We start from the raw sequence: 54208 nt of genomic DNA on the forward strand, positions 1-54208 counted from the left end.
CTCGGCGACCGACGTGATCGTCTGGAACAACGTATTGCTCTCGGTGGTCACCGAGCGCGCATCAATCACCGCATGCGGGGCGATCCGCTGCGGCGACGGGTGGGCCGGGGTGGTCATCGAGACATACTTTTGGCCGAACACCGTGGTCGCCACGATCTTGGCGTCCACATTGGCCGGCACCAGCTTCAGATATCGCGGATAAATGTCCAACACGAACTTCGCCGCCGGCTTGCCATCGGCCTGCACTTCCGAAATGCTGGCCACCCGGCCGATCTGCACGCCGTTATAGGTGACCTTCGCTCCGGGATCCATCACCAAACCCGCCCGCGACGACAACATCGTCACCGGCGTCTTCTCCGTGAAATCCCCCCGAAACTGCAAATACACCAACCACAACACCAAGGCGGCGATCAACAGGACCGCGATACCGACCAACTTGTAAGGGCGCGTCGGCGGCTTGTTGACCTTCAATCGCGGAGTCGTCATGGCAGCTACACCGTGAAAGCGAAGTTCGGGTTGACGCCGTAGAGCGCCATTTCGGCCAACAGGACAATGACATTCACCGAGACAAGCGAGAAGCGCATGGACCGCCCGACGGCCTCGCCGACCCCGACCGGTCCGCCGCTGGCGTTGTACCCGTAGTAGCAATGGGTGAGCATCACAACCCCCGCCATGATGATGACCTCGCCGAAGGACCAGAACACGTCATTGGGGCGCAAGAACGTCCGGAAGTAGTGCTCGTAAGTGCCGGTGGCCTGTCCGTACAGCACCGTGGTGACGACCGCCGGGGACAGGAAGGACATGATCAGCCCCAACGAGTACAGCGGGATGATGACCACCAGCCCGGCCAGCGCCCGGGTGGAGACCAGGTATGCCACCGAATCGATCCCCATGACCTCCAGCGCGTCGATCTCCTCGCTGATCCGCATGGCGCCCAATTCAGCGGTGGCGCCGGCGCCGACCGTGGCCGCAAGCACAACGCCGGAGACGACGGGGGCGACAAGACGCACGTTGATGAGTGCGGCGACGAACCCGAGGAGTGCCTGGATACCGATCTGGCTCAGCGACGCGAAACCCTGGAGGGCGACCAGCGAGCCGGCGGATAGCGTCACGAAGGAGATGATCACCGCGGTGCCGCCGACGACGGCCATGGCGCCGGTGCCCATGCCGACTTGGGCGATCAGACGCAAGATTTCCTTGCGGTAACGGGTCAGCGCCCATCCCATGCCGCGACCGCCGATTACCGCGAACCAGCCCAGCTTTCCGGCTTCGTCGAGTGATCCAGTCGTCAAGTTACCGACGCGGCTGAGGTTGGCGGCCAACCGCGGGAAGCGGGCGCGAACTACTCCGGTCGTCGTCATTTCACTGCGCTCGTTCCGAATTTGACACCGATGGTGGTCAGCACCACGTTGACCGCGTACAGGGCGACCACGGCCATGACGACGGTCTCGTTGACGGCGGTGCCCAAGCCCTTGGCGCCGCCGCGCACGGTCAGGCCTCGGTAGCAGCCGATCAGGCCCGCGATCATGCCGAAGGTCGCCGCTTTGACCGTCGAGATGATCACTTCGGGCAGCCCGGTGATCAGGGTCAGCGTGGCGAGGTAGGCACCGCCGGACACATTCTGGAGGTAGACGCCGAAGAGGAAGCCTCCGACCAGTCCGACCATGCTCACCAGGCCGTTGAGCAACATCGCGACGGTCGCACAAGCCAGAACGCGGGGCACCACCAATCGGTGGATCGGGTCGATGCCGAGCACCTCCATCGCATCGATCTCTTCGCGGATGGTGCGAGCACCCAGGTCGGCGCAGATTGCCGTGGCCGCCGCGCCCGCGACCACCAGCACGGTCACGATCGGGCCGATCTGGGTGACCACGGCAACGCCCGCGCCCGCCCCCGAGATATCGGCGGCGCCGACCTGCAGCAGCAGGATGTTGAACGTGAAGATGAAGAGCACCGTCACCGGCACCGAGACGGCCATGGTCGGCAGCAGCGCGACGCGCATGATGAACCAGCACTGCAAGACGAACTCGCGCCACTGGAATGGCCACCGGAATGTCGCCCTGCCGGTCAGCACGCACATTCGGAAAAAACCGCCGACGAGCGTCAGGAAGGGGGCCACGCGGTCGCGGGCATAGTCGGTCAGCCGTGGCCCTGTGGCCGTCGTCGTCACCGCTGTCCCCTCCCGCAACCACCGCGCGCCTCCCAGCACCGCGGCGAATCGTGTCGCACGCCCTGTCCTTGCCCGGACCCTTCGTATGTGACCATCGGCTCCCTACTCGCAAGTAGTAACGGAGACCACAGGAATGTACCCGATGGCCGAGCACGTGTGAACCGACAACTGCACAATTAACCCTCCGTCAATAACGGGCAAACGTTTCGGTTTTCGTCAGCCCTCCTCTCCGGCCGTTGAACCACTTGACGCAGAACGGCTTTCAGACGCCTCCGCACCGCCGTAGCGCAGGCGTAGCTCAGTCTTGAGCACCTTCCCGGCGGGGTTGCGGGGCAGCGCGTCGACGATCTCGAGCGCCTTCGGGTGCTTGTAGCGGGCGAGCCGCTCGGTCAGGAAGCCGTCCAGGTCGCCGAGCCGAAGCTGGTCGTCGGTGACGGCCGCGACCGCGATCGGCACCTCGCCCCACTTCTCGTGAGCGCGGCCGATGACGGCGACCTCGACGATGTCGGGATGGCTGGCGAGGACGTTTTCCACCTCCGCGCAGTAGATGTTCTCGCCGCCGGAGATGATCATGTCCTTCTTGCGATCCACCACCCAGACGTAACCCTCGTCGTCCATCCGCACGAGGTCCCCGGAGTGGAACCAGCCGCCCGCGAACGCCTCCTCGGTGGCCGCGGGGTTGTTCCAGTAGCCGCTCATCAAGGTCGGTGCGCGGTAGACGATTTCGCCCACTTCGCCGACGGGCACGTCGTTCATGTTCTCGTCGACGACGCGGGCGGCGACGGTGGGGATCACCTTTCCGACCGATCCACGCTTACGGATCGCGTCGTCACCCAGCAGCATGCAGGTGACCGGCGACATCTCGGTCTGGCCGAATGCGGCCAATATCTGGGTGCCGGGGAACGTCGCCGACATCTCGCGCAGCAAGGCATCGGGGGCGGGAGCGGCTCCCCACGACATCACCCGCAGCCGCAGATCACGCGGTCGTGCCTGCTGTTCGTTGCATACCGCCTGCCACTGTGCGGGCACCAGAAAGATGCCGGTGACCTTCTCCGCCGCCAGCACGTCGAGCAGCTGGCCCGGGTCGAACGCGCCGAGCGGGTAGATCACGGTGGGGATGCCGAGCAACAGCGACGTCAGCATGTTGCCGATTCCGGCGATGTGGAAAAACGGGACACCGACGAAGCCGACGTCGTTGTTGATGTCGGCGCCGTTGGTATAGAGCCCGGTCATCGTCTGGCCGGTCAGGTTGGTATGGGTCAGCACGGCGCCCTTGGGGCGGCCGGTGGTGCCCGAGGTGTACATGATCAGGGCCGGCGAGTCGTTCGGGATGTCGACGGGTTCGTGCGGATCGCCGGTCTCGTCGATGAGGTCCTCGTAGCCGAATACCCCGTCGTCGGTCGAGGCGGCCGCCACGATGATCGTGCTCAGCATCGGCTGGATGTCGCGGACTCCGGTGGCCACCGGGGCGAGCACGGGTTCGGTGATCACGACGCGGGCTTCGCAGTCCTCGACCAGGAAGGCGATTTCGGCCGGGGTGAGCCGGAAGTTCAGCGGGACGGCGATGGCCCCGAGCATGTTGGCGGCCAGCACCGACTCGATGAATTCGGTGCGGTTGAGCATCAGGATCATGACCCGGTCGCCGAAGCCGACTCCCCGCCGGCTCAACCCGTCGGCCAGCGCCGAGACCCGGTCCTGTAGTCCACCCCACGTCACGGTGTTGCCCAGGAAGCGCAGCGCTGTCGCATTCGGCTGCATCATCGCGTGCCGCTCGAGCTGGTTCACCCAGTTCTGCCGCCGGGCGCGGTAAGGCTGCTCGGTGAGTGCAGACGTCGTGTGGCTGGCCAACTGTGCGGTCAACTACTACCTCCCCTTACACTCGCGCACCGCTTGCGCCAGGTTGATATTTGATAAAACATGGTGTTGTGTGGGTCACACTATGGCTTTAGTGCCCCAAAGACAACCCCCGCCGAGCCCCTGAAAGCCCTGGCAGCCCCCGTGAACGCACCGATTTCCACGAAGCCGCGGAGCCGGCGGCCACTGCGCAGGGCGCAGTTGTCCGACGAAGTCGCGGGTCGCCTGCGCGCGGCGATCATGTCCGGGACATTGCGTCCGGGGACTTTCATACGCCTCGACGAGACCGCGGCCGAACTCGGGGTCAGCATCACCCCCGTCCGCGAGGCGCTGCTGAAACTGCGCGGCGAAGGCATGGTGCAACTGGAGCCGCATCGCGGTCACTTCGTGTTGCCGCTGACCCGCCAGGACATTCAGGACATCTTCTGGCTGCAGGCCACGATCGCCAGGGAGCTCGCCGCCGCGGCCACCGACCACATCACCGACGGCGAGATCGACGAGCTCGACCGCATCAACCATGCGCTGGAGGCGGCCGTCGGCTCCGGCGACGCCGAGGCCATCGCTGGCATCGAGTTCGCGTTTCACCGTGTCTTCAATCAGGCCAGCGGTCGGATCAAATTGGCCTGGTTCCTGCTGAACGCCGCGCGCTACATGCCGGTGCTGGTGTACGCCGGCGACCCGGAATGGGGTGTGGCCGCGGTCGACAACCACCGCAAGTTGATCGCGGCCCTGCGCAAACGCGACGCCGCCGCCGTCATCGAGCACACCGTGTGGCAATTCACCGACGGGGCGCAGCGGCTGACCGAGATGCTGAAGCGATCGGGGATCTTCGACTGAGTCCGCGGGCTTATTAGTTCGCGGAGAGCTGCTCGGCGCGCTGCTTGAGGTTGTCGGCGAGGTGGTCGAGCACGGTGTTGAGCATGGACTTCACCATGGGCGCGGGCACGGGCATCGAGGGTTCGACATCGATATCCACCGTCAACAGGCTCGACGCACCCATCTCGACGACGCTGAACAGTTGTTCCTGCTTGGCGAACAGGTCGCCCTGCTGCATGACGGTCTGGATCTGGTTCTCGCCGGGGTAGTACACGGCCTGGATATAGGTGCCCGCAACACCCTGGACCTCGGTGTCGAGCCGCAGCTGGCTGGGCCGCCCGTCGTCGTAGCGGGCGAGCACCCACAGGCCCTTGATCTCGTCGTTCCACTGCGGGTATGCCTCGAAATCCGCGACGATGGCCATGATCGAGGCGGCGTCGGCACCGACCTCGACGGTCTTGCTCAGGACTGGCATTGGCGAAGCATAGCCAAGCCGCGAAACGCCCAGTGCTGGGCGCCATCTCGGCGGCTTCTATTTATTGCTTCTATTTATTGCGGCTCGGCCGGTGCCACGCAGGCCGTCGACAGCAGTGCGCGGATGGCGTCGGGAATCGGGACCGGCTTGCGGCTCGTCCGGTCGACGTAGACGTGCACCCAGTGCCCCAGCGCGGTGATCGGTTGGGCGCGGCCGTCGTCGGGTCCGCTTTCCGACCCGAACAGCCCGAGCCGGTAGGTGACGCTGCTGCGGCCCAGCCGGGTCACCGCGAGGCCGACCACCAGGTTTTGCGGGAAATGCAGTTCGGAGAAGTAGCGGCAACCCGACTCGGCGACGATGCCCAGCTCGGGCATCGCGGTCGGGTCGAGCCCGGTGCTGGTGTTGATCCAGGCGTTGATCGCGGTGTCGAACAGCTGGTAGTACACCGCGTTGTTCAGGTGGCCGAACATGTCGTTGTCGGCCCACCGGGTTCCCACCGGCCACTGGACGGGGAAGTCGCGGCTGGTCAACCCGTCCGGTGCAGGCGGAACCGTGGGAGCCGATGTCATGCGTCTTGACTACCAGTAGCGCATGGCTTGCCGAAACAAGTCCGCCAGAACCGGCTTGCTCATCTCGCGCGGAGCGTTCTGCAGCAGGCGCTGCTGGGGGTGGGCGCCTTCGGTGAGGGCCACCACGTCGTCGTCGGTGTAGCCCACCCCGCCGAGGCCGTTGGGCATGCCCACCGCGCGCATGATGCGGATGAGTTCGTTGGCCAGCACCTCGCCGGCGTCCTGCGCGCCGGCGCCGCGCGTGTCGGCGCCGAGCAGCCGTGCGCCCTCCAGGTGCCGCTCCGGGCCAACCTCCGCGGTGAAGCGGAACGACGACGGTGCGTTGAGGATGACGGCCATGCCGTGCGGCACGAGCGGCTCGTCGGCCGGGTAGCCCGAGGGCCGGAAGTCACGCACCAGCCCCGCAACCGCATAGGCCATGCCGTGCGGTGCGTGCACGCCCGCGTTGCCGAACGCGATGCCCGCAAGCGTTGCGGCCCACATCATCTGCTCGCGGGCCTCGCTGTCGGACGCGTCGCTCACGGCGCGCTCCAGAAACTGCCCCAAGAGGCGCAACGCCTCACGGCAGCCCAGGTCGCTCCACGGGTTGGCGCCCTGGCTCATGGGCCGCAGGGTGGGCCGTTCGGGCGCGCGCCGCCGGACGTAGGGCCGCGCCGTGTAGGACTCCAGCGCGTGCGACAGCACATCGAGCCCGGCCGAGGCGACGACCTCGGGCGGCAGGCTCGCGGTGGAGTCGGGGTCGACGAGCGCTTCCGTGGGACGCAGCGCGTGCGCGGCGATGCCGGTCTTCGCCTTCAGCGACAGGAGATCGAAGATCGTGATGCCCGTTACCTCGCTGCCGGTGCCGGCGGTCGTGGGGCACGCGATATGCGGCTTGAGCGGACCGGGCACCGGTTTGCCCTCGCCGATCGGCTTGTTGACATACGTCAGGAAGTCGGCGGGATGGGTGGCGTACAGGTTGGCGGCCTTGCACGTGTCAATGACGGAGCCGCCGCCCAGCGACACGTAGCCGTCGGGGTTCGACTCCCGGGCGAAACGCGCGGCGTCGACGAAAGACGCGTCGGTGGGCTCGACATGGGCGTCGGTGTAGGTGAGCACGTCCAGTCCGGCCGCGACGAGCGACTCGTGCGCCGTCGCGAAGATGGGCAGTTCGGCCACGCCGGCGTCGGAGAACAACGCCACCCGACGCAACCCGAGAGCGCGTGCCCGGTCGCCCAATTCAGCCAGACAACCACGCCCGAAAGTCACCCGCGACGCGTCGACGGTGAAGGCTGCGTCGCAGCCCTCGGCGACGATCGAGAAATCGCAGCAGGCCATCGCTGCCATCCTAGGGGCGTTCAGATTTCCCAGGCCCGTCGCAGCGCTTCACCTTGCAACGCGAACAGCCGCTCGGACACGGACCAGTCGGGCAGCAGCGAGTCGAATCCGTGGCAGGTGCGCGCGAACACGTGCAGCTCGGTGGAGACGCCCGCGCGCAGCAGTCGCAGCGCATAGTCCACCGCCTCGTCGCGGAAGGGATCGATCTCCGCGCAGGTGATCAATGCCGGTGGCAGGCCGTCGAATCGGTCTCGGCGGGCGGGCACGGCATTCTGCGAGGCGGTCTGCGGGCCCAGGTAGTGGCGCCACATCAGCTCCGCCGCCTCACCGTCGAAAGCCGGGCTGGTGCGAAACTGCGCCTTTGACTCGGTGGCCCGATCGTCCAGCACCGGCTGGTGCAGCAACTGGAACACGACCCGCGGTTCGCCCGCGGCGCCGTGCGCGAGGCAGGCGGCCAGGGCGGCACCGGCGCTGCTCCCGGCGACGGCCAGGCGGGCCGCATCGATGCCGAGTTCGGCGGCGCCGGCCGCCACCCAGCGCAGCACGGCGATCGCGTCGTCGAGGGCGGCCGGATAACGATGCTCGGGGGCGAGCCGGTAGTCGACCGACACCACCGTGCATCGGCCGCGCCGCGCGAGCTCCACGCACTGGCGGTGATCGGTGTCCAGGTTTCCCAGCGCGAAGCCCCCGGCGTGGCAGTACACCACCGCCGGGCCCGGCGGCTCCGCGCCGCGATAGATCCGCACCGGCACTCCGCGGGCCTCGGTCACCACGGTGTCGTCGGCTATCTGGACACCTTGCGCCGCAACGCATTCCGCCGCGATTTGGCGCCGCTCGTTGAACGGTCCGCGCATGAGCTCGATGGCGGCCGGCGTGAAGTCCGTGCGCGTAGTGGCGACGGCGCGCAGCGCGGGATCGAGCCGCTCGACGCCGTCGGTCATCGGGTGTCCAGCGCCGTCACCGCGTTCTCTCCGTCTGTGGCGGAGCGGGCCTCGGCCCGGAAGCTGAAGTCGGCGGGCCGGAACCGGCGTGTCATTCCCCAGAAGCTACGCGCGCTTCGCGGCCACTGTGTGACCACCCGGCCGTTCGGGGCGCGGAAGTAGTTGCTGCACTGGGTGGTCCAGACGGTGCCGACCATCCAGCGATCGATCTTGGCGACGAACTCCGCGAGCGCCGCCGGCCGCACCGCGATGTAGGTCTTGCGTTTGCGCCGCATGTATTTCAACGCGCGCACGATGTAGCGCGCCTGGGCTTCGAGCATGAAGATCACGCTGTTGGAGCCGACGTTGGTGTTGGGCCCGTAGAGCATGAAGAAGTTGGGAAACCCGGGGACGGCCATGCCGAAGTACGCGTGCGCCCCGTCGCTCCAGGTCTCGCGCAGCGTCGTTCCGTGTTCTCCGGACACGTCGAGCTCCCCCAGGTAGTCGGCCGCGGCGTAGCCGGTGGCGCACACCACGACGTCGACGTCGCGCTCGCTGCCGTCTTCGGTGACCAGCGAGCGGGCCCGTAGATAGCGGGCCGGGCTATTCACCACCTCCACGTTGGGCAGCGTCAATGCGGGCAGGTAGTCCGACGAGAACACCAGTCGCTTGCAGCCCATCGGGTGGTCGGGGGTCAGCTTGCGGCGCAATTCCTCGTCGGCGACGGTCTTTTCGAGCATGCCCAGGGCAAGCGCGGTGAACTCCTGGGTCTTTTCGCTGCCATGCTCGATCACCGAGATGTTGGATTCGCTGCGCAGCCACAGCCGGGTCCGGTACAGCTTCTTGGCGAACGGCACGTGGGCCAGAATCCAGCGCTCCCGGCGCGTGTAGTGCCGGTCCGGCTTGGGCAATATCCAGGTTGGTGATCGTTGCACCGAATACACCCGGTCGGCGACCTTGGCCAATTCCGGGACCAGTTGCGAGGCCGTCGAACCCGTTCCCAGCACGGCGACCCGCGCGCCCTCGAGGGCGACCGAGTGATCCCATCGCGACGAGTGCATCACCGTTCCGGTGAACGGCTCCTGTTCGACGAGATCCGGAAGCAGCGGCCGGGTGAACAATCCGACGGCCGAAACCACGAGGTTGAAATGGTGTCGCGCCCCGTCCGCGGCCGTCAGGCACCAGCGCTGCGTATCGTGATCCCAGCTGGCGGAACGGATTTCGGTGCGCAGTTTCAGGTGCGGGCGGAGACCATATTCGTCGGCGCAGCGCTCGAAGTAGGCCAGGATCTCGGGCTGCGGTGACCAGAGCCTCGACCAGTGCGGGTTCAGGTCGAACGAGTAGGAATAGAGGTGTGACTTGACGTCGCATGCCAGGCCCGGATAGGTGTTGATGCGCCATGTTCCGCCCACGTCGTCTTCGCGGTCGAAGATGGTGAAGTCGTGAAACCCCGCCCGCTTCAACAGGATTCCCAGCGCCAAGCCGCCGGGTCCGGCACCGATGATGCCGATCTTCATCGAATCTGCAGGCATTGCCCACCGTCGACGACCAACTCGGAACCCGTGATGAACGATGCCGCCTCGGAGACCAGGAACGCGACGGCGTCGGCGATTTCGCGGGGCTGCCCGAGCCGTCCGAACATCGCGGTCTCGGCGAGCCGTGACTGCGTGTCCGCGTCGAGCATTTCGGTGGCGATCGGGCCCGGGAACACCGCGTTGACGCGAATGCCCGACGGCGCGAGTTCGGCGGCGGCGGTCTGGGTCAGGCCCCGCAGCGCCCACTTGGACGAGCCGTACGCGCTGTGGTGCGGGAACGGGCGCATCGCCCCGGTGCTACAGATGTTGACGATCGCCGCGTGTTCGGCCTCCCGTAGCAGATCCAGTGTGGCGCTCATGCCGAGGAAAGCCCCCAAACAGTTCACCCGCCACGCCTTTTCGAAATCCTCGGCCGTCTCGTCGGCCAACGCTGCCCGGTGCAACACTCCGGCGTTGTTGACCAGCACGCTCAGCGACCCGAACGTCTCGACGACGCGCTCGGCGGCCGCGTTCCACTGCGCCTGGGACGTCACGTCGAGCTGGATGGCGATCACGTCGTCGTCGCCCAGCTCGTCGACCGCCGCGGCCAATTCGCCGGCCCGCACGTCGCAGGCCGCCACCGAATAGCCGTCCGCGCGTAGCCGTTTGGCGATGGCCCACCCCTGCCCGCCGGCGGCGCCGGTCACCAGCGCGACACGCTGATTCATGGTCACGGAACCTCGGGACTGTCGGACAGGCCGTGGCTGGTCACGAACTGGCACCGCCGCCGCCGGAAACACCACCGCCCGTGGAGGCGGACCATTTCGTCGTCGTACAGCGCGGGCCGCAGGTGCAGGTCGCCGGCGCGGACGAACAGCACCTGGGATCGGGCAGTCGCGGTGTCGCCACGGACGTCGACACGCGAGACCCCGGTCAGGTGCAGGCCGCGCGGCGCATCCCGGAACATCTTCGCTATCTCGTCGGGCCCGGCGAAAGACCGCCCGTAGACGACAAATTCGGCATCGGCGCTGAACAGCCTTAGGCATCCCTCGATGTCGCCGGCGTCGAGAGCCAGCGCGTAGCCGGCGATCATTTCGCGAATCGCGACTTGGTCGTCGGTCACTGTCCGGTCGCCTCACGTAGATGTTCCGCCGCGCCTCGCCGCAGCGCCTGCGATTCGGCCGCCAGGGTGATCATCCGAAATCCCAGCTGCGCCATGGCGTGACCGGTCTTGCCCCCTCCGGCGTGGATCCCGGTGAGCAGCCCGGCGTCGGTCGCCACACGATGGATTCGTTCGATCGCGTCCCGCACCTTCGGATGGCCGGTGGCCCCCAAGACGTCGACACCCATCGAGATGGCCAGATCGGCGGGCCCGACGTAGATTCCGGCCAGGCCGTCGACGGCACAGATCTGATCCAGGACCGACAGCGCTCCGGCGGTTTCGATCATCGCGAATACGCTTACGCGGGATTCGTGCTCGGCCGGGTCGAGGCCGAGGCTGGCGCGCAGCGGGCCGAAGCTGCGCACACCCGCCGGCGGGTAGCGGGAGGCGGCCACCGCCGCGGCCGCCTCGTCGGCCGACTCGATCATCGCGATGACGACGGCGTCGGCCCCGGCGTCCAGCACCCGCCCGATCGGCGCGGCGTCGGCATTGGGCAGTCGCACCACGGTAGCGATGGGGAGGTGTTCGATGCGCCTCAGGATGCCGGCGATGACGGCGTCGTCGAGGTATCCGTGCTGGGCGTCGAAACCCAGGTAGTCGTAACCGGCGCGGGCGAATTCCTCGGGCCCGATCAGCGTCGGGCCGGTGATCCAGCCGCCCCACAGCGGGGTCGGGTGGTCGCCGCCGAAGACGCTCATTGCGCGATCGCGATCTTGATGCGCTCGGGCACCGGCCGGCAGGCCAGCTCGAAAGCTGCCTGGACGTCTTGCACATCTTGGACGCCGAAGGTGTGGGTGAGATACGAGCCCAACAACCCGGGATGGTCCGCGGCGAACTTGCCGGCGAGCTCCAGCATTCGCCGCCGGTCAAGCGTCACACCGGATTTCAGCGTCAAGTTGTTGCGCAGCATGAGTCGCATGCTAATCGGGTAGGCCTCGTCGTCGGCGACGCCGAAGTAGAAGACGGTGCCGCCGGGGGCGGCGGCTTGGATGGCGTGCCCGAGTGTCGCGACCTGGTGACCGACGGCTTCGATGACGACGTCGGCCCGGTCCGCGGGCGCCAGCTGGCTCACCCAGCGGTCGCTGGTGGCACGCACCCGGTCGTCGACGCCGAATGCCGTTGCGGCGCTTTCGCGGTCGATGGGGTCGACGCCGGTGACACGCCGGGCGCCGGACGCCTTGGCGACATAGGAAAACAGCAGCCCGATCGAGCCCTGGCCGATGATCGCGACGTGACGGCCGGCCAGGTCGGGCAGTTGCTCGCAGGCATAGAGGACACACGCCAGTGGTTGCAGCCCGACGGCTTCGGCGGGGGTCAGCACCGGGTCGTAGGTCGCCAACCCGTTGCCGTCGGTGACGACGCGTTCCATCAGCCCGTCGAATCCGGATGCCCAGCCCACCACCAGATCGCCGGGGCGATGCTCGGGATGCCGGCTGGCGATCACCTCGCCGGCGACCTCATGGATCGGGAATCCGTCTTTCTCCGCCGCACTTGGCCCGTCGTCTCCGGGAAGCCGGCCCCGGGCGCCGCGGAACGCGGGCAGATCGCTACCGCAGACGCCCGCGGCCAGGAACCGAAGCAGCACCTGGCCGTCGCCCAGGTGCTCGGGTGTCTTGTCGGCGATCGACGTCCGCTCGAACACATAGGGCGCGACGATCCGATAGGACCACACGTCAGACCTCCACGGGGATCTTGTTCCATCCCCATTGGAAGCTGGACGGCAGCCGCGTCGCGGCCTCGCTCTGGATCGCGTAGTCCGGCACCCGCCGTAGCCATTCGGTCAGCAGCACATCGATTTCCAGCCGGGCCAGGTGGTAGCCGATGCAGAAGTGCTGACCGCGACCGAACGCCAGCGAACGGCGGATGGGTCGGTTCCAGACGAACTCGTCGGGCTCGTCGTACTCGCGCTCGTCGCGGTTGGCCGACGCCAGCAGCGTGATGACGCGCTGGCCGGGCCGGATCGTTTCGTCGTGAACGCTGAAGGGCTTCCGCGCGGTTCGGGCGAACCACTGCGCCGGCGCGCAGAACCGGATCATCTCCTCGCGGGCGACCGGCACGTTGGCGTTCGCGTCGGCGCGCACCGCGGCCAATTGGTCGGGCCGCCGGGACAGTTCCCACAGCCCGTGGGCGACGATCTTCGGCACGGTTTCGGTCCCGCCGATGAAGATGCACAACATTTGCGTCGCGGCTTCGACGTCGGACAGGGCGCTGCCGTCGGGCAATCGGTAGCCGAGCAGGCCGTCGACAACGGGCAACGCGTCACCGGACGGGTCGGCCCGGCGGCGCTGCACCACAGGCGTGAGGTACTCGAGGTAGTTGGGCCGCGCTTGTGCGGTGTCGACGCCCTCGCCGGGCTCGGCCAAACTGCCGGCGTTGACCGCTGCCAACACTTGCGGTGCGAGATCGTCTGGCAGGCCCAGCAATCCGCACACCATCGACGCCGCGACGATGCCGCCATACTCTTGCGTCAGGTCGAAGCAACCCCGTGGCAGCAGCTCATCGAGGCGCTCGTTGGCCAGCGTGCGGATTCGGGCTTCCAGCCCGGCGACCGACCGCGGACGCAACGGCTGGGAGTGCGCGCGCCGGATCTCGGCGTACAAATCGGTGTCGAAGACGGCGTGAAACGGTAGCGGGTGCAGCGGCGGATCATCGAGGGGCCCGTCGTTGTGCTGAGCCAGCACCGACGCCGGGGGCAATGTGCCTTCCGTCGCGACGAACGTTCCGTCGTTGACCTCGAGCACCCGCCAGATGTCCTCGAATCGGGACAGCGCGTAGGTGTCCCACTGCGGCATGTAGTACACGGGGTGCTCGTCGCGCAGAATCCGATAGTACGGCAAGGGGTTTGCCATCACCCGCGCGTCGAATGGGTCGTAGGTGAAGTCCACTTGTGCGCCCGTCACTGCAGCGGCGAGGGCGGAAGGGCCTGCAGAATCGAATCTTCCCAGCCGTCGCGCAGCGCGGGCGCGACGCTCATCCAGGTGACGATCTCGGCGGGTGGGCTGTCTTTCCAGGACGGATAGTGGTTGGCGAAGCATTCCCAGCCACCGTCGAGTGCCCAGTAGTGGATGACCTCGTTGTAGCGGAACGTCGTGGTGAACGAACCCAGCCAACGCTTGCCCGTGCGCTCCGACCAGGGCACGTAGAGCCGCTCCAGCTCGCGGATGTAGTCGTCCTGTCGCCCCGGCTTGGTCTGCATGATCTCCTGAATCACCAGCGGCGCAGTGAAATTGGACTCTCGCAGCTGCGCCAGCGTTTTGTTGCTCGGTCCGGGGTACATGATTCGCCCCTCCCCCGAGGCGCCGATGTCGGACAGAAACGACGACCATTTTCCGGCCGCCGCCTCGTGGCTGCCGCCGCGTGCCTGCGCCGCTCCGATCCTGGCGTAGTCGGCGAAGGCGTCGATCTCCCAGATGACCGTCACTTGCGGCCAGTGGCCGTTGTAGGGGGTGGATTCCCAGATCGCGAACAGCCGGGCACCGAGTTCGGCCATCATCGGCTGGTAGACCTCGGAGAAGACTTCGGTGAAGCGATCGCTGCGACCGGAGCCCAGCGAGATCGTCTCGTGCAGATAGAGCAGGGTGTGGCCGTAGTACTTCTTCATGGGCGAGTCATGGGCTAATCGGCGCGCTAGTCGATCCGGATCAACTCTGAGTCGGCCCGCGAACACGTAGCGGTGTCACACAGCAGCGGCTCGGTGCCATCGACCGACTCGCACGAAACCCCCGCGGCAGCAAGCGCGTAGCCCTTGAACGTCCGCGCCGCCGCGCTCAGTACGTGCTGCGCCCTCGTCGTCGCGCGATTCACTCCCAGGGGCCACCCATCGCCCCACAACGCGACTTCGGTCAAACCGTTGTCCAGGGACTTGAGCACCGCGTCGCGTACCCGCTCGTCTGCGGTGAATGCCTCGGCGCTGACGGCCAGGCTGTGGCCCGGCGAAGCGAGCTGCGCGTCCAGTTCCGCTGTCCGCACGCCGAGGATCCGAAGCGACCGGGAGTCGCGGCCCTTCGGTAGCAGCACGGTCACCTGCCATCCGGCCATCACCCGGTCGTAGAGCCAACCACCGGCCGATTGCACGACGTCGGCCGCGGTGGCCGCGACGACATCCAGCCGGTATCGCAGGCACTCACCGTCGGCCCGGGTTGCCCGCCCGGCACCGAGCCGGCTGCTCTCGCTGATGTAGGGAGTGACCATCAATCCGTTCCTCACCGCCGCACCGAAACGGTGCATCGGCGTTACCGCAACGCTCGTCCTGGGCTGTCGGCCGCCACGCGGCTCACCGGACAGCGTGACACTTCAGCGCAACTTTGTAAAGGTGCGACCGGCGGTCACACGCCGCGGCGGGCCTTGAGCTCGGCCAGAATTTCGTCTGTGTGCTGACCGAGTTCCGGTGCGACAGAACGCGGTGACCATGGCGTGCCATGGAAATCGGCCGGCGTCGCCACCATCGGCACGGTGGATTCTTTGTCCGGCACGTCGACGATGCCGCCGGCGGCGTGGAACTGCTCGTCGGCGACGACATCCTCGATGCTGTTGACCGGCGACCAGAAGAAATCGGGTTCTCCCGCGAAGTCCTCCGCCCATTCGTCAAGCGGTTTGGTCGCGAAGATTTCGTCCAACTCGGCAATGAGCGCCGCCCCGTTGACGGCGCGGGCGCGGGCATCGCGGAATCGGGGATCGTCGAGCCACTCGGGGCGGCCGACGGCACGACACAGCGGTGGCCAATGCCGGTCGCCCTCGAGGCCGACGATCCAGAACCGGCGGCCATCGCCGGCGGTGTAGTTGTTCATGCACGGGTTGCCCATGGTTTCGCGTTGCCCGATGGCGATCGGCTGGCCGGTCAGCAGATAGGTGTTGATGTCGAAGCTGACGGTGTACGCGCCCTGGCGGTACAGCGAGGTGCTCACCAGCTGGCCGGTCCCGGTGCGTTCGCGGGCGAGCAGCGCAGCGCAAATGGCCGCGGCCAGCGTCATGCCAGCCGAGTGGTCACCCATGCCGCCGCGCTGAAACGGCGGGGTGTCCCCGGGCCGGGTGAGCAGGTGCGCTACGCCGGCGCGCGACCAAAACGCAGCGACGTCGTAGGCGGCGCGGTCGGCATCGGGCCCGTCTTCGCCGTACCCGGTGATCAGGCCGTAGACCAGGCGGGGGTGGCGCGCCGACACCGACTCGAAGTCGAGGCCCAGCTTTCGCAATGCGCCGGGGCGCACGTTGGTGACGAAAACGTCTGCGTCCGAGAGCAATTCGAGCGCGATGTCGTGACCCTCTTCGGTGGTGAGGTCCAGGACGATGCTGCGTTTGGAGCGGTTGTCCATTTCGAACGGCGGGTTGACCCCGAGGTCGCAGCCCAGCATCCGGCCGAACAGGCGCCCGGGGTCGCCGCGCGGGGGCTCGATCTTGATGACGTCGGCGCCCCAGTCGGCCAGGATGCCGCCAGCGGCCGGCCCGGCCACCCAGACCCCGAGTTCGACGACTTTGATGCCCGCTACCGGTCCCGTCATGGCTACGTTCCTACTCCGTGCTGCCGTAGGGTGGCCAACCCGCCGTCACTGACGGATAGGTCAGGCGTGTCCCGGCGTGTCGGGCAGTGCCTCACGCCACTGGCGCCACAGAGCCCGGTCGGTCATTAAGTCGAGCAGGCTGCCGAATCCGCTCGGATAGACAAGCGACACCAACCATTCCCGCGAATCGCCTTGGCTCACACGGAAACCGCCGCGATAGAACTGACGCAGCCATTTGATGGTCAGTTGGTCTCGGCGAAAGTCGAAGACCACCACGGGCTCACCCGACGACAGCTTCGCCTTGTAGTCGGTGAGGCCCAGCTCCTCGTCGATCCATTTCGAGTACTCCGTGGCGACGCAGCGCACATTCGTGTCGGTCAGCTGCAGCTCGACGTTGACCCACCAGGAATTGCCCCGGTTCTTCAGCAGGTAGGCCTTGGTATGCGGCGGCGCACTTGCCATCTCGTCCTACTCCGTCGTCGCTTGGGTCTCGTCCGGGCGTCAGCGTAGCGCGTGTTTGAGCCGCTGAGTCGGCCTTGGGGGACAATCGCAACCATGACTCTCGTAGCCGGACGTGGTCCGTTAAGCAGTGATCCGGCCGGGCGGTTCTCGCCCGCGCTGCCCTCGGAGGTCGTCTTCGTCGAGCCGCACCCGCGGCGGGTCCAGGCCTTCCGGGACGGGCGCGCGGTGATCGACACCGAGCGGGCGCTGCTGGTGCACCGCCGGGGTCGTGCGCTCAGCTACGCGTTTCCGGTCGACGAGGTCGGCGACCTGCCCACCGAACCCGAGCCGGAGGCGCCGGGCTTCGTCCACGTGCCCTGGGACGCCGTCGACACCTGGCTGGAAGAGGGCCGCGAGCTCGTTCACTATCCGCCGAATCCCTACCATCGGGTCGACTGCCGCCCGACGCGGCGCCGCCTTCGCGTCTCGGTCGGCGACACCGTCTTAGTGGACACCGAGGACACGGTGATCCTGTTCGAGACCGCCCTCGAACCGCGTCTGTACGTCGATCCCTCGCACGTACGCACCGATCTGCTGCGGCGCTCGGAGACGTCGAGCTATTGCAACTACAAGGGATTCGCGACGTATTGGTCCGTCGTCTCGGGCGACCAGGTCGTCGAGGACGTCGCCTGGAGCTACGCGGACCCGCCTCCGGAAAGCCTTCCCATCAAAGGGTTCCTGAGTTTCGACGCCGCCCGAGCCGACGTCGTCGCCGAGCTCCCGCTTAGCCCGGGTAGCTAGGCCGTCCCAGCTTGAGCTCGTGCTGGGCGATCATGTTGCGGAAGACCTCGAGGGTGCCGCCGTAGATCCCGAGGGGCAGCGCCAGCCGGTAGAGGTGTTCCGCCGCGCCCTCGCCTAGGGAACCGTGGGCATCGGCGGGCAACGCCGACGCGGCGCCCTCGATGTCCATCAGATCGGCGGAGATGTCGCGCATCGTCTGGGCGACCGCGACGCGCCCGAACATGCCAGGCGTGGACAGCGCCGCCTCCACCCGCGCGACGCTGCGCCCCAGCCGGTACTTCACCGACTCGTCGGCCGCCGGCCCGACGATGCCCGCGACGGTGTCGACCACTTCGGCCATCACGTCGCCGTGGGCTCCCATCGCCGCAACGTATTGGAGGCCATGGTCTTCGCGATCGATGAGGCCGTGCTCGGAATCCAGGGCCGCGCGCATCACCGTCCAGCCGCCGTTGACCTCACCGATCCGGTAGAGATCGTCGACGCGTACGTCGCTGTAGTAGACGATGTTGGTGCGGTCGCCGTCCAGGGTGCGGATGCCCTGAATCTCGATGCCCGGCGAGTCGAGCGGCACGAGGAACATGGTCAGGTTCTTGTGTTTCGGCCCTTGCGGGTCGGTGTTGGTGAGCAGAAAGACGTACTTGGCGTTCTGCGCGTTCGACGTAAACATCTTGGAGCCGTTGATAATCCACGCATCACCGTCGCGCACCGCGCGGGTTTTGCAGGTGGCGACGTCGGAGCCGCCCTCGGGTTCGGTGTAGCCCAGGCAGAGCCGAATCTCGCCGGACAGCACACCGGGCACTACTTTGCCGGCGAGCGCCGGCGCACCGAATTGCTGCACCAGCCGCGCGACGACGGACGTGGTGCCCCAGTGATACCAGGGCGTGTGCGCCCGGGCGATCTCCAGTTGAAAGATGCGCCGGCGAACCGCATTGAATCCGCCCTCGGACTCGAGCTTCCAATCCGACGCCAGATAGCCGGCCTCGCCCAGCGCCAAATGCACTTCCTCGTCGAAGTTTTCGCCAAGCTCCCGCTGGCGGCAGAGCACCTCGTCGGTGACGTGCTTGGCGATAAACGCCCGGGTCTCATCGCAGAAGGCCTGGTCCTCTGGGGACAGTTGGACGCGGGAGAAGTCCATCAGGCCGCGTCGATCACGAGGGTGCGGAATCGGTCGAGGGTCTCGAGCGCGTGGGTGATGCTGTCCCCGGGCAGGTGGACGCCGACCCACGTGACTCCCACGGCCGCAAGCTTTTCCAGGCCGCCGAGGTACGCGTCGGCGTTGAAGTCGTCGGTCGCGGGGCTGCCGCCCTCAAAGTTGCTGAAGGTGATGTCGATGGCCGACCAGTCCCTGCCCGCCGCATCGCAGCGGCGGCGCAGGTCGTCGATGCCCTCGGTGAGGCGCTCGACGGAATCGATGACCGCGGTGCCCGCGGTCTGGGCCAGCTGCGGCGGGGCCGGAAACGGGCACCAGCCGTCTCCATATTGGGCGACGCGCTGGCGGGCGGTCGTGGTGTTGCCGCCTATCCAGATCGGCGGGGGGCGCACCGGCCGGGGGTGCGCGGTGATGCCCTTGGCGCTGAAATGCTTGCCCTCGAACGAGATATCGTCTTCGGTCCAGATGGCCCGGATCACCTGCAGCGCCTCATCAAACAACTCGGCCCGCTCGTCGTAGCTGACACCGAGTGCGGCGAATTCCCGCTTCAGATAACCCACACCGACCGCGAGCGTGAAGCGACCACCGGAGAGCAAATCCAGCGTCGCGCCGGACTTGGCCACCACGAACGGGTTTCGATAGGGCAACACCACGATGTTCGGGATCAGCCGCAGCGTGCTCGTCGTGGCCGCCGCGAAGCCCAGGGCGACAAAGGGATCCAGCGCGTCATGCCCGCCGGCTTCCAGCCACCGCTGCGACGGTGCGGGGTGGTCGGTGAACCCGAAGCCGTGAATGCCCGCCGCCTCGGTGGCCTCCGCCACTTTCCCGATTCCCTCGCCGCTCAAGAACTCCGGATTGTACGGATGGCTGTGCATCGGGTGCGTGATGGTGAAGCGCATGGCAGTCAGAATCGCGCGCGGGAATCGATCGCCGTGTCGCTGGTGCGCAGCGGCCGGATCAGCGCCTCCTGAGCGAAGGAGCACAACAGCTCTCCGGCCTCGGCGTGCACGGTGCCGCGCACGTACGACATGCCCGCGCCGACCTGCGTGCTCTCGTGCGTGTAAAGCAGCCACCCGTCCCAGCGCACCGGCTCGTGGAACGCCACGGAGATGCTCATCGGTGCGGTGGACACGGTCAGGTGCGCCTGGCTGGTACCGATGCCCGGGTGCGCGCGCATGGTGGTGGAGATGCCCAGATGTCCGGTGAAGTACGCGACGAGGGCCTTGGCCAGATCGTCGCGGTCCGGGATCGGGTCGTAGTGCAGCCATGCGTACAGCTCGGGCGGCCCGACCTCGTCGGGGCTGTTGACGTCGACGACGTCGACGAGGCGCAATTCGCGCCCGCCCATCGGCATCTCGGCATGGTTGGCGTCGGCCGGCGCGGAAACGTCGGGCCGCGGCAGGTGGTGGCGGATGACGTCGGCAGTGGGGACGTCGGCCAACACCGTGATGCTCAGGCAGCGTCGCCCGTTCTGGTGCACGGCGACAACCGCGGTAGCCGTGGACCGGCCCTCGGCCACGACGTCGAGGACGAATTCGACCGGCGGGCCGACGGCGATCGCGCGGGAGAACACCGCATGCGCCGAGCGCACCGACTTGTCCGGGAATCGTTTGGCCACCGCGACAATGGCCTGCGCGAGCACCTGGGTGCCCTCCACCACCTGCCGTTCGTCGCCGCCGGCGATGCCGGTGTCGCCGGTGAACCGGTCCTGCCCGTCGGCCCGCACGTCGAACAGATCCAGCAGGCCCTGCACCGTCCACTCGGTCTGCTCGGATTCCTCGGAAGCCTTCGTCAAATCCGCTCCACCTCTCGCGCTAGCAGCTCACGGCTCAGCGTGACACTTTGAGTAGGATTTGTAAAGCTTGGCTAACAAGACCGCGGCGCCTTCTGCCGCGAGCGCCCGGCGGGGTGGGCGCTGGGCGGCCGACGCCCGGCCGGCCGGGCACTCGGCACACCGTTGACGTACCCAACCACTCGACCCGCCAATGAAACACGCAGGGAGGCAACGTAATTGGGCATCGCCGCCACCGCGTCAGAAATCGCATTCAGCCAGTCCGCCGAGGCCGTGTACGACCTCGGCGGGAGCTCGCGGGACCGGAAAATTGACACCGACGCCCGCGGTGCGTGACACTTTTGCGGTGTTTTGTAAAGGCATTGGCGGATGATCCCCGAGCCGCTGGCCAACGGCTTCTGCTTCGGCGAAGGCCCGCGCTGGTTTGAGGGCCTGTTGTGGTTCTCCGACATGCTGGGCGAGGCCGTCCACACGTCGACCATGGGCGGCTCGCTGACCACGTTGCCGTTGCCGGGGCGCTCCCCGTCCGGGCTGGGATTCCGGCCCGACGGGTCGCTGCTGATCGCCTCGGCCGAGGACCGGCAGGTGCTGCGCTACGACGGCGAGACCGTCGCCACCATCGCCGATCTCACCGAGCTGGCCCCGGCCAACCTCGGTGACATGGTCATCGACGACGCCGGACGCGCCTACATCGGGTCACAGGCGTTCTCCGGTGGGGTCATCATCCGGCTCGATCCCGACGACAGCGCCACTGTCGTCGCCGAGGATCTCGACTTTCCCAATGGGATGGTCATCACGCCGGACGGACAGACGTTGATCGTCGCCGAATCGATCGGCCGGCGCCTGTCCGCGTTCACGATCGGCGACGACGGCGACCCGGGCGCGCTGCGCGACCGTCGGATTTTCGCCGACGGCCTGGACGGCCCGCCGGACGGCATCGCGCTCGACGCCGAAGGCGCGGTATGGACGTCGATGACACTGGCGCACCAGTTCGAGCGGGTCGGCGAAGGCGGCGTCGTGACCGAGCGCATCGACATGGGCGAGCGCGTCGCCATCGCCTGCGCGCTGGGCGGTCCCGAACGCCGCACGCTGTTCCTGCTGTCGAGCACCGACGCGTATCCGCAGCGCCTCGTCGGCACCCGGCTCTCCCGGCTGGACGCCGTGACGGTGGCAACGCCCGGCGCCGGCCTGCCCTGACCCGCAAGACCACGAGGGGGACGAGTGACCGACTCGTACTACGAGCTCATCGCGACGGACGCGGTGGGCGAGAAGTTTCGGGCCACCGACCTGGCGCGCGGCACCTGGTCGGCGGCGATACAGCACGGCGGGCCGGTATCGGCGCTGCTGGTGCGGGCGCTGGAGCGATGCGAGCAGCGCGACGACACCCGCCTGTCCCGGGTCGTCATCGACCTGTTGGGCGGGGTCCCGGCCGAGGGCGACCTGTGGGTCAGCGCGCGGATGCAACGCGGCGGCAAACAGATCGAACTGGTCGGCGCCGAGATGCTGGCCCCGGGTCCCGACGGCGAACTCCGGCCGGTGGCGCGTGCCAGCGGATGGCGGTTGCAGCACCAGGACACCCGGCCGGTGGCGCACGCCGCGGCCCCGATGCCCCGACCGCGTTCCGAGGCCCGCGACCGCAACCTCAAGGCGCGGGACTGGGACCGCAACTACGTGCACAGCCTGGACTGGCTGTGGCTGACCGAGCCGCTGAGCGCGGGCCCGGGCGAATCCTGGATCAACCCGACCGTGGACCTCGTCAAGGGCGAGACCATGACGCCGCTGGAACGGCTGTTCGCGGTGGCCGACTGCGCCAACGGCATCGGCAGCAAATTGGACATCAGCAAGTGGACGTTCCTGAACACCGACCTGGCCGTGCACGTGTTCCGGATCCCCGACGGTGAGTGGATCGGCATTCGCGCGGAGACCAGTTACGGGCCGGACGGAATCGGGACCACGGTCGGCACATTGTTCGACGAGCAGGGCGCGGTCGGCGCGATTCAGCAGTCGGTGCTGGTGCGCAGCCGGCCCCGGCGGGAAGCGAAGAATTCGTGACACGTTTGCGCGACTTCGTAGGGTTTCTCTTATGAGCCATCCGGTCCAAACGGCGGAGTTCGACACGTCGACGCGACAGCGGATCCTTTTGGCGACCGCCGAGGTGCTCGGCCGCAACGGCAAGACCAAGCTCAGCCTGTCCGAAGTCGCGACCCAGGCCGGGGTTTCGCGGCCCACGCTGTACCGCTGGTTCGCGTCCAAAGAGGAGCTGCTGTCGGCGTTCTCGCAATACGAGAGGCAGCTCTTCGAAAGCGGTTTGGTCAAAGCCACGGCGGGCCTCAAGGGCGTCGACAAGCTCGACGCCGTGCTGCGCTTCATCGTCGAGTACCAGCATTCGTACTCCGGTGTGCGCATGGTCGACGTGGAACCCGAGCACACCATCGCCCAGTTTTCCCACGTCATCCCGCAGATGCGCGATGGGCTGCAACGGCATCTGCCCGGCCCCAACGCCGCGGTCAAGGCGGCGACGGTGATCCGGATCGCCATCTCGCACTACATCGTGCCCAGCGATGACGCCGACCAATTCCTCGCGCAGCTGCGCCACGCCGTCGGAATCAAGGCGACCTAGTCGAACAACACCGCCGCATTGAGATAGCCGGTCGGGTCGAGGGCGGCCTTGACCGCCCGCATCGCGGCGATGTCGGCGGGTTCGCGTGACATCCCGAGATAGGGCCGCTTCAGGCTGCCGACGCCGTGCTCCGAGCTGACGTTGCCCCCGCACTGCGCGATGAGACCCATCATCGGCTCGTAGAGCGCCGGCTCGCGCTCGGCCGGGCAGCGCAGGACGTTGAGGTGCAGGTTGCCCTCGCCGATGTGGCCGAACAACACCGGCAGCGCGTCGGGCACGCGCGCGTGGACCAGCGCGACCGCCTCCCGGGCGAACCCGCCGATGGCGGACAGGGGTAGCGACACGTCGAACTTCAGCGGGGGCCCGTACACACCGAGCACCTCGGCCAGGGATTCGCGAACACGCCACAACCGTTGCTGCGCAACCATATCCACGCCCACGGCCGGCTCGCCGCACATCTGCACACCCTCGAGCAGACCGGCGAGGCGATCGGTCAGATCGCGGTCGGCGGCCAGCTCCACCAACAGCAACCAGTCGCCCGACACCGGCGCACCGACCCCGAGGTGCTCGCCGGTCAGCGCGGCGGCGCGACGGTCGATCAATTCCAGCGCGGCGATGCCGTCCACGTCCCGAAACGTCCGACCGGCTTCGACGAGCGCCTCGAGGTCGGCGAACCCGCAGACCGCCGTCACGCGATGCGACGGGGCGGCGTGTAGCCGCAGATCCAGCGCGGTGATGACGCCGAGGGTCCCCTCGGCGCCCACGAACAGCGCCGGCAGGTCGTAGCCGGTGTTGTCGCTGCGCACCAGGCTGTGCCGGCGCAGCAGCGATCCGTCGGGCAGCGCCACTTCCAAACCGACGACCTGCTCGCCCATGTTGCCGTAGCGGACCGTGCGCAGCCCGCCGGCGTTCGTCGAGGCCATGCCGCCGACGGTCGCCGTGTCCCGGGCGGCCAGGTCGACTCCGAACACCAAACCCGTTGCGGCGACGGCATTTTGCACGGCGGCCAGCGGGGCCCCGGCGCCCACCTCGACACGGCGCTCGACGGTGTCGACAGCACCGAGGGCGTGCAGCCGCTCGGTGGACAACAACACGTCGTCGTGCTCGGGAACGGCGCCGGCCACCAGCGAGGTGCGGCCGCCCTGCACCGTGACGTGCGCCCCGGCGTCGCGGCACACTCGCAGCACCTCGGCGACCTGTTCGGCCGAGCCCGGCCGCACCAGCGCGCTGGCCCGGCCCCGGTAGCGCCCGGTGTGGTCGACGCTTCGGCCGGCCAGCACGTCGGGGTCGGTGACGACGTGGTTCGATCCGACCACGTCCGCCAGGTTCCGCAGCATGCTCGCGGTTATAGCACCGCCCTAAAACTCCTTGTGATTCACGTCGGTGACCAGCCCGCCGTCCATCACGTACTCGCTGCCGGTGGAGTAGGACGACTCGTCGCTGGCCAGGAAAAGCACGAACGTCGCGACTTCCCGGACCTCGCCCGGACGCCCGAGCGGGATCGTCACCATGTCCTCGGGCAGATGCGCGGTCATCGGGGTGCGGATGAACCCCGGGTGCACCGAGTTCACCCGAATGTTGTGCGGCGCCAGCTCCAGTGCCGCCGACTTCGCCAGCCCGCGCACGCCCCACTTGGACGCGACGTAGGGGTGCACCATGGGCGCACCGCGCAGGCCCTCGATGGACGACACGTTGATGATCGAGCCGCCCCCGGCGGCGATCATCGGCTCGACCGCGACCCGCATGCCCAGGAACGTCCCGGTCAGGTTGACGTCAATCACCTTCTGCCACTTGGCCAGATCGAAGCTCTTCAGCGGGCCGAGCGCGACGGTTCCGGCGTTGTTGACCAGCACGTTGAGCTTGCCGAATTCGCCGACCGCGGTGGCGACCGCGGCGTCCCACTGGTCGGGCTGGGTGACGTCGAGGTGCACGTAGCGCGCGGAGTCACCGATCTCGTCGGCCAGCGCCTTGCCCTGGTCGTCCAGAATGTCGCCGATCACGACCTTGGCGCCTTCCTCGACCAGCAGGCGCGCATCTTCGGCTCCCATACCGCCGGCGCCACCGCTGATGAGCGCAACTTTGCCGTCTACCCGACCCACGCGGGTCTCCTTTCGTTAGGTGGTCACCAAAGTGCTTGGTGCGTAAAGGCCTTTGCCGGTTACCAGCGGCAGATCGAGTGTGGTCCGAATGCCCGGCGGCGCGGCGACCACCGCCGGGATGGCGTTGACGATGCGGCCCGCGGCGCCGACGATCGCGGCGTGGTTGTGGTCGCCCTTGCGGCTGCTCGGGACGATGTCCACGGCATACGACGGTTCCCCGGTGATCTCGACGCGATACGAGCCGCCGCCGGAAGCGGGTTGCGGCCAGTCAGGCCGCAGGTCGGGTCGCAAGCGCGTGATGTGCTCGACGACGATGGCCGGATGCCCCTTCGACATGCCGTGGATCTCGAACTGCAGCGCGGCCTGCGTGCCCTTGGCAACGCGGCCCACCGCGATGTCGAAGTCTTCCGGCGCCGGCTCACGCTGGATCGACTGGGTAATCTCGTCGACCTCAATACCAAGGCCGGCCGCCAGCTGCCGGATTGCCGTTCCCCAGGCGAAGGTGAGCACGCCCGGTTGCAGCAGCATCGGCACGTCGTCCAGCGGCCCGCCGAATCCCATGTAGCGCATCACTTCTGCGCCGTCGTAACTCGCGTAGTCGGCGATCTCCATGCAGCGGACCTGCTCGATGCGCTGACAGGTCCCGGAGAGCGCGAAGGGAATGAGGTCAGTGATGAATCCCGGGTCGACTCCGGTGATGAAGATGCTCGAATTCCCTTGCTGCGCCGCATCTTCCACTCGGGTGATGTACTTGTCGGGCATCACGCCCCACGGGTATTGCAGCAGCCCCGGTGACGACCCGACGACGTTGATTCCTTCGGCCAACATGCGCATGACGTCTTTCATCGCGTCGGGTATCCGGGTGTCACCCATGGCGCAGTAGACGACGCAGTCGGGCTTGGTAGCCAGAATCTCGTCGAGACTTCCGACGGCCTTGATGCCCGTGCTGACGCCCGCGTCCAGGCCGACGCCGCACAGTTCTCCCGCGTCCTTGCCCACCTTCTCCGGTGTCGACACGCACACCCCCGTCAGTTCGAACTGCGGGTTGGTGATGAGTTCGGCCAAGGCTAGGCCTCCGACATTTCCGGTGCCGACGTGCGCGACGCGGATCGCCATCAGAGTCTCCGTTTCGTAGAACACTGGAAAACTTTTCTAGACACTAGTCCATAATTTCTGGCCCGCCCACCGGGGCTGAGCCCACGACGCCGAAAGACGTCGGAAACCTGAGTAGTCTTACCCTTCTCGACGAACCGCGCGCCGCCGCATGCTGGTGCACATGACAGTTCCCAATGGCATGTCGAAGAACACCGTCGCCTTTTTCATTCAGGCCGCCGTTGCGTTCGGCATCAGCCTCGTGGCCGCGCTGGGCGGGATCTTTTTCCTTCCGCTCGACCCCTGGCAACGGATGTTTCTCGGCATCACCGTCTTGTTCCTGGTCTCCAGCGCGTTCACCCTGGCGAAGGTGATCCGCGATCAGCAGGAGGCCGCGACTGTGCGTGTCCGTCTCGATGAGGCGCGGATGGAGAAGCTCCTTGCCGACTACGACCCATTCGCCGCTGCGAGCTGACGCTGTAAGCCCTTGCGGCTGGCCAAGTTTGCTTGTGACTACAGCGGATCCGCGCTGCGACCTATGCTGAGCCGGATGGCGACTCATGCTCCGGACCCGACGGCGCCGCTGTGGCGCGCGGCGCAGGTGTTTCGCCTGCTGAGCTGCGTCTACGCCCTGGGCTTCCAGATCGCAGTGAATGCGGATCTGCGCCGGCCAGTGCTCGGCTGGGTGCTGTTCGCGGTGCTGCTCGGCTGGAGCGCGGCCTGCGCGATCGCCTACCTGCGCGGGTTCGGCCGACGGCCGGCGTGGGTGATCGCCGAGATCGTCGTCGTCGTCGTGCTCATGTGGTCCAACAAGCTGGTCGCCACCGGACACTGGGCGTCCGAAAATCAGACCTGGCCGACGACATTGTGGGCCAGCAACCCGACGATCTCGGCCGCCATCCAGTTCGGTCCCGTCGGCGGGATGTTGACCGGCCTGGCGGTGATGGCCACCAACTTCGCCGTCAAGGACTACTTCGACCTCAACCTCGGACACAACGCCACGATCATCATCGAGCTGGCCATCGGCATGGCGATCGGCATGGCTGCACAAACCGCGCGACGGGCCCATGAAGAGCTGCAACGGGCGGCCCAGTTGTCCGCTGCACTGGAAGAACGCGAGCGGCTGTCCCGAGAGGTGCATGACGGCGCCATCCAGGTTCTCGCGCTGGTCGCCAAGCGCGGCCACGAAATCGGCGGTGCTACAGCCGAACTGGCGAATCTCGCGAGTGAACAGGAACGCGCGCTGCGGCGGTGGGTCACCTCCGCCGGGTTCGACCAAGACGGGGACACGACGACGGTCGATCTGCGCACGCTGCTACGCCGCCGGGAGTCCGATGGAGTATCGCTGAGCTTGCCGGGCACGTCGGTGCCGCTTCCACATGCGGTGGCAACCGAACTCGACGCCGCGGTGGGCAACGCCCTGGACAATGTGCGAGCGCACGCGGGCGCGGGCGCCCATGCCTTTCTTCTCCTGGAGGACCTCGGTGATTCGGTGACGGTAAGCGTTCGCGACGACGGTGTCGGCATCGCGGCGGGGCGCCTCGACGAAGCGGCCCGCCAGGGACGGCTCGGGGTTTCCAAATCGATTGTGGGACGGCTGACGTCGCTGGGCGGTCGCGCCCAACTCAACACAGCCCCGGGCGAAGGCACCGAGTGGGAGCTGTGCGTGCCGCGCCGGGGAGGACGTCATGACCGGTGACGCCGCGACACGGGTGATGGTCGTCGACGACCATCCGATTTGGCGCGACGCGGTTGCCCGCGACCTCGCAGAGGATGGGTTCAACGTGGTCGCCACCGCCGACGGTGTGGCGGCCGCCCGCCGGCGCGCCGCCGCGGTGAAACCCGATGTGGTGGTGATGGATATGCGGCTCGCCGACGGCGACGGTGCACAGGCGACCGCCGAGATCCTCGCGGTCTCGCCGTCGTCCCGGGTGCTGGTGCTGTCGGCCTCGGACGAGCGCGACGACGTGCTGGAGGCCGTCAAAGCCGGGGCCACCGGATACCTGGTCAAGAGCGCCTCCAAGTCCGAACTCGCGGAAGCGGTCTCGGCAACGGCGGCGGGGCGGGCCGTGTTCACCCCCAGCCTCGCCGGACTGGTGCTGGGTGAATACCGGCGCATCGCCCAGAGCACGGACTCGACGCCGGCCCGTCCCAGCTTGACCGAACGCGAGACTGAGGTGCTGCGCTATGTCGCAAAAGGTTTGTCCGCCAAGCAGATTGCCGAAAAGCTCACATTGAGCCACCGCACCGTCGAAAACCACGTCCAGGCGACGTTCCGCAAGCTTCAAGTCGCCAATCGGGTGGAATTGACCCGCTACGCCATCGACCACGGCCTGGACAGCGATCCGTAAGGAGTAGAAGCGTGCCCGAGACGATCAAGGTGGTTGTGGACCGTAACTCGGTCGCCATGGGCGATGATGTGGAGTCACACCTTGAATTCTGGATATTCCCCGCGTCGGCCACCGTCGACGACCTGCTGACCGAGATTTCGGCGCATTACCTTCCGTCAGTTGCCGGGCCCGCGGGCTGGGAAATAAACATCGACACGCATGAGCGCCGTCTCGGCCGTGCTATCGGCCTGATCTACAAGAGGGATGACCTCAAGCAGCAAGCTCACGTCTGCAGGCTGACGCCCGGGCGGACAATGTTGCGCTCGCTGACGCGTTTGGCCGAACTCGGTGTCTACGCCAACTACTTGAGCGGGGACAAAGCGCGACCGGTAGCGCTCAGCGAAATGACGGCCGGCCCCGCCTTTACCGGGTCTCGGCCCACCAAGCTGGAATCCGAAGCGCAAGCGCAAGCAAACACCGATTGGGTGCTGATGCGCGAGCTCGACCGCCGCGCCGCGGCCATCGAAATCGCGCGAGTCGACTGGGTTCGCGCGACGCTGGCATCGCGCGCCGTACCGCCGCCGGGTTCTGACATTTTCATCGCCCGCAACTTCCACTTCCTGACCGAGCTTCATTGCCCCGCCAGTTTGAACATCGCGGCTAGCCTGCTCGGAACGGACGAATCCCTCGACGAGGGCGTGGACGCGCTGCCGAATGTCGACGACCGCGCCGCGACGGTGACCCTGGCGATGGTGTTGGCCGCGTTCGAGTGGGGGACTCGACGGCAGAGATGGCAGGTCGGCGAGCGGCCGTACTGCAGGGCCTACTTCGAATTCCTCGCGAGGTGGGGGTACCAGCTGTCGCCGATCGAACAGGTCATGGCCGGCCATATGACAGTCGAGCAGTTCCGATTCTCTGCGAATGACCTCGCGAAGCTCGACCGCATCAGACAACTGCGCGAAGCGCAATACACGGCCCGCGTCCGCCGCTATTACGCCAAGACCCTTAGCGACGAGGAGTACCAGGCCGCTATTCGACCCATCCACGACGAGCTAACCGCGCTGGGCGAAAAGCCGGGACCCATCTAGCACCTCAGCGGCCGTGCCGGCCGGCCAGAAAACGAGCCCCGACGAGAGCCGCCACCATCGTCGTCACGCAGACGAGACCGTCGCCCTTGAGACCCCACCGGATCGCCGCCAGAGTCGCCACTCCCGCTACGCACAGCAGCGCGCCGACCGCCGCACCCCGCACAAGGGAGGTGATAGTCGGGCTTCCGTCCCAACCCGGCAGCGGGGTGTTCTCCAGCGGCCGCAGCACCACAAACAGCACCGCCACCATGGCCGCCATCAGCAGCAGCTGCAGCGCGCTCAGCGCAACGAAGTCGGACTGACCGGGGTAGCGCGGGTGGCCGACGTAGTCGAAGAGCAGGTGCATGCCCAGCAAAGCGGGCATGTGCCACAGGTACAGGGTCATCGCCCCGGAGTTGCCGAGCGCCGTCCACCACCACACGCGCGGGCGCTGCGCCCACCGGCCGATCGCGGGCATCGCCGCAATTGCCAACGCGCTCAAGATGATTGCGTGTCCGGCGAGCAGCAATGACGGTGGACTCGTGTTGGAAAGGCGGTGATCACCGGTTCCGACCATGCTGATTTCATACGGCCCCCACCGCACCAGTGCGACGTTGATCGCGAGCAGCGCGGCCGCCGTCATCAGCGCGGCGCGGCGGGTGAGCAGCCGACGGCGGTAAGCGACGCCGAACATGGCCGGGATGAGCCAGACCGCGAGGTTGAGATAACCGAGCGCGGAAGCGGCGGCCCAGTGCAGCCTGATGGCGTCGATCGCCGCGATGGCTGCGTAGACCACGCCCACTCCCGCAGCGAGGCGGGTCGGAGTGCTGATCCGAGCCAGCGCCGGCATCGCCGCCAGCACCAGCACGTAGGCACCCAGGAACCACAGCAACTGAATGCTGACGCCGGCCACGGGCTCGTAGACGTGTTGGGGCAGAGCCCAATACAGCGCGGCGAGTGCAACGGCCCAAAAGGCGAAGTAGTAGAAGACCGGTCGGAACAGCCTGGTGCAGCGCTTCATCAGCCAGTCGCCCCAGTTGGCGCCAGGCCGCCAGGATGACAGACACGCCGCGGCGCCGGCGAAGAAGAACAGCGGCATGATCTGAAAAATCCAGGTGAGGGCCTGAAACACCGTCGAGGTCGTCAGCAGGTTGTCCCAGATGAGCACGTGATTGCGGATGATGCTGATCGCCATCAGGGTGTGGCCGGCCACCACGCCGACCAGAGCCGCGATGCGAATGACGTCGAGGGCGCGGTCGCGGTCGGCGGGTGTGCGTGCGGCCAACTCGGTGGGGCCGGGGACGCCGAGGGAAGATCTCACGTCGTTTGTTCCTTTTCGGTGCACGGAAGTGAAAGTGATTGCAGCCGTGCCGCGATGGCACCTGGAAAGCATCGCCGAGCGGCGAGCCCGCAGTCCCGCGCAGTTCTACGCGTCAGGCGTGAGTAGTACTACTCAAGTTGTCGTGGGCCCCCGCACCGGCCGCAGACGGTCAACCAAACGCGGGACTTCCCGCAGGCAGCGTCTTATGCTCGTTTTTGCTCGCAGTCGGAAGGGATGAGGGCGGGGAGATGTCGTACGTAGTCACCACCCCCGAGATGTTGGCGGCCGCGGCCACCGATGTGGGAAACATCGGTTCGGCGATCAGCACCGCCAGCTCGAACGCAGCCGGCCCGACCACCGGTTTGATCCCGGCGGCCGAGGACGAGGTGTCGATGGCCATCGCGAAGCTATTCGGCGCGTACGGCCAGGAGTATCAGGCGCTCGTCTCGCAGGCTTCGGCGTTTCACGACGAGTTCACCCAGGCGCTGGCCGCCTCGGGCAACGCCTATGCGGAAGCCGACGCGGCAAATTCGGCCCTGATGCTCGGGCCGGCGAACCCCCTGAACACCATCGCCTCGCCGATCCAGATGCTGTTCGGGCAACCGGCGCTCACGGGAGGGTCCAGTGGGGCCAGCGCGATGACGTCGATGGCGTCGATGTCCAGGGCGGCCTCCGCGGACCCGCTGATCGCATTGATCATGGGCGGCACCGGCAACCCGACACCCAACCCCGCCTACGTGACGAGCATCTTCAACTCGTACATCCAGCCCAACCCCCTCTTCGCCGGGGCCACCCCGCAGGGCCTCTTCACGCCCGAGCAGTTCTGGCCCATCACCCCCAATCTCGGAAACCTGACGTACGGCCAGTCCGTCGCGCAGGGCACCGGCCTGCTGAACGACGCGCTGGTCGGCCCCAGCGGGGTGCTCACGCAGGGCAACAGCGCCGTCGTCGTCGGGTACTCACAAAGCGCCGCCATCGCGAACAACGAAATCAACGCCCTGATGGCGGCGGGCTCGCCCTATCAAGACCAGCTGTCCTTCATGCTGCTGGCCAATCCGAACACCCCTGACGGCGGCATCCTGTCGCGCTTCCCCGGCTTCTACCTCCCGTTCCTGGATGTGCCGTTCAACGGTGCGACGCCGCCGCTCTCGCCGTACCTGACCAGCATGTACACGATCCAATACGACGGCATCGCCAACGCCCCGCAATACCCGCTCAACCTCGTGTCGGACGCCAACGCCGTCGCGGGCTACTTCACCCTGCACAGCACCTATCCCACACTTTCCGCCGCGCAGGTCGCCAACGCCGTGGCCCTGCCGACGTCACCCGGCTACACGGGCGCCACCCAGTACTACGAGTTGCTGACGCAGAACCTGCCGCTGCTGCAGCCGATCCGCGATATCCCGTTCCTCGGCAATCCGCTCGCCGACCTCGTCCAGCCCGACCTGCGGGTGCTCGTCGACTTGGGCTACGGCTCCTACGGGCCCGGCCTCAACTACGCGAACATTCCCACCCCGGCCGGCCTATTCGAGGTCGTCAACCCGTTCACGACCGGGCCCGACCTCCTCCTCGGCGCCGTGCAGGGACCCCAGTCCGCGCTGGTGGATCTCGGGCTGTTGCCGCAGTCGGCAACCCCGACCATCTATCCGTATGTCCCGTCGATAGACCCGAACCTGAACTTCTTCCTGGGCCAGCCGAGCGTGACGGGGCTGTCGCTACTCAGCGGCGCCGCCGGCGATGTGCTGCATTTGATTCCGCCCATCCACTGAGGGCCTTGACACCATTGTTTAGCAGCACCTAAATTTAGCGAGTGCTAAATGATGCTGGTCCGCCCGATCCCATCCTGCTGTACCGCGCCGCGACGGATAGAGCCGTCGCGGTTGTGGAGGCCGTCGCGCCCGACCAGCTGACCTGGCCGACGCCCTGCTCGGAGTGGACGGTGCAAGACCTCATCGATCACCTGGCCGGCGGGGCGGAGTACCTGCTGGCTGCGGCAACGGGCGCGGAGCCGGTTCCAGCCAAGGGCGCCGCCGGCACCGATTACCGAATGCGTGTGGCCCGCGTGCTGAGCGCCCTCGAATTGCCCGGCGCACTCGAGCGCGTCTGTGTCTCCCCGCTCGGCTTCGACTGGCCCGTGGCCGACGCCGTGGCCGGCACATTTATGGACGTGCTCATCCACACCTGGGATCTGGCCCGCGCGACGGGACAGGACGAGCGGCTTGATGCCCGCCTAGTGGAAGCGTGTTCGGCGATGTTCCTCCCCGAAATGCCAAGGCGCGGACGGGAAGCGGGGATCGTCGGCCCCGAGGTGGTGCTGGGCGAGGGCGCGTCTGCGCAGGATCGGCTGCTGGCGGCGATGGGCCGCACACCGTGACCGAGCCGGCCGTCGAGGATGCCATCAGGGCGCTGGCCCATCCGGGCCGGCGGACGATGCTGCGGTTGGTGTGGGATCAGGAGCGAACCGCATCCGCTCTCGCCGAGGCCGCGGGCCTGTCGAAATCGGCCGCGAGCCAGCATCTCAAGATATTGCGCGACGCCGGATTGGTCGACGTGCGAGCCGACGCGACCCGGCGGCTGTATCGCGCCGACCTGGCCCGGGTCGCCGAGGTGGCAGCGCTGCTCGACGATTTCTGGGCCGCGCCGCTAGAGCGCCTGCGCGCGGCGGCGGAAACCGACGCGCCATGAAGCTGGTCATACAACAGCTGGTGGTGCAGGCGAGCGCCGAGCGCGTCTTCGAATTGTTCACCGACCCAGTGCAATTCGGGCAATGGATGGCCGAGGACGCGGTCCTCGACGCCATCGCGGGCGGCGTCGTGCGCTGGACACACCCCAACGGCGACACCGTGTCCGGCCGCTACGTCGAAGTTGAGCGACCCCGCCGGATCGTGTTCACCTACGGTTGGGAGCGCGCCGACGTCGGAATCCCGCCGGGGTCAACGACCGTCGAGATCGACCTCATTTCCCAGCCCGACGGCAGCACCCTTCTCAAACTGGTGCATCGCGGACTCGAAGGTGGCGCCGCGGACGCCCACCACGGCGGCTGGGTTCACTACCTCGACCGGCTGCGCCGCACGGCCGAAGGCGAAGACGTCGGCAAGGATCCATGGGCCGACCGTCGGGTGCCAAGTCGCCAGGAGCTACGTCGATGAGCGACGGGTTTACCGAGGCCGACTTCTGGGCAGTCGCCGAACCGCTGTTGGCCACCGCCACGGTCACACGCTCGACGATGATGGGCCTGCCCTGCTTGCGGTCCAACGGCCGGTTCTTCGCGTCTTTCGACCGGCGCACCACCGCCCTTGTCGTCAAGCTGCCCGAAGCCAGGGTCAACGAACTGATCCGATCCGGTGAGGCCGAGCCGTTTGCGCCATCTGGTCGCCGGTTTCGCGAATGGGCGTCCATTGACGCCGGTCGTTCCGAAACCTGGTCCTCGCGTCTTAACGAAGCCTTGGAATTCGTTGCGGCCCCGTGAGGTTCGGGGTGAGATTTTAACGGTCAGGTAGCAGCGCACGCACCCCGCGGAGGAGTGCAAGGGCATGTTCGGCGTCGCCGCTGCGTGCCCTGGCCAGCGCGCCGAGGACGCCGGCCTGAAGGGCATCGGCCAATCTCGCCGGCGAGGAGGGCGTGGCCTGCGCGAGCTCGCCCGCGGCCACCGACCGGCGCAGTGCCCCACGCAGGCCGCGGCGCATGCGTCGCAGGTGCCCGTCGGTCAGGCTTTTGATGCGGGGATCCCGATTGATCGGATCGCGCATGGTCTCCACCGCCAGGCAGCCGGCGGTGCCCATCGGCCCGCGGATGAGTTCCTCGACTTCGTCAAGAAACGCGTGCACGTCGGCGGCACCGGCGCGGCCGCGTTCGAGGGGAATGAGCATTGCACACGCCGAGTCGACATAGTTCTGCAGCACGGTGTGCATGATGTCTGCCTTGGTACCGAAGGAGCGGTACAACGTCGAGGAAGACAGTCCCGTCGCGGCCAGCATCTCCTCTTGTGTAGCCGCGTCATACCCCTTGCGCCAGAACAGCATCAGCAGCGCATCGAGCGCATGCTGACGATCGAACTGCGGCGGCCGTCCGGGACGACGCTTACTTACCGTTGACATTTGGAGTGAGTTTACTCAATACTGCCAACAAACGCATTCGGAGTTACATGACTCAATAATCAAGGGAGGTCGCGGTGCTGAATGTGGGCGACAAGATCGACGCAAGGGTCCTGCGAACGATCGCCGACACCGACGTCACGTTGCCAGCACCCGACGCAACGGTGCACCTGCAGTTCCGGCGTTTCGCCGGGTGCCCGATCTGCACCTTGCACATGCACGAACTGAGTCGGCGTCATGACGAGATCGAATCCGCCGGCGTCACCGAGGTGGTGGTGTTTCATTCCGCCGCCGACGCGCTTCGCCGCTACCAGGCCGACCTGCCTTTTGCGGTCGTGGCCGACCCGGATCGCAAGCTGTACAAGGAATTTGGGGGCGAATCCTCAATCGCCGCTACCATGCACCCACGAGCGATGCTCGCCGCCGCGCGGGGCATGCGGTGGTCCAAGGTGAGCGGTGCGATCGGACGGGGAGAGAACCACTTCGGCAAACCGGCGGATTTCCTGATCGGCACCGACGGCACCGTGTTGGCATGCAAATACGGCGCGCACGCCGACGATCAGTGGTCAGTCGATGAGTTGCTCAAGCTCGCGAAGGGCCGCTAAGGCCCGAGCGGCGAATTCTTGCGGATCGTTTCGTCGCGGATCAGCCCGCGCAGCAGGGCGGTGCTGAACTCGGCGGCGATTTCCTTCGCCGTGCGGCGGCCGCTCGGCCGCAGCCAGCGGTAGCTGCCCAGCGTCATCCCGATGTAGCCCAGCGCCACCACATGAGAGTCGCACTCGTAGAACTCGCCGCTGGCGATGCCGCGGTCGATGAGGCCGTGCACGTGCTCGTAGACCTGGGCCTCCTTCTCGCGGACCTCGGCGACCTGCTCGGTGGTGAACCACTCGGTGATGTAGGGCTGCTCCTGGAAGTACACGGCGGCCCGCTCGGGATTGCTCGCGATGCCGGTGAGCAGCCGGACGGTGTACTGGTAGAGCGCCTCGCGGGCCGTCCAGGACGGATCGTCGTGCACCGCGGCCAGCGTGCCCTCGGCCGCCTGGCGGTAGATGTCGAACAGGATCAGCGACTTGCTGGCGTAGTAGTGGTAGACCGTCGCCTTGTTCAGGCCGATCACATCGGCAACGTCGTCCATCCGGGTGCCGTGATAGCCGCGGGCGGCGAACAGCTTGGTGGCAACGGCCAGCAACTCCTCGCGGCGTGTCAACCCGTTGGGGGTGATGCTGTCGGATGTCATCTGTACTCACTATCGTCGCTGCCGGCGGGGCCGGATCTGGGTTCCGGCGGGTCCGGATGAGGCAAATTATCAATCAACTGGTTGGACAGTTTAAGGCCTCGGGGACGCTCGCCCGCCTGTCGCACCCGCGACGAGGGGACTAGACTGCGATCGGAATTGTCGCAAGTCGAGAGGTGGGGACGATGGATCCGAATCCGGATTACGACGCAAGCGACGAACTCGAGTTCTTCATGCGGTACTTCACCTGGGGGTTGCGGGGCGTTCAGGACGGCAACGGCTACCCACCGCCCGCCTATCCGCCGGTCTAGAGGCCCGCTATAGCGCTTTGAGTTCCTCGGCGACCTCGGTCACCGATTTCTTCGCGTCGCCGAACAACATCGTGGTTCCCTCGGCATAGAACAGCGGGTTGTCGATGCCCGCGAATCCTGAATTCATCGACCGCTTCAGCACGATCACCGACCTGGCCTTGTCCACATTGAGAATGGGCATGCCGTAAATCGGACTCGAGGCTTCGTTGCGGGCCGCCGGGTTGGTGACGTCGTTGGCGCCGATGACGATCGCGACGTCGGTGCGGGCGAACTCGTCGTTGATGTCGTCCATGTCTTTCATGGCGTCGTAGTCCACCTCGGCCTCGGCCAGCAGCACATTCATGTGCCCGGGCATGCGGCCGGCCACCGGGTGGATCGCGTACTTGACCGGCACGCCCTTGTCCTCCAGCAGCGAAGCCATGTCCTTGACGGCGTGCTGTGCCTGCGCGACGGCCAGGCCGTAGCCCGGGACCACGATCACCTGGTTGGCGTAGGCCATCTGGATCGCCGCATCGGAGGCCGATGTGGACTTGACGTGCTTGTCGCCGCCGCCGTCGCCGCTGGGCGCCACGCCACCGCCGCCGAAACCGCCGGCGACGATCGCGGGAATGGATCGGTTCATCGCCTTTGCCATCAGGTTGGTCAGGATCGAACCCGAGGCCCCGACGATCATGCCCGCCACGATCATCGCGGTGTTGTTCAACGCCAATCCCGCCGCGGCGGCTGACAACCCCGTCATCGCGTTGAGCAGAGAGATGACCACCGGCATGTCGGCGCCGCCGATGGGCAGCACCACCATCAGGCCCAGGACCCCGGCCGCCGCCAGCAGGCCGACCATCCACCACAGCGACACCCCGCCGCTGCCGGGATGTGCGTCCAGGCCGATGACCACGGCGGCCGCGACAGCCGCGGCCAGCAGCAGCACATTGATCGGTTGCTGGGCTCTGCCGAAACCGATCGGCGATCCGGAGATGATCTCCTGCAGCTTGCCGAACGCGATGATCGATCCCCAGAACGAGATCGACCCGATGATCGCGGCGAACAACGACGCCACCACGATGTGCACGGTCGGCGACTCGTGATGCTGGAAGGCCGAAAAGCCCGATGTCTCAATGAATTCCGACAGCGCGATGAGCGCGACCGTGCCGCCGCCGACGCCGTTGAAGAACGCCACCAGCTGGGGCATGGCGGTCATCTTGGTCAGCCGCGCCGGCGGAACACCGAGCACGACGCCCACCACCAGGCCGGCGATGATCAACACCCATTGGTCGGTGTGCCGGATCTTTACCAGCGTCGCCGCCACCGCGATGGCCATACCCACCGCGGCGATCAGGTTGCCGCGCACCGCGGTCTTGGGGCCCGTCAGCCCCATCAGGCCGTAGATGAACAGCGCGAAAGAAATGATGTACAGGCCGATTACCAGGTAGTTCATTTGGCCGCCGGCTCCTCGGTCTTCGCTTGGGGCACTGGCTTTTTGCCCTTGAACATGCCGAGCATCCGGTCGGTGACGATGAAACCGCCGATGACGTTCAGCGTCCCGAACACCACCGCCACGAACAGGATGATCTGCACGGCCAGCGACGGGTGCTCGACCTCACCGAACACCACCAGCGCGCCCAGCACCACGATCCCGTGGATGGCGTTGGTCCCCGACATCAGCGGCGTGTGCAGCGTGTTGGGCACCTTCGAGATCACCGCGAACCCGACAAACCCGGAGAGCACCAGGATCGCCAGATTGGCCAATAGCTCGTCGTACATCTAGGAGTCCTCCCCGGCTGTCTTGCGCCGCTCCTCAGCATCGCTGCGCCCCCCTCGCCGCTCCGCGGCTGGGGGCGCCCCCACTGCATCGTCGCCGGCGCGGGTCACGCACGACTCCGAGATGACCTCGTCGTCGAAGTCCGGCGCCAGCTTCCCGTCCTTGATCAACAGATCCAGCAGCGCGGTGATGTTCTTGCTGTAGAGCTCGCTGGCGTGCTCGGGCATCGTCGCCGGCAGGTTCAGCGGCGACGCGATGGTGACGTCGTGCTTGACCACCGTCTGGCCCGGCTCGGTCAATTCGCAGTTGCCGCCGGTCTCACCGGCGAGGTCGACGATGACGCTGCCGGGTTTCATCGCCTCCACCGCCGCGGCGGTCACCAGACGCGGCGCGGGCCGGCCCGGCACCAACGCCGTGGTGATCACCACGTCGAATCCGCTGATCGCGTCTTCCAGCGCCTTCTGCTGCTGGGCGCGTTCGTCTTCGGTGAGCTCGCGGGCGTAGCCGCCCTCGCCCGCCGCGTCGATCCCGACGTCGAGCCACTGCGCCCCTACCGAACGCACCTGGTCGGCCACCTCCGGGCGGACGTCGTAGCCGGTGGTCCGCGCGCCAAGCCGCTTGGCCGTCGCCAGCGCCTGCAGCCCGGCCACGCCGACACCGAGCACCAGCACGGTCGCGGGCTTCACGGTTCCCGCCGCAGTGGTCAGCATCGGGAAGAATCGGGTCGACTCCGAGGCCGCCAGCAACACCGCCTTGTATCCGGCCACATTGGCCTGCGACGACAGCGCGTCCATCGCCTGGGCCCGCGAGATCCGCGGGATGGCCTCCAGCGCGAATGCCTGCACCCCGGCCTGCTTCAGCGCGCCGATCGCGTTGTCGGCATTGCGCGGCGCCAGGAAGCCGATCAGCGTCTGGCCGCTGCGCAACCTGCCGATCTCGTCGGCGGTCGGCGGCGCTACCTTGACGACCACGTCGGCAGCCCAGGCGTCCCCGATGCTGGCTCCGGCCTCGGTGTAGAGCCCGTCGGGAAGCAGCGCGCCTTCACCCGCACCGGACTCGACCACCACCGCCAAACCGCTGTTCACCAGCGACGCGACCGCCTTCGGCACCAATGCGACGCGCCGCTCTTCGGCCGCGGACTCGGCGACCACCCCCACCGTCGTCTGCGCATCTGTCATAGCGCGTGCATCTACTTTCCTTACTTTGGGCTTCGCGCAGACACCCTATCGGTCGGCTACCAGAGCGGAATCTCTTGGCCATGCTCTGACGCCGGGCGGGGGCCGAAATAGCGGCGCTCGGATTCGTCGATGGGGACGTCGTTGATGCTGGCTTCGCGGCGGGCCATCAACCCGGACGGGGCGAACTCCCACAGTTCGTTGCCATAGCTCCGGTACCACTGACCTGCCTCGTCGCGGCACTCGTATTGGAACCGCACCGCGATGCGGTTGTCGTGGAAATCCCACAGGCTCTTGCGCAGCGAGTAATCGAGTTCGCGCTGCCATTTGCGGGTCAGAAACGCCACTATCTCTTCCCGGCCGACGATCCGTTCGCTCCGGTTGCGCCACTGCGAGTCCGGCGTATAGGCCAGGCTGACGCGCTCCGGGTCGCGGGTGTTCCACGCATCCTCGGCTGCCTGCACCTTCTGCAGCGCGGTCTCGAGGGTGAACGGCGGGAAGGGCGGGCGGCTCTCAGCGTCGGTCATGGCTTTCATCGTGCGCCGAGCAGACACAGAATCGCACTAATCCGCACTGCAGCATGCGATTCTGCGTCTGCTCGCGCCATCCAATAGCACGTGTCCTATCGTGACGGACATGGACTTCGCGATGTCGGCCAAAGCGAGCGACTACCACAAGCGGCTGTCCGACTTCATGACCGAGTATGTCTTTCCGGCCGAGGCCGATTACGACAAATACCGCCACGAGGCCGGCCCGAACGACCACACCGTTCCGCCCGTCATCGAGGAACTGAAGACCAAGGCCAAAGCGGCCGGCCTGTGGAACCTGTTCCTGCCGGCCGAGTCGGGCCTGACCAACCTGGAATACGCCCCACTGGCGGAGCTGACCGGCTGGAGCCTCGAAATCGCACCCGAGGCGCTCAACTGCGCGGCACCCGATACCGGCAACATGGAAACGCTGCACCTGTTCGCCACCGACGAGCAGCGCAAGCGGTGGCTGGAGCCGCTGCTGGCCGGCGAGATCCGCAGCGCATTTTCGATGACCGAGCCCGCGGTCGCCAGCAGCGACGCGCGCAACATCGAGACCTCCATCGTGCGCGACGGCGGCGACTACGTGATCAACGGCCGCAAGTGGTGGACCTCGGGTGCGGCGGACCCGCGCTGCAAGATCCTCATCGTGATGGGCCGCACCAACCCCGAAGCGGCCAGCCACCAACAGCAGTCGATGGTCCTGGTGCCGATCGATACGCCGGGCGTGACGGTCGTCCGCTCGACGACGGTCTTCGGTTACCAGGACCAGCCCGGGCACTGCGAAATCATCTACGACAACGTCCGGGTACCGGTCACCAACCTGCTCGGCGAAGAGGGCGGCGGGTTCGCGATCGCCCAGGCGCGGCTGGGGCCGGGCCGCATCCACCACTGCATGCGCGCGCTCGGCGGGGCCGAGCGGGCCCTGGCCCTGATGGTGCACCGCGCGAACACCCGGATCGCATTCGGCCGTCCGCTGGCCGACCAGGGTCTGGTCCAGCAGGCAATTGCCAAGTCGCGCAACGAGATCGACCAGGCCAGGCTGCTGTGCGAGAAGGCCGCGTGGACCATCGACCAGCACGGCAACAAGGCCGCCCACCTGCTGGTGTCGCAGATCAAGGCGGTCGCGCCGCAGGTGGCCTGCGACGTCATCGACCGTGCCATCCAGGTGCACGGGGCCGCCGGCGTCAGCGAGGACACGGCGCTGGCCCGGCTGTACGCCTGGCACCGGGCGATGCGGATCTTCGACGGACCCGACGAGGTGCACATGCGGACCGTCGCGCGCACCGAACTCGGCCGGGAGCAATCCGCGCTCGCGGCGGCGGTCACGTCGCATGCCTGAGGCCGCCATCCGGGAACTGCCGGGCGCCTGGAACTTTCGGGACGTCGCGGATTCCGCGTCCGTCTTGCGGCCCGGGCGGCTGTTTCGGTCCAGCGAGCTGAGCCGCCTCGATGACGAGGGCCGGGCAACGCTGCGCCGGCTCGGCATTACCGATGTCGCCGACCTGCGCGCGACCCGGGAAGTCGCGCGCCGCGGTCCGGGGCTGGTTCCCGACAGCGTCGAAATCCATTTGCTGCCCTTCCCGGATCTCGGCGAGGACGACGCCGGCACCGACGACCAGGCACCGCACGAACACGCGTTCCAGCGCCTGCTCACCGGCGAAGGCGCCGACTCTATGTCGGTCAACGAGGCCGCCGCCCGCTACATGATCGACGAATACCGCCAATTCCCAACGCGTAACGGGGCGCAACGCGCGCTGCATCGCGTCATCACGCTGCTCGCCGGAGGACGCCCGGTACTCACGCACTGCTTCGCGGGCAAGGATCGCACCGGCTTCGTGGTCGCCACCGTGCTGGAGGCGATCGGCGTCGATCGCGACACCATCGTGGCCGACTTCCTGCGCAGCAACGACGCCGCACCGCAGCTGCGGGCCCGCATCTCCGAGATGATCGCGCAGCGCCAACAAACCGAATTGACCCCGGAAGTGGTGACCTTCACCGAGGCGCGGCTGTCCGACGGAGTCCTCGGCGTCCGCGCGGAATACCTGGCCGCCGCCCGCCAGGCCATCGACGAGGAATTCGGATCGCTGGACGGCTACCTGCGCGACGCGGGCATCTCCGCGGCCGACGTGGACCAGCTGCGCGACGCGCTGCTCGCCTGAGTCAGAGCTTGAATCCGGCCTTCTGCGCCGCGGAAAGGTCGGTGATGTCGCTCCACTGGGCGGCGATGTCCTGAACCGACGGCGGCTTGTCGAAGTTCACGCCGTCGTTCTGGAACAGCGCCACGCGTTGCACCTTGCCGCCGCCGACGACGAAAACCGATGCGCTGTCGGCACATTCCTCGGTGCACAGGTAGGCCACCACGGGAGCGACGAACTCCGGCGTGAGCTTCTCCAACACCTCGGGCGGCATGATGTCCTGGGTCATCCTGGTGGCCGCGATCGGGGCGACCGCGTTGGCGTTGATGTTGTACTTGGCGCCCTCCAGCGCCAGCGTGTTGATCAGGCCGACCAGGCCGAGCTTGGCCGCGCCGTAGTTGGTCTGACCGAAGTTGCCGAACAGGCCACTGGTGGAGGTGGCGACGACCACTCGCCCATAGCTCTGCTCCCGGAAGTGCGGCCACGCGGCGCGGATGACGTTGTACCCGCCGTAGAGGTGCACCTTGAGTACGGCGTCCCAGTTCTCGAACGACATCTTGTGGAAGGTGCCGTCGCGCAGGATCCCGGCGTTGCTCACCACACCGTGCACCGCGCCGAACTCGTCGAGCGCGGTCTTGATGATGTTCTCGGCGCCCTCGGGCTCGGCGACGCTGTCGTAGTTGGCGGCCGCACGCCCACCCGCGTCGCGGATCTCCTTGACCACCTCGTCGGCCATGTTGTGGCCGGCGCCGGTGCCGTCGCGGGCCCCACCGAGGTCGTTCACGATGACGCTGGCGCCTTCGGCGGCGAGGGTCAGGGCGTATTCACGGCCCAATCCCCCACCGGCTCCGGTGACGACGATGACGCGATCCTGCACTCCGGGCATCAGGTTCCTCTCTGCGGTGAAAATTTGTGTTTAGCAAGCGATTTGGCGCAACCGGGATGTCAGAACATCCTGCGGGCCATCTTGAAGGCCCGCTCGGTGTAGGGCGGGTAGATGAAGCTCGACAGGTCGGGTCGCGTCGGCTTGGTCAGCACCGACTTGCGGTGGCTGAACTCCTCGAAGCCATAGCGGCCGTGATACGCGCCCATGCCCGACGCGCCGACCCCGCCGAACGGCAGCTTGGCCGTCGACACCTGGAACGCGAGATGGTTGATCAGCATGCCGCCGGCCGGCACCTCTTTGATCACCCGCTCGCGGGTCTCGCGGGTTTTGGTGAATAGGTAGGCGGACAGCGGCTTGGGCCGCGAATTGACGAAACGTATTGCGTCGTCCAGGGATTGGACGGTGACCACCGGCAACACCGGCCCGAAGATCTCGTTGCGCATCAGCGGGCCGTCCGGATCCGGATCGACGACGACGGTGGGCTGGATGCGCAGGCTCGACGCGTCGCACGCCCCGCCGACCGCGACCTTGCCGTCCCCGCCGGACAGGTAGCCGCTGATGCGGTCGAACTGACGCTGGTTGACGATCCGCATGCCGTTCGGCTTGTCCGACGTGAACTTCGTGATGGCGGCGCCGATCTTGTCCACCAGCTCGTCGCGAATCTTGGCATCCGCCAACACGTAGTCGGGAGCGACGCAGGTCTGCCCGGCGTTCAGCAGTTTCATCCAGGCGATCCGCTTGGCAGCGACTTCCACGTCGGCGTCGGCCGCGACGATCACCGGGCTCTTGCCGCCGAGTTCGAGCGTGCACGGCGTCAGGTGCGGCGCGGCGCCCTCGTAGACCTTGCGGCCGATCTCGGTGCCGCCGGTGAACAGCACGCGGTCCAGTCCCTGCGCAATGAGCGCCTGGCTCACCGAGCCGTCGCCCTCGACCACGGCGATCGCGTCGTTGTCGAGGTATCGAGGCACCAGCTCGGCCATCAAGTGCGCCGACGCCGCGGCGATCTCCGACGGCTTGAGAATGACTGCGTTCCCCGCGGCGATCGCGCCGACGGCCGGACCCAGCGTCAGGTAGAACGGGTAATTCCAGGCACCGATGATCAGCACGGTGCCGTAGGGCTCGTATTCGATCCAGCCGCGGCCCGGAAGCTGCGGCATCTCGAGCAATTGGTATTTGCGCTTCGTCCAGCGGCGAACCTTCTTGGCCGCGTACTTCGCCTCGCCTGCGGTCGTTGCGACGTCGGCGATGAACGCCTCGAACGGGCTGCGGTCCAGATCTTCTGACAGCGCGTCGGCGATCGCGGCCTCGTTTTCTTCCATCAGCTTGGCCAGCTGCAGCAACTGCTGCTTGCGCCATTCGACGTCCCGGGTGCGGCCGGTGGCGAAGGTCTTGCGAAGCCGGTCCACGGTCGCGGCGACGTTGTCCGGTTGAGCTGCCGGGGCCCCGTTGGACTCAGATGTCTTCGGCGTAACCGATTCGGTGGTCATCATTGACTTCCTTCCCGGAGGCTGCCCACCGCTCGTCGCGCGAGCGCTCATGGGTGATACCCGCGATCCTAACCATCCGGTTGGGAGAGCAGAAAGGAAGATCCTGGGCGGCTGCCGCTACAACCGCTCCGCGATCACGAAGTCGGAGAACGCGTCCTTGTCGTCGGCCAGCGGGACGCTCTCGATCCAGCGGCCCAGCCGTCGCATCTCGTCCGTCGACGGCTGCGCGCGGGCGCGCCAGCCGTGGTCGCTCAGCCAGTCCGCGACGTTCGCCCGGTGGTCGTCGCGGTACATCAGCTCCCCGACGTCGATGGTCTCCTCCAGGCCGAGCTCGTCGGCCACCTTCCGGAACCGCTCGCGCATCTGCTGCCGCCGCTCGTCGGCGTGCGCGGGCGCGGTTTCGGCCGAGACCCGGCTGCCGGCGGGGCTGAGCTCGCCGATCTGGGTGAACAACCGGTCCTGGGCTTCGGCCGGCAGGTACATCAGCAGCCCCTCGGCGAGCCAGGCCGTGCGCGCGGCCGGGTCGAAGCCCGCGGCACGCAGCGCGGCGGGCCAGTCCTGACGCAGGTCGATCGCGACCTCGCGGCGATCGGCCGACGGCACCACACCGTTTTCGGCCAGCGTCGTGGACTTGTAGGCCAACACCTGGGGCTGGTCGATCTCGTACACCGTCGTGCCGGCTGGCCAGTCCAGGCGGTAGGCGCGGGAATCCAGGCCCGACGCCAGGATCACCACCTGCCGGATCCCGTCGGCGACGGCGTCTTTGAAGAACGTGTCGAAGAAATTCGTGCGCACGGCCTGGTAGCCGCGCATGTGATGGAGGTGCGCCGCGGAGTCGGAGTCGAGGGCTTCGACCCTGGCCGCGATCTCCGGATCGAGCATCGCCTCCCACAGGACGCCGGCACCCGCGCTGGTGACCAGCAGCTTGGCGTACGGGTCGCGGATGAGCGCGTCGGGCCGCTCGGTCTCGACGGCGCGGGCGGCGGCCACCATCACGGCGGTGGTGCCGACGCTGGACTTGATGTCCCAGCTGTCGTCGTGGGTACGCAGTGAGCTCATCGCGTGCTCCTTGGTCGGGGGGTGGGCGCGGGTCAGTGGGTCGGCGCGCCGAGACGTGCGCGCAGCAGTGTGCTGCGGACGGCCTCGTCGGCCAGGTCGTCGGGTACCGGCCGGCCCAGCCGGGCCATCTCGTCGCGGTTGTTCACGCTGTTGACCCGCCAGCCGTGCTCGGCCAGCCATTCGACGGGATCCGTGCGGTCCGGCTCGTGATAGGTCAGCGCCTGGACGTTGACATCCAGGCCGAGCCGCTCCCGCATCCGCAGCCAGCGCTGCGAGTTGCTTCGCGAATTCATGCCGAACGCCTCGATGGCCACCTGGCTGCCCGGCGCGGACAGCGCTGTGAACATTTCGAAGAGCCGGTCTTGGGCATCGCCGGGCAGATAGGGCAGCAAGCCCTCGGCAAGCCAGGCGGTCGGTTGGGCGCGGTCGAAACCGGCGGCGGTCAGCGCTGCCGGCCAATCATCCCGCAGGTCCACCGGGACCGGGCGCCGGCTGGCGGCCGGAACCGCGCCGTGCCGCTGCAGGATTGCGGTCTTGTACTCCAGCACCTGGGGCTGGTCGATCTCGTAGACGGCGGTATCCGCCGGCCAATCCAACCGGTAGGCACGCGAGTCCAGCCCGGCGGCCAGAATCACCACCTGCCGGATACCGGCGCTGACGGCGTCGGCAAAGTACTCGTCGAAGAAGTGCGTTCGCACGGCCTGGTAGTCGATGCCCAGTCGATGTGCACGCCGCGCGTGCGGGTCGTCGTCGAGCCAGGCCAGTTCGGCGTCGGCCAGGCGTTCCCACGCGGGACCGGCCGAGGACACCAGCACCCGGGCGAAGTCGTCACGGATCAGCGGGTTGGGTCCGGCCGTTTCCACGGCACGCGAGGCAGCGACGCCCAGGGCGGTGGCGCCGACGAGTTCGGTGATGGACCACGAGTCACCCGCGGTGCGTAACGAGGGCGGTAACGAAGGCTCTACGGAGGCGTCGTCAAGCTCAGTCATATCCGGACCATGCTACCGAATAAGTTAGTTAGCCTATACGCTTTGTGCGCGATCTCACTGGCGCCGCGACGCGCGGCAACGCGTCAGCCTTCGGGGCGCCAGAGCGCACCTTCGAGCAGCCGCCGCAACACGTCGGTAACAGCCAACAATTCCTCATAACTGCGGACGTAGCCGGCGTAGAACCCTACCCCGCAGAGCAGCACGACCAGCGTCTCGACCAACGCCGCCGCGTCAATATCGGTGGCGACTTCGCGACGTTCGATCGCCTCGCCGACCGCCCACGTCAGGAATTCGCGGCCAATTCTCACCGAATCGTTTTCGGTCAGGCTCAATTCCGGATGCCGCTGCGATTCCAGCACAGCGGTGATCAGAAATGCTGACACGGCGGGATTGTCCGAATTAGCGCGCACCGCGACGGAGATGAACGCCGTCAGCCGCTTCGTCAGCGTGGACTCGCGCTGGGCCTCTCGAATGGCAGCCCGCAGGACGATCTCGTTGGTCTGCTCCAGGACTTCCCGGTACAGCGCCCGCTTGCTGGAGAAGTAGTGGTTGATGGCGGGCCGGGTGAGGTCCGCGCGGACGGCGATCGCCTGAAAGGTCGCGCCGTCGTAGCCGCGTTCGCTGAACACCAGCCGGGCGGCGTCCAGGATTCGCTTGCGCGTCTCGTCAGCCTTTGCTGCGGGCGGCCGGCCCGGCCGGCGACTCGCTGTTATCGCCATTATTGAAGTGTGCCACCCCGCGGTGTGGCATTAGCGCGTTGGGCGGAATATTGCCGAACTTCCCCGCTTGAAAGTCCTGCAGCGCCTCGATCAATTCCGCGCGAGAGTTCATCACGAAAGGCCCGTAGTGGAATACCGGCTCGCGAATGGGCCGTCCACCCAAAAGCAGCACATCGATTGCCGTGGTCCGGGACGACTCCTGGGTTGATTGTGCGCCCACGGTGATCCGGTCGCCGGGTCCGAGCACGGCCAGCTGCCCCTGCCTGATCGGGTGCGCGACGGGACCGACATAGCCGCTTCCCGATAGGACGTAGACCAGCGCGTTGAAATCGCGCCGCCACGGGATGTTGAGCCGGGCCCCGCTTTGAATCGTCGCGTGCGCCAACGTGATCGGCGTGTGGGTGACACCGGGTCCGCGGTGACCGTCGATCTCACCGGCGATGATGCGGACCAGCGCCCCGCCGTCATCGGATGCGAGCAGCCCGGCGTCGTTGCCTTCGATGGCCTGGTACCGCGGCGGCTCGAACTTGTCTTTCTTGGGCAGATTCACCCACAGCTGGACGCCGTGGAAAAGGCCGCCGCTTTCGACCAATTCGGCGGGCGGGGTCTCGATGTGCAGGATGCCCGAACCGGCTGTCATCCATTGGGTGGCGCCGTCGGTGATCAGGCCGCCACCGCCGTGGGAATCCTGGTGCGCGAATTTTCCGTCGATCATGTAGGTGACCGTTTCGAAGCCGCGGTGCGGGTGCCAGTCGGTTCCCCTGGGCTCCCCGGGCTGGTATTCCACCTCGCCCATCTGGTCCATATGCACGAAAGGATCCAAGTCGGCGGCGCTCAGCCCGGCGAACGCGCGGACGACGGGGAAGCCTTCGCCCTCGTAGCCTCGCGGGCCGGTGGTGATCGATCGGACTGGGCGCTCGGTGTCGGTGGGACCGGGCGGGCCGATCCGCGGCAGCGTGAGCGTGTCTGCGGTAACAGCAGGCATTTTTGCCTCCCTAAATAGGATGCCTATATAACCGGACCGCGGTCCAGTTATTCCCGCTGGTTTTACGATGGCTGGGTGCTTGGGTGGCGGGGCCGGTGAGCGAGCCGGCGGAGGCCGAACCGCAGCCCGCGGTCGCCCCGGCGGCGGGCGGACGATTCGGGGCGTCGATCAGGCAGTCGGGCTACGTGCGCAAGTGGCTTCTGCTGGGCATTGCCATCGGTGTCGTGTCCGGCCTCGGAGCCGTTGTCTTCTATCTCGCGCTGAAATACACCGGCGAGTTCCTGCTGGGCTACCTGGCGGGCTACCACATCCCGACGCCCGTCGGAGACGGCGGCGGCCATGGATCCGGCGGCTTCGTACGTCCGTGGGCGATCCCACTGGTGACGACGGCAGGGGCGCTGCTGTCGGCATTGATCGTGACCAAGCTCGCGCCGGAAGCCACCGGTCACGGTACCGACGAGGCCATCGAGGCGATACACGGCAACCCCCGCGCGATCCGTTTTCGCGCGGTGTTGGTGAAGATGGTCGCCAGCGCGCTGACCATCGGCTCGGGCGGTTCGGGCGGTCGCGAGGGCCCGACGGCGCAGATCTCGGCCGGCTTCTGTTCGTTGCTGACCCGACGGCTGGACCTCTCCGACGAGGACGGCCGGACCGCCGTGGCGCTGGGTATCGGCGCGGGCATTGGCGCGATCTTCGGCGCGCCGCTGGGTGGAGCGGTGCTGGCCGCATCGATCCCCTATCGCGACGATTTCGACTACCGCTGCCTGCTGCCCGGTTTCATCACCTCGGGAACCGCATATGCGGTGCTGGGAGCCTTCCTGGGCTTTGACCCGCTGTTCGGTTACATCGACGCGGAGTACCGCTTCGAAAGGGCATGGCCGCTGCTGTGGTTCGTGGTGATCGGCCTGCTGGCCGCGGCGGTCGGCTACCTCTACGCCCGGATCTTCCATGCCGCGGTGGCCCTCACCCACCGGCTGCCCGGTGGACCGGTCGTCAAGCCCGCCCTCGGCGGGCTGCTGGTCGGCTTGTTGGGACTGCTGATCCCAGAGATCCTGAGCAGCGGCTACGGCTGGGCGCAGTTGGCGGCCGACCGCGGATCGCTGCTGCACATCCCGCTGTGGGTCGTCGTCGTCCTCCCGATCGCGAAGATCGTCGCCACTTCGCTGTCGATCGGCACCGGCGGATCCGGCGGGCTGTTCGGTCCCGGGATCGTGATCGGCGCCTTCGTAGGGGCCGCCGTCTGGCGGCTGGGCGAATTGTCGGGCCTGCCGGGGGTGCCGGGCGGACCGGGAGTCTTCGTCGTGGTCGGAATGATGGCCTGCTTCGGCAGTGTCGCCCGCGCGCCGCTGGCGATCATGATCATGGTCGCGGAGATGACGGGCTCGTTCTCGGTGGTGCCGGGGGCGATCCTCGCCGTCGGGATCGCCGCGTTGATGATGTCGCGCACCAACGTCACGATCTACGAGGCGCAGCGACTCAATCGCGAAACCGCCGAAGCCGAGCGCGCGCGCCCAGCCCCGGCGATTGCCGAAGGTGAATCACCCACAGATAGCTAGGACTTGCGGCGGGCGGTGCTCGCTGCGCCCTTTTCGGTCTTCTTGCCCTCGTGTGCGAGCTTGCCGCCCGCGCTTTCCAGATGCGCCCGGACGAACCACTGGAACTTCTCCAGGTTGCCGGCCTGCTCGATCAACAGATCCTGAGTGACCTGGTCGAGTTCGTCCGTCTCGTCGATGGATTGGCGGATGTCTTCGATGACTCCTGTGTAGACCACGTCCAGTGCGGCCAAATGCGCCTGGACCGTGTCACGGTCGACCGAATAGTCGTCCCAGGAGCGATCCCTGATGATGGCGCCCGGCGTCCCCTGCGGCGAAGCACCAAGGGCCGCAATGCGTTCGGCGACGTCATCCGCGAAACCACGCACCGCCTCGACCTGAGGGTCGATCATTTCGTGCACGCCAATGAAGTTGGGCCCGACCACGTTCCAGTGAATGTGCTTCAACGTCAAGTGAAGATCGTTGTACGTGCTCAATTGCTTTTGCAGCAATTCGGTGAGTCGCGCCGCCTGTTTGTCGGTCAATCCCGGAATGGTGAACTGAGTCATTGCTTTCGCCTAGCTTCCTTCCCTCGGGTTCGCACACGGTACTTGCCCTAACGGATACCCGATGACGAACCTCGAAAACACCGGCGGGTCAGAGGGAATGAATTTGCTGCACCGGCAGCCGCGCGCCGCGCCGCGGCTCGTATGCCAGCCCGCTGGCCTCGAGCAGGCGAACCACGCGGTGGCGGTGGGGCCGCATCGGCTCCAACACCTCGAGCATGACCGCGTCGTCGATCGGGTAGCCCAGCAGCGTCCAGCCGACCATCTTCGGGATGTGATAGTCGCCCACCGAAACGGCATCGGCATCACCGAATGCCCGCTGCGCCGTCTCGGCGGCGGTCCACTCACCGACCCCGGGCAGTGACGTCAGCGCTTCGCGTGCCTGCGCCGACGGCCGCGCGAGCAACCGTTCCAGCGAATCCGCACGGCGCGCACAGCGCACCACCGTCTGGGCTCGCCCCGGATCGACGTTGGCCCGGTGGAATTCCCACGACGGGATGTTGCGCCACACGTCGGCCGAGGGCGGTACCCGCATGCCGGCCGGCGCCGGACCCGGCGCCGACGTCCCGTACTTGGACACCAGCACGCGCCACGACCGAAACGCGTCGGCGCCCGGTACCCGCTGCTCGATGACCGCCGGGATCAGGGCTTCCAGCACCCGTCCGGTGCGGCCCAGCCGCAGGTGTGGGACCCGCCGGTGCGCGGCGGCGACCGTCGGGTCCCGCGGCGCGAAGCCCGAGACGTCGTCCTCGGACCCCAGCAGCGCGGGCAGCGTCTCGACGAACTCCTCGGCGCCGGCGCCCCACGCCTCGCCGTGGGCGGCATTGGGCGCCGCGCGGCTGATCCGCGCCGTGACGGGTCCGCTGTGCAGCAGGGAGGTTCGCCAGATCGCTCCGTCAGCGGTCATCCGAAAGCACGGATCCCGAGGGCCGCGGCGTAGTGGCGCGAGCGTGTGCCCGAAGCTGACGGTCCCAGCGAACGTCACCGTGCGCGCACTCTTCACAAAAGCTCCAGCTCACTCCGATCGCGGCCGCCGACCGCGCGATTGACCGTTCACCATCTTCCAAGACAATATTGCGATGTGATGACGCCGTTCGATGGCCCGCAAGCCGAGCTGGCCTGGATGTTCCTGCAGAGCGTCTGCGAGGGCGGCGATGTGAATGAGGGCTTCGCGCTGCTCAGCGACGAGTTCACCTACTGGAGCATCATCACGCGCGTGTCGTTCGACAAGGAGACGTTCCGCCGGGCCAACGAGCGACGCAGGCAGATCGTCGAGATCAATCTCGACCTGTACCGCTGCGTCAACGAAGGCGACACGGTTGTCGTCGAGGCGCATGCCTCGGGAACCTCGAGGGACGGCGTCGAGTACGACTCACCGTTTGTTTGCATCTTCGAGACCCGCGACGGGCAGATCGTGTCGATGCGCGAATACAGCGACACCAAGTCGGCCGCCGTGTTCACCGATTGAACGCTACGCCACGCTGATGTCGGCTTTGTTGGGGTAGAACGCGACGTGCCCGGCAATCGCCGCGACCGCCGGATAGGGCTGCTCGTACGTCCAGATCACGTCCTCGACGGTGTCGCCGGCCGAGGTGGTCAGGCTGTAGTAGCTGGCGTCGCCTTTGAACGGGCAGTAGGTGCTGGTGTCGGTGCGGGTAAGCCGGTCGGAGACCACGTCGGCTAACGGAATGTATTGCACCGCAGGCAAAGTCGCCTCGCGCAATTCCAGTGCGGCGGTGGTGTCCGCGACCAGCTCGCCATTGACACGAACCTGCACCCTTCGGTTGGTCGGCTCGATGGTGATCGGGTGCCCGGCGTTGGGTTCCAGGACTTGCCGGTGGGCCATGGTTGATACCTCCTATGGACGCGGATAAGGGATGCAACACCCGTCGGTGCTCAAGCCTTCCCGCGCGCCGGCGCCTATTCGGCCGGGGTGGGGGTGCTGTCCTTCGTGTCTTTGCGCGCGCCCTTCAGTGCGGCCCAGAACCGTGCCGCCTCGCGGATCGATTCCTCGACCGGACGTGGCTGCCAGCCCAGCTCGCGCTTCGCCTTGCTGCTGTCGACGTCGGCCTCGGCGCGCATCATGCGCACCGACCGGAGGCTGAGTTCGGAGTCCTTGCCGGTCAGCCGGGCCCTCAGGGTGCCCATTGCGGCCAGGGCATAGAGCACCGGCACCGAGATCGCGCGTCGCGGCGGTGGCACCCCGGCCTCGTCGGCCGCGATCCGCACGACATCGTTCAGCGCAAACATCCGCTCGGACACCAGGTATCGCTCGCCGATGCGGCCGCGCTCGGCGGCCAGGATCATGGCCCGGGCGGCGTCGTCGACGCCGACGACCTCCAGCTGGATGCCGTTCATCAGGAAGGGCAGCTTGCCGAACACCGCGCCGGCGATGAAGGCGCCGTGCGGGGTGCCTCCCCAGTCCCCGCTGCCGTAAGTGGTCGAGACGCACATGGCGACGGCCGGCAGGCCGGCCTCGGCCACGTACCGCATCACCAGGTCTTCGGCCTCAACCCGGGACTGCACATACGGAGTCAGCCCGCGGGGGTCGATCACGTCTTCTTCGGTCGCCACATGCCCGTGGCGACGGCCCACCGTCGCGTAGGTGCTGGTGAAGACGAACCGGCGCAGCGCGGGTTCTTTGACGGCGACATCGAGCACGTTGCGCAGGCCCTCGACGTTGGTGCGGAACAGCGGCGCGGGGTCACGCAACCACGCGCGGGTGTCGACCACGCAGTAGTACACGTCGTCGACGCCGTCCATCGCCTCGCGCAACGTGGCGGTGTCGAACACGTCGCCCTGAAACCGCGTCAGCGCAAGGTCGTCGACGGCACGGGTATTGGCATTCGCGCGCACCATCGCTCGTACCTCGGCGCCGTCGGCGACGAGCTGACGGGTCACGTGTGAACCCAGAAATCCGTTGGCGCCGATGACCAACTTGGGTGCGTTCATTCCGCTCCTCCGTACTGGCGCATCCACCGTTCGGCGTCTTCGTCGAGCGTGCCCAGGGCCTGCGCCTTGCGGCACCATTTCATCCCCGCCCGCAGGAAGCGCAACGGGTTGTAGATGTCTTCTTCGCGGCACCACAGGCCGTCGCCGGCGTAGGTGATGATCGTGATGTTCGTCGCGCTGATGACGCTGCCGTCGCCCGGGTCGCGCATCGGGTTGTCCAGTTCGAGGATGACCCGGCCGGTGGGCTCGTCGATGACCGACCACAACGTCGGGAACGCCACCATGTGGCTTCCGGGGAAAGTCGTCATCGTTTGCTTGATCCACTCCCGCACTTCGTCGCGGCCGTGCATGGTGCCCGCCGCGTGCTCGATGTATTCGACGTCGGGTGTGTACTGCTGCACCCAGGCGTCCCAGTCGCGGGTTTCGGCGGCCCGGGCCACCGTCTCCTCGAACTTCTCGAAGGCGTCGGACAGTTCGCTGCGGGAGAACGCCGGCGTGCTCACGCGGGCCTCTTCGCGCCGTTGCGGGTCATCGGCGGAGTGTAGCCTGGGCTGGGATCAGACCGGAGTTGTGGCCGATCAGGAAGGCGAGCAATGACCGAATCCCAAAGTGCCCCCCAAAAAGCGATTCTGGCCGGCGGCTGCTTTTGGGGAATGCAAGACCTGATCCGCAAACAGCCCGGCGTGATCTCGACGCGGGTCGGCTACAGCGGCGGCGACACCCCCAACGCGACCTACCGCAACCACGGCACCCACGCCGAGGCCGTGGAGATCGTCTACGACCCCGCCATCAC

General features: G+C 67.2%; 63 protein-coding genes (1 of these 63 cut by a window edge). 21 read left to right on the forward strand and 42 right to left on the reverse strand.

The features are described 5' to 3' along the window. From A5744_RS11915 to fadD5, 4 genes are all read right to left on the reverse strand, one after another. Nucleotides 1-486 (reverse strand): MlaD family protein (locus A5744_RS11915; RefSeq protein ID WP_139331319.1); only part of this gene is annotated, 486 nt, incomplete at its 3' end. Between the two features lie 5 nt (nucleotides 487-491). Further along, on the reverse strand, nucleotides 492-1361 hold the full coding sequence (locus A5744_RS11920) for an ABC transporter permease (protein WP_076061207.1): 870 nt from the start codon (nucleotides 1359-1361) through the stop codon (nucleotides 492-494). Further along, entirely contained in the window at nucleotides 1358-2170 is an 813-nt protein-coding gene (locus tag A5744_RS11925; protein WP_076061387.1) for an ABC transporter permease, read from the reverse strand. The genes A5744_RS11920 and A5744_RS11925 overlap by 4 nt, the downstream gene beginning before the upstream one ends. A gap of 216 nt (nucleotides 2171-2386) precedes the next feature. Beyond that, nucleotides 2387-4030 (reverse strand): fatty-acid--CoA ligase FadD5, encoded by a 1644-nt coding sequence (gene fadD5 / locus A5744_RS11930; protein ID WP_076061208.1) that lies wholly within the window; start codon nucleotides 4028-4030, stop codon nucleotides 2387-2389. 138 nt (nucleotides 4031-4168) lie between these two features. Between fadD5 and A5744_RS11935 the strand changes: the two genes are divergently transcribed. Beyond that, nucleotides 4169-4861 carry a GntR family transcriptional regulator gene (locus tag A5744_RS11935; protein ID WP_076061210.1) on the forward strand — a complete coding sequence of 231 codons (693 nt, stop codon included), beginning with the start codon at nucleotides 4169-4171 and terminating at the stop codon, nucleotides 4859-4861. Nucleotides 4862-4874: 13 nt separating this feature from the next. On the opposite strand, the gene A5744_RS11940 is transcribed toward A5744_RS11935, so the two are convergent. The 14 genes from A5744_RS11940 to A5744_RS12005 form a co-directional block, all read right to left on the reverse strand. Continuing rightward, complete coding sequence (locus tag A5744_RS11940; RefSeq protein WP_076061212.1) at nucleotides 4875-5315, reverse strand: SRPBCC family protein; 441 nt, start codon at nucleotides 5313-5315, stop codon at nucleotides 4875-4877. 74 nt (nucleotides 5316-5389) lie between these two features. Next, entirely contained in the window at nucleotides 5390-5884 is a 495-nt protein-coding gene (locus A5744_RS11945; protein WP_076061214.1) for a thioesterase family protein, read from the reverse strand. A 9-nt stretch (nucleotides 5885-5893) separates the two neighbouring features. Next, nucleotides 5894-7201: a hydroxyacid-oxoacid transhydrogenase gene (locus tag A5744_RS11950; protein ID WP_076061215.1), complete on the reverse strand. Its 1308-nt coding sequence runs from the start codon at nucleotides 7199-7201 to the stop codon at nucleotides 5894-5896. Nucleotides 7202-7221: 20 nt separating this feature from the next. Further along, nucleotides 7222-8142, reverse strand: coding sequence for an alpha/beta hydrolase (locus tag A5744_RS11955; RefSeq protein ID WP_076061217.1), 921 nt, complete (start codon nucleotides 8140-8142; stop codon nucleotides 7222-7224). Beyond that, nucleotides 8139-9653 carry an NAD(P)/FAD-dependent oxidoreductase gene (locus tag A5744_RS11960; RefSeq protein WP_076061219.1) on the reverse strand — a complete coding sequence of 505 codons (1515 nt, stop codon included), beginning with the start codon at nucleotides 9651-9653 and terminating at the stop codon, nucleotides 8139-8141. Before A5744_RS11960 ends, A5744_RS11955 begins: the two co-directional genes overlap by 4 nt. Further along, complete coding sequence (locus A5744_RS11965; RefSeq protein WP_076061221.1) at nucleotides 9635-10363, reverse strand: SDR family oxidoreductase; 729 nt, start codon at nucleotides 10361-10363, stop codon at nucleotides 9635-9637. The genes A5744_RS11960 and A5744_RS11965 overlap by 19 nt, the downstream gene beginning before the upstream one ends. 2 nt (nucleotides 10364-10365) lie before the next feature. Continuing rightward, nucleotides 10366-10758 (reverse strand): nuclear transport factor 2 family protein, encoded by a 393-nt coding sequence (locus A5744_RS11970; protein WP_076061223.1) that lies wholly within the window; start codon nucleotides 10756-10758, stop codon nucleotides 10366-10368. Next, nucleotides 10755-11495: an aldolase/citrate lyase family protein gene (locus A5744_RS11975; RefSeq protein WP_076061224.1), complete on the reverse strand. Its 741-nt coding sequence runs from the start codon at nucleotides 11493-11495 to the stop codon at nucleotides 10755-10757. Before A5744_RS11975 ends, A5744_RS11970 begins: the two co-directional genes overlap by 4 nt. After that, nucleotides 11492-12469: a zinc-binding dehydrogenase gene (locus A5744_RS11980; protein ID WP_076061226.1), complete on the reverse strand. Its 978-nt coding sequence runs from the start codon at nucleotides 12467-12469 to the stop codon at nucleotides 11492-11494. The genes A5744_RS11975 and A5744_RS11980 overlap by 4 nt, the downstream gene beginning before the upstream one ends. A 1-nt stretch (nucleotide 12470) precedes the next feature. Beyond that, nucleotides 12471-13682 carry a cytochrome P450 gene (locus A5744_RS11985; protein WP_076061389.1) on the reverse strand — a complete coding sequence of 404 codons (1212 nt, stop codon included), beginning with the start codon at nucleotides 13680-13682 and terminating at the stop codon, nucleotides 12471-12473. A gap of 11 nt (nucleotides 13683-13693) precedes the next feature. Beyond that, nucleotides 13694-14398: an NIPSNAP family protein gene (locus A5744_RS11990; protein ID WP_076061228.1), complete on the reverse strand. Its 705-nt coding sequence runs from the start codon at nucleotides 14396-14398 to the stop codon at nucleotides 13694-13696. Nucleotides 14399-14424: 26 nt separating this feature from the next. Further along, on the reverse strand, nucleotides 14425-14988 hold the full coding sequence (locus A5744_RS11995; RefSeq protein ID WP_076061391.1) for a hypothetical protein: 564 nt from the start codon (nucleotides 14986-14988) through the stop codon (nucleotides 14425-14427). A 134-nt stretch (nucleotides 14989-15122) separates the two neighbouring features. Continuing rightward, nucleotides 15123-16292 carry a CoA transferase gene (locus tag A5744_RS12000; RefSeq protein WP_076061230.1) on the reverse strand — a complete coding sequence of 390 codons (1170 nt, stop codon included), beginning with the start codon at nucleotides 16290-16292 and terminating at the stop codon, nucleotides 15123-15125. Nucleotides 16293-16352: 60 nt separating this feature from the next. Continuing rightward, nucleotides 16353-16754 (reverse strand): hypothetical protein, encoded by a 402-nt coding sequence (locus A5744_RS12005; RefSeq protein ID WP_076061231.1) that lies wholly within the window; start codon nucleotides 16752-16754, stop codon nucleotides 16353-16355. Nucleotides 16755-16847: 93 nt separating this feature from the next. Between A5744_RS12005 and A5744_RS12010 the strand changes: the two genes are divergently transcribed. After that, on the forward strand, nucleotides 16848-17534 hold the full coding sequence (locus A5744_RS12010; protein WP_076061233.1) for a DUF427 domain-containing protein: 687 nt from the start codon (nucleotides 16848-16850) through the stop codon (nucleotides 17532-17534). Here A5744_RS12010 and A5744_RS12015 read toward each other — a convergent pair. The 3 genes from A5744_RS12015 to A5744_RS12025 are packed head-to-tail and all read right to left on the reverse strand — an operon-like array spanning nucleotide 17518 to nucleotide 20479. Beyond that, complete coding sequence (locus A5744_RS12015) at nucleotides 17518-18669, reverse strand: acyl-CoA dehydrogenase family protein (protein ID WP_076061235.1); 1152 nt, start codon at nucleotides 18667-18669, stop codon at nucleotides 17518-17520. The two genes, A5744_RS12010 and A5744_RS12015, sit on opposite strands and share 17 nt — an antisense overlap. Beyond that, entirely contained in the window at nucleotides 18669-19583 is a 915-nt protein-coding gene (locus tag A5744_RS12020) for an LLM class F420-dependent oxidoreductase (protein WP_076061237.1), read from the reverse strand. The genes A5744_RS12015 and A5744_RS12020 overlap by 1 nt, the downstream gene beginning before the upstream one ends. 5 nt (nucleotides 19584-19588) lie before the next feature. After that, nucleotides 19589-20479 carry an acyl-CoA thioesterase domain-containing protein gene (locus A5744_RS12025; protein WP_076061239.1) on the reverse strand — a complete coding sequence of 297 codons (891 nt, stop codon included), beginning with the start codon at nucleotides 20477-20479 and terminating at the stop codon, nucleotides 19589-19591. A 366-nt stretch (nucleotides 20480-20845) separates the two neighbouring features. Here A5744_RS12025 and A5744_RS12030 point away from each other — a divergent pair, with 366 nt between their 5' ends. The 3 genes from A5744_RS12030 to A5744_RS12040 are packed head-to-tail and all read left to right on the forward strand — an operon-like array spanning nucleotide 20846 to nucleotide 23096. Beyond that, nucleotides 20846-21673 carry an SMP-30/gluconolactonase/LRE family protein gene (locus A5744_RS12030; RefSeq protein WP_076061241.1) on the forward strand — a complete coding sequence of 276 codons (828 nt, stop codon included), beginning with the start codon at nucleotides 20846-20848 and terminating at the stop codon, nucleotides 21671-21673. A gap of 24 nt (nucleotides 21674-21697) precedes the next feature. After that, nucleotides 21698-22528 (forward strand): thioesterase family protein, encoded by an 831-nt coding sequence (locus tag A5744_RS12035; RefSeq protein ID WP_076061243.1) that lies wholly within the window; start codon nucleotides 21698-21700, stop codon nucleotides 22526-22528. A 31-nt stretch (nucleotides 22529-22559) separates the two neighbouring features. Continuing rightward, a complete protein-coding gene (locus A5744_RS12040; protein WP_076061245.1) occupies nucleotides 22560-23096 on the forward strand; it encodes a TetR/AcrR family transcriptional regulator in 537 nt (178 codons plus the stop codon). On the opposite strand, the gene A5744_RS12045 is transcribed toward A5744_RS12040, so the two are convergent. From A5744_RS12045 to A5744_RS12055, 3 genes are read right to left on the reverse strand one after another with little or no spacing between them, the layout of a single operon-like run. Continuing rightward, nucleotides 23093-24433, reverse strand: a complete 1341-nt coding sequence (locus A5744_RS12045; protein ID WP_076061247.1) for an FAD-binding oxidoreductase — start codon at nucleotides 24431-24433, stop codon at nucleotides 23093-23095. The genes A5744_RS12040 and A5744_RS12045 overlap by 4 nt on opposite strands. 21 nt (nucleotides 24434-24454) lie before the next feature. Next, complete coding sequence (locus A5744_RS12050) at nucleotides 24455-25195, reverse strand: glucose 1-dehydrogenase (protein WP_076061249.1); 741 nt, start codon at nucleotides 25193-25195, stop codon at nucleotides 24455-24457. A gap of 15 nt (nucleotides 25196-25210) precedes the next feature. Then, nucleotides 25211-26311 carry a diacylglycerol kinase gene (locus A5744_RS12055; protein ID WP_076061393.1) on the reverse strand — a complete coding sequence of 367 codons (1101 nt, stop codon included), beginning with the start codon at nucleotides 26309-26311 and terminating at the stop codon, nucleotides 25211-25213. A gap of 160 nt (nucleotides 26312-26471) precedes the next feature. Between A5744_RS12055 and A5744_RS12060 the strand changes: the two genes are divergently transcribed. The 4 genes from A5744_RS12060 to A5744_RS12075 all read left to right on the forward strand — a co-directional run bounded on the left by A5744_RS12060 (nucleotide 26472) and on the right by A5744_RS12075 (nucleotide 29705). Beyond that, nucleotides 26472-26762, forward strand: coding sequence for a YiaA/YiaB family inner membrane protein (locus A5744_RS12060; protein ID WP_076061395.1), 291 nt, complete (start codon nucleotides 26472-26474; stop codon nucleotides 26760-26762). A gap of 63 nt (nucleotides 26763-26825) precedes the next feature. After that, entirely contained in the window at nucleotides 26826-27986 is a 1161-nt protein-coding gene (locus A5744_RS12065; protein ID WP_076061251.1) for a DUF5931 domain-containing protein, read from the forward strand. Next, nucleotides 27976-28638 (forward strand): response regulator transcription factor, encoded by a 663-nt coding sequence (locus A5744_RS12070; RefSeq protein ID WP_076061253.1) that lies wholly within the window; start codon nucleotides 27976-27978, stop codon nucleotides 28636-28638. The genes A5744_RS12065 and A5744_RS12070 overlap by 11 nt, the downstream gene beginning before the upstream one ends. An 11-nt stretch (nucleotides 28639-28649) precedes the next feature. Beyond that, nucleotides 28650-29705 carry a hypothetical protein gene (locus tag A5744_RS12075; protein WP_076061255.1) on the forward strand — a complete coding sequence of 352 codons (1056 nt, stop codon included), beginning with the start codon at nucleotides 28650-28652 and terminating at the stop codon, nucleotides 29703-29705. Between the two features lie 4 nt (nucleotides 29706-29709). Here A5744_RS12075 and A5744_RS12080 read toward each other — a convergent pair whose 3' ends face one another. Beyond that, nucleotides 29710-31005: an acyltransferase gene (locus A5744_RS12080; protein ID WP_076061257.1), complete on the reverse strand. Its 1296-nt coding sequence runs from the start codon at nucleotides 31003-31005 to the stop codon at nucleotides 29710-29712. Nucleotides 31006-31253: 248 nt separating this feature from the next. Here A5744_RS12080 and A5744_RS12085 point away from each other — a divergent pair, with 248 nt between their 5' ends. From A5744_RS12085 to A5744_RS12105, 5 genes are read left to right on the forward strand one after another with little or no spacing between them, the layout of a single operon-like run. Continuing rightward, complete coding sequence (locus A5744_RS12085) at nucleotides 31254-32774, forward strand: PE-PPE domain-containing protein (protein ID WP_076061259.1); 1521 nt, start codon at nucleotides 31254-31256, stop codon at nucleotides 32772-32774. A 41-nt stretch (nucleotides 32775-32815) separates the two neighbouring features. Beyond that, nucleotides 32816-33379 carry a TIGR03086 family metal-binding protein gene (locus A5744_RS12090; RefSeq protein WP_083679281.1) on the forward strand — a complete coding sequence of 188 codons (564 nt, stop codon included), beginning with the start codon at nucleotides 32816-32818 and terminating at the stop codon, nucleotides 33377-33379. Next, nucleotides 33376-33690: a metalloregulator ArsR/SmtB family transcription factor gene (locus tag A5744_RS12095; protein WP_076061261.1), complete on the forward strand. Its 315-nt coding sequence runs from the start codon at nucleotides 33376-33378 to the stop codon at nucleotides 33688-33690. Before A5744_RS12090 ends, A5744_RS12095 begins: the two co-directional genes overlap by 4 nt. Then, complete coding sequence (locus A5744_RS12100; RefSeq protein ID WP_076061263.1) at nucleotides 33687-34154, forward strand: SRPBCC family protein; 468 nt, start codon at nucleotides 33687-33689, stop codon at nucleotides 34152-34154. Before A5744_RS12095 ends, A5744_RS12100 begins: the two co-directional genes overlap by 4 nt. Next, complete coding sequence (locus A5744_RS12105; RefSeq protein WP_205866304.1) at nucleotides 34151-34474, forward strand: hypothetical protein; 324 nt, start codon at nucleotides 34151-34153, stop codon at nucleotides 34472-34474. Before A5744_RS12100 ends, A5744_RS12105 begins: the two co-directional genes overlap by 4 nt. A gap of 16 nt (nucleotides 34475-34490) precedes the next feature. On the opposite strand, the gene A5744_RS12110 is transcribed toward A5744_RS12105, so the two are convergent. Then, nucleotides 34491-35102, reverse strand: coding sequence for a TetR/AcrR family transcriptional regulator (locus tag A5744_RS12110; RefSeq protein ID WP_083679282.1), 612 nt, complete (start codon nucleotides 35100-35102; stop codon nucleotides 34491-34493). A gap of 74 nt (nucleotides 35103-35176) precedes the next feature. Here A5744_RS12110 and A5744_RS12115 point away from each other — a divergent pair, with 74 nt between their 5' ends. After that, complete coding sequence (locus A5744_RS12115) at nucleotides 35177-35704, forward strand: peroxiredoxin-like family protein (RefSeq protein ID WP_139331320.1); 528 nt, start codon at nucleotides 35177-35179, stop codon at nucleotides 35702-35704. Here A5744_RS12115 and A5744_RS12120 read toward each other — a convergent pair. Continuing rightward, nucleotides 35701-36336 carry a TetR/AcrR family transcriptional regulator gene (locus tag A5744_RS12120; protein WP_076061267.1) on the reverse strand — a complete coding sequence of 212 codons (636 nt, stop codon included), beginning with the start codon at nucleotides 36334-36336 and terminating at the stop codon, nucleotides 35701-35703. The genes A5744_RS12115 and A5744_RS12120 overlap by 4 nt on opposite strands. 182 nt (nucleotides 36337-36518) lie before the next feature. Between A5744_RS12120 and A5744_RS24405 the strand changes: the two genes are divergently transcribed. Then, nucleotides 36519-36644, forward strand: coding sequence for a hypothetical protein (locus A5744_RS24405; protein WP_139329499.1), 126 nt, complete (start codon nucleotides 36519-36521; stop codon nucleotides 36642-36644). 7 nt (nucleotides 36645-36651) lie between these two features. On the opposite strand, the gene A5744_RS12125 is transcribed toward A5744_RS24405, so the two are convergent. The 4 genes from A5744_RS12125 to A5744_RS12140 are packed head-to-tail and all read right to left on the reverse strand — an operon-like array spanning nucleotide 36652 to nucleotide 40102. Then, nucleotides 36652-38076: an NAD(P)(+) transhydrogenase (Re/Si-specific) subunit beta gene (locus A5744_RS12125; protein WP_076061269.1), complete on the reverse strand. Its 1425-nt coding sequence runs from the start codon at nucleotides 38074-38076 to the stop codon at nucleotides 36652-36654. After that, nucleotides 38073-38402, reverse strand: a complete 330-nt coding sequence (locus A5744_RS12130; RefSeq protein ID WP_076061271.1) for an NAD(P) transhydrogenase subunit alpha — start codon at nucleotides 38400-38402, stop codon at nucleotides 38073-38075. The genes A5744_RS12125 and A5744_RS12130 overlap by 4 nt, the downstream gene beginning before the upstream one ends. Further along, the gene (locus A5744_RS12135; protein WP_276206966.1) at nucleotides 38403-39578 is read right to left on the reverse strand and encodes a Re/Si-specific NAD(P)(+) transhydrogenase subunit alpha; all 1176 of its coding nucleotides are present in this window, start codon (nucleotides 39576-39578) and stop codon (nucleotides 38403-38405) included. It lies immediately after the preceding gene. A gap of 56 nt (nucleotides 39579-39634) precedes the next feature. After that, nucleotides 39635-40102, reverse strand: coding sequence for a nuclear transport factor 2 family protein (locus A5744_RS12140; protein WP_076061402.1), 468 nt, complete (start codon nucleotides 40100-40102; stop codon nucleotides 39635-39637). A 121-nt stretch (nucleotides 40103-40223) separates the two neighbouring features. Between A5744_RS12140 and A5744_RS12145 the strand changes: the two genes are divergently transcribed. Next, a complete protein-coding gene (locus tag A5744_RS12145; protein ID WP_076061403.1) occupies nucleotides 40224-41444 on the forward strand; it encodes an acyl-CoA dehydrogenase family protein in 1221 nt (406 codons plus the stop codon). Continuing rightward, complete coding sequence (locus A5744_RS12150; protein ID WP_076061273.1) at nucleotides 41437-42264, forward strand: tyrosine-protein phosphatase; 828 nt, start codon at nucleotides 41437-41439, stop codon at nucleotides 42262-42264. Before A5744_RS12145 ends, A5744_RS12150 begins: the two co-directional genes overlap by 8 nt. 1 nt (nucleotide 42265) lies before the next feature. On the opposite strand, the gene A5744_RS12155 is transcribed toward A5744_RS12150, so the two are convergent. From A5744_RS12155 to A5744_RS12180, 6 genes are all read right to left on the reverse strand, one after another. Further along, nucleotides 42266-43126 (reverse strand): SDR family oxidoreductase, encoded by an 861-nt coding sequence (locus A5744_RS12155; RefSeq protein ID WP_076061275.1) that lies wholly within the window; start codon nucleotides 43124-43126, stop codon nucleotides 42266-42268. A 59-nt stretch (nucleotides 43127-43185) separates the two neighbouring features. Further along, nucleotides 43186-44616, reverse strand: a complete 1431-nt coding sequence (locus A5744_RS12160) for an aldehyde dehydrogenase family protein (protein WP_076061277.1) — start codon at nucleotides 44614-44616, stop codon at nucleotides 43186-43188. 114 nt (nucleotides 44617-44730) lie between these two features. Continuing rightward, nucleotides 44731-45663 carry a class I SAM-dependent methyltransferase gene (locus tag A5744_RS12165; protein ID WP_139331326.1) on the reverse strand — a complete coding sequence of 311 codons (933 nt, stop codon included), beginning with the start codon at nucleotides 45661-45663 and terminating at the stop codon, nucleotides 44731-44733. A gap of 41 nt (nucleotides 45664-45704) precedes the next feature. Beyond that, on the reverse strand, nucleotides 45705-46661 hold the full coding sequence (locus A5744_RS12170; protein ID WP_076061281.1) for a class I SAM-dependent methyltransferase: 957 nt from the start codon (nucleotides 46659-46661) through the stop codon (nucleotides 45705-45707). An 83-nt stretch (nucleotides 46662-46744) separates the two neighbouring features. After that, nucleotides 46745-47380 carry a TetR/AcrR family transcriptional regulator gene (locus tag A5744_RS12175; protein WP_076061283.1) on the reverse strand — a complete coding sequence of 212 codons (636 nt, stop codon included), beginning with the start codon at nucleotides 47378-47380 and terminating at the stop codon, nucleotides 46745-46747. After that, entirely contained in the window at nucleotides 47328-48365 is a 1038-nt protein-coding gene (locus A5744_RS12180) for a pirin family protein (RefSeq protein ID WP_083679283.1), read from the reverse strand. Before A5744_RS12180 ends, A5744_RS12175 begins: the two co-directional genes overlap by 53 nt. Nucleotides 48366-48460: 95 nt before the next feature. Here A5744_RS12180 and A5744_RS12185 point away from each other — a divergent pair, with 95 nt between their 5' ends. Then, nucleotides 48461-49921 carry a chloride channel protein gene (locus A5744_RS12185; protein WP_076061285.1) on the forward strand — a complete coding sequence of 487 codons (1461 nt, stop codon included), beginning with the start codon at nucleotides 48461-48463 and terminating at the stop codon, nucleotides 49919-49921. Here the strand turns inward: A5744_RS12185 and dps are convergent. Together dps and A5744_RS12195 are read right to left on the reverse strand one after the other, a co-directional pair. Further along, nucleotides 49918-50466 (reverse strand): DNA starvation/stationary phase protection protein Dps, encoded by a 549-nt coding sequence (gene dps / locus A5744_RS12190; RefSeq protein WP_076061287.1) that lies wholly within the window; start codon nucleotides 50464-50466, stop codon nucleotides 49918-49920. The genes A5744_RS12185 and dps overlap by 4 nt on opposite strands. Before the next feature lie 88 nt (nucleotides 50467-50554). Continuing rightward, nucleotides 50555-51466, reverse strand: a complete 912-nt coding sequence (locus A5744_RS12195) for a DNA-3-methyladenine glycosylase (protein ID WP_076061289.1) — start codon at nucleotides 51464-51466, stop codon at nucleotides 50555-50557. An 81-nt stretch (nucleotides 51467-51547) separates the two neighbouring features. Here A5744_RS12195 and A5744_RS12200 point away from each other — a divergent pair, with 81 nt between their 5' ends. Then, complete coding sequence (locus A5744_RS12200; RefSeq protein WP_139329496.1) at nucleotides 51548-51931, forward strand: nuclear transport factor 2 family protein; 384 nt, start codon at nucleotides 51548-51550, stop codon at nucleotides 51929-51931. A 3-nt stretch (nucleotides 51932-51934) separates the two neighbouring features. On the opposite strand, the gene A5744_RS12205 is transcribed toward A5744_RS12200, so the two are convergent. From A5744_RS12205 to A5744_RS12215, 3 genes are all read right to left on the reverse strand, one after another. Continuing rightward, entirely contained in the window at nucleotides 51935-52309 is a 375-nt protein-coding gene (locus A5744_RS12205) for a DUF427 domain-containing protein (RefSeq protein ID WP_076061293.1), read from the reverse strand. Between the two features lie 74 nt (nucleotides 52310-52383). After that, on the reverse strand, nucleotides 52384-53415 hold the full coding sequence (locus A5744_RS12210) for an NAD-dependent epimerase/dehydratase family protein (protein ID WP_076061295.1): 1032 nt from the start codon (nucleotides 53413-53415) through the stop codon (nucleotides 52384-52386). Next, the gene (locus tag A5744_RS12215) at nucleotides 53412-53918 is read right to left on the reverse strand and encodes a nuclear transport factor 2 family protein (protein WP_076061297.1); all 507 of its coding nucleotides are present in this window, start codon (nucleotides 53916-53918) and stop codon (nucleotides 53412-53414) included. Before A5744_RS12215 ends, A5744_RS12210 begins: the two co-directional genes overlap by 4 nt. A gap of 90 nt (nucleotides 53919-54008) precedes the next feature. On the opposite strand from A5744_RS12215, the gene msrA reads away from it, so the two are divergent. Beyond that, nucleotides 54009-54208, forward strand: partial view of a peptide-methionine (S)-S-oxide reductase MsrA gene (gene msrA, locus A5744_RS12220; RefSeq protein WP_076061299.1) — the 5' end (the start) only. Its footprint extends 337 nt past the window's final position; only the first 200 of its 537 coding nucleotides appear in the window; the start codon lies at nucleotides 54009-54011; the stop codon falls past the right edge of the window.

Origin of the sequence: Mycobacterium sp. IS-1264, assembly GCF_001954195.1 — a bacterium.
Taxonomy (GTDB): domain Bacteria; phylum Actinomycetota; class Actinomycetes; order Mycobacteriales; family Mycobacteriaceae; genus Mycobacterium.

Excerpts from the sequence above, each read along its gene's own strand:
- A5744_RS12130 (WP_076061271.1), bottom strand. The coding sequence starts at position 38,402 with ATGTACGACGAGCTATTGGCCAATCTGGCGATCCTGGTGCTCTCCGGG.
- A5744_RS11975 (WP_076061224.1), bottom strand. The coding sequence starts at position 11,495 with ATGAGCGTCTTCGGCGGCGACCACCCGACCCCGCTGTGGGGCGGCTGG.
- A5744_RS12110 (WP_083679282.1), bottom strand. The coding sequence starts at position 35,102 with ATGTCAACGGTAAGTAAGCGTCGTCCCGGACGGCCGCCGCAGTTCGAT.
- A5744_RS12135 (WP_276206966.1), bottom strand. The coding sequence starts at position 39,578 with ATGACAGATGCGCAGACGACGGTGGGGGTGGTCGCCGAGTCCGCGGCC.
- A5744_RS12100 (WP_076061263.1), top strand. The coding sequence starts at position 33,687 with ATGAAGCTGGTCATACAACAGCTGGTGGTGCAGGCGAGCGCCGAGCGC.
- A5744_RS11940 (WP_076061212.1), bottom strand. The coding sequence starts at position 5,315 with ATGCCAGTCCTGAGCAAGACCGTCGAGGTCGGTGCCGACGCCGCCTCG.
- A5744_RS12210 (WP_076061295.1), bottom strand. The coding sequence starts at position 53,415 with ATGAACGCACCCAAGTTGGTCATCGGCGCCAACGGATTTCTGGGTTCA.
- A5744_RS11955 (WP_076061217.1), bottom strand. The coding sequence starts at position 8,142 with ATGACCGACGGCGTCGAGCGGCTCGATCCCGCGCTGCGCGCCGTCGCC.
- A5744_RS11960 (WP_076061219.1), bottom strand. The coding sequence starts at position 9,653 with ATGCCTGCAGATTCGATGAAGATCGGCATCATCGGTGCCGGACCCGGC.
- A5744_RS11950 (WP_076061215.1), bottom strand. The coding sequence starts at position 7,201 with ATGGCCTGCTGCGATTTCTCGATCGTCGCCGAGGGCTGCGACGCAGCC.
- A5744_RS12060 (WP_076061395.1), top strand. The coding sequence starts at position 26,472 with ATGACAGTTCCCAATGGCATGTCGAAGAACACCGTCGCCTTTTTCATT.
- A5744_RS12015 (WP_076061235.1), bottom strand. The coding sequence starts at position 18,669 with ATGGACTTCTCCCGCGTCCAACTGTCCCCAGAGGACCAGGCCTTCTGC.
- A5744_RS12170 (WP_076061281.1), bottom strand. The coding sequence starts at position 46,661 with ATGACTGAGCTTGACGACGCCTCCGTAGAGCCTTCGTTACCGCCCTCG.
- A5744_RS12010 (WP_076061233.1), top strand. The coding sequence starts at position 16,848 with ATGACTCTCGTAGCCGGACGTGGTCCGTTAAGCAGTGATCCGGCCGGG.
- A5744_RS12200 (WP_139329496.1), top strand. The coding sequence starts at position 51,548 with ATGACGCCGTTCGATGGCCCGCAAGCCGAGCTGGCCTGGATGTTCCTG.
- A5744_RS12045 (WP_076061247.1), bottom strand. The coding sequence starts at position 24,433 with ATGCTGCGGAACCTGGCGGACGTGGTCGGATCGAACCACGTCGTCACC.
- A5744_RS12125 (WP_076061269.1), bottom strand. The coding sequence starts at position 38,076 with ATGAACTACCTGGTAATCGGCCTGTACATCATTTCTTTCGCGCTGTTC.
- A5744_RS12000 (WP_076061230.1), bottom strand. The coding sequence starts at position 16,292 with ATGACGGGACCGGTAGCGGGCATCAAAGTCGTCGAACTCGGGGTCTGG.
- A5744_RS12145 (WP_076061403.1), top strand. The coding sequence starts at position 40,224 with ATGTCGGCCAAAGCGAGCGACTACCACAAGCGGCTGTCCGACTTCATG.
- A5744_RS12120 (WP_076061267.1), bottom strand. The coding sequence starts at position 36,336 with ATGACATCCGACAGCATCACCCCCAACGGGTTGACACGCCGCGAGGAG.
- A5744_RS11990 (WP_076061228.1), bottom strand. The coding sequence starts at position 14,398 with ATGAAGAAGTACTACGGCCACACCCTGCTCTATCTGCACGAGACGATC.
- A5744_RS11965 (WP_076061221.1), bottom strand. The coding sequence starts at position 10,363 with ATGAATCAGCGTGTCGCGCTGGTGACCGGCGCCGCCGGCGGGCAGGGG.
- A5744_RS12180 (WP_083679283.1), bottom strand. The coding sequence starts at position 48,365 with ATGCCTGCTGTTACCGCAGACACGCTCACGCTGCCGCGGATCGGCCCG.
- A5744_RS12085 (WP_076061259.1), top strand. The coding sequence starts at position 31,254 with ATGTCGTACGTAGTCACCACCCCCGAGATGTTGGCGGCCGCGGCCACC.
- A5744_RS12140 (WP_076061402.1), bottom strand. The coding sequence starts at position 40,102 with ATGACCGACGCTGAGAGCCGCCCGCCCTTCCCGCCGTTCACCCTCGAG.
- A5744_RS12055 (WP_076061393.1), bottom strand. The coding sequence starts at position 26,311 with ATGGCGATCCGCGTCGCGCACGTCGGCACCGGAAATGTCGGAGGCCTA.
- A5744_RS11920 (WP_076061207.1), bottom strand. The coding sequence starts at position 1,361 with ATGACGACGACCGGAGTAGTTCGCGCCCGCTTCCCGCGGTTGGCCGCC.
- A5744_RS24405 (WP_139329499.1), top strand. The coding sequence starts at position 36,519 with ATGGATCCGAATCCGGATTACGACGCAAGCGACGAACTCGAGTTCTTC.
- A5744_RS12005 (WP_076061231.1), bottom strand. The coding sequence starts at position 16,754 with ATGGCAAGTGCGCCGCCGCATACCAAGGCCTACCTGCTGAAGAACCGG.
- dps (WP_076061287.1), bottom strand. The coding sequence starts at position 50,466 with ATGACTCAGTTCACCATTCCGGGATTGACCGACAAACAGGCGGCGCGA.
- A5744_RS12150 (WP_076061273.1), top strand. The coding sequence starts at position 41,437 with ATGCCTGAGGCCGCCATCCGGGAACTGCCGGGCGCCTGGAACTTTCGG.
- A5744_RS12040 (WP_076061245.1), top strand. The coding sequence starts at position 22,560 with ATGAGCCATCCGGTCCAAACGGCGGAGTTCGACACGTCGACGCGACAG.
- A5744_RS12065 (WP_076061251.1), top strand. The coding sequence starts at position 26,826 with ATGCTGAGCCGGATGGCGACTCATGCTCCGGACCCGACGGCGCCGCTG.
- A5744_RS12070 (WP_076061253.1), top strand. The coding sequence starts at position 27,976 with ATGACCGGTGACGCCGCGACACGGGTGATGGTCGTCGACGACCATCCG.
- A5744_RS12160 (WP_076061277.1), bottom strand. The coding sequence starts at position 44,616 with ATGATGACCACCGAATCGGTTACGCCGAAGACATCTGAGTCCAACGGG.
- A5744_RS12020 (WP_076061237.1), bottom strand. The coding sequence starts at position 19,583 with ATGCGCTTCACCATCACGCACCCGATGCACAGCCATCCGTACAATCCG.
- A5744_RS12105 (WP_205866304.1), top strand. The coding sequence starts at position 34,151 with ATGAGCGACGGGTTTACCGAGGCCGACTTCTGGGCAGTCGCCGAACCG.
- A5744_RS12175 (WP_076061283.1), bottom strand. The coding sequence starts at position 47,380 with ATGGCGATAACAGCGAGTCGCCGGCCGGGCCGGCCGCCCGCAGCAAAG.
- A5744_RS11945 (WP_076061214.1), bottom strand. The coding sequence starts at position 5,884 with ATGACATCGGCTCCCACGGTTCCGCCTGCACCGGACGGGTTGACCAGC.
- A5744_RS12155 (WP_076061275.1), bottom strand. The coding sequence starts at position 43,126 with ATGCCCGGAGTGCAGGATCGCGTCATCGTCGTCACCGGAGCCGGTGGG.
- A5744_RS11995 (WP_076061391.1), bottom strand. The coding sequence starts at position 14,988 with ATGGTCACTCCCTACATCAGCGAGAGCAGCCGGCTCGGTGCCGGGCGG.
- A5744_RS12030 (WP_076061241.1), top strand. The coding sequence starts at position 20,846 with ATGATCCCCGAGCCGCTGGCCAACGGCTTCTGCTTCGGCGAAGGCCCG.
- A5744_RS12205 (WP_076061293.1), bottom strand. The coding sequence starts at position 52,309 with ATGGCCCACCGGCAAGTCCTGGAACCCAACGCCGGGCACCCGATCACC.